Source organism: Pelorhabdus sp. sgz311002 (assembly GCF_056134285.1).
The window spans coordinates 115,344-173,014 of the sequence record NZ_JBWBCL010000003.1; the positions used below are offsets into that span (position 1 = coordinate 115,344).

Genomic DNA, 57,671 nt, shown 5'->3' on the forward strand with positions numbered 1-57,671 from the left:
TCTTCATTTCCTCCTAAAACAAAATAAAAGCCCTCGTCCAACTAAGGACGAGAGCTTGTTCTCGCGGTACCACCTTGCTTATTCGCTATAGCAGCGAATCACTCATCAGGATGCGGGCCATAAGCCGATATCCCCCTTCCTAGGTAACGGAGAAGGTTGCCGTCGCCGCCTACAGCCTCTACAGGTTTCAGCACGAAACTCTAAGGGGAACTTCAATACAACAACCGGACCGGGTTCTCATCTTTCCCGGCTCTCTGTAGCCAAGCGGTTATATCTACTTTTCCTTATCATCGTTTTTGAAGCGTTATGATTTGATCCTTACTATAGCACATTACAAGGTTACACGCAAGCTCTTTGTCTTAGTTTTATTTTAATTTTCCCAGAAAATTTTCTAATAACTTTTTCCCCTGCGGCGTGAGCACTGATTCAGGGTGAAACTGCAAACCTTCTACATCCCACTCCTTATGCTTCAATCCCATAATTAACCCATCAGCCTCTGCCGTAATTTCAAGACAATCAGGTAAATTTTCTTTATCAACAATCAAGGAATGATAGCGCCCAGCGATAAACCCCGGTTCCATTCCAGCATAAATTCCCGTACCATTATGACTCACTTGTGAAGTCTTGCCATGAATCGGCAGCGGTGCTCGCACTACCTTCGCCCCAAAAACCTGACCAATGGCCTGATGGCCTAAACAAATACCGAGAACAGGCTTTTTACCAGCAAAATAACGGATCGCTTCTACACTAATTCCCGCATCCTCCGGTCTGCCAGGACCAGGAGAAATAATAACAGCCTCATAATCTTTTTGGCTAAGTTCGTCTAGAGTTGCCGCATCATTGCGGACGACCTCTACATTGGCGCCTAGTTCGGCAATATACTGATAGACATTGTAAGTAAAAGAATCGTAATTATCAATGAGTAGAATCATACGTCATTCCCCCATGACCTGAAAAAGTATTTTTCCCTTAGCGAGCACTTCCTGATATTCCGTTTCCGGTACAGAGTCGGCTACAATGCCAGCACCGGTCCGAATCGCCACAGCGTCGCCGTCAATAAATAGAGTCCGAATGGCAATACATGTATTCATATTGCCGCGATAATCAATATAACCAACAGCACCACCATAAAAACCTCGTACGTTTTGTTCCAGCTCAGCAATAATCTCCATAGCACGCACCTTCGGCGCTCCACTTAAAGTTCCAGCGGGAAAACAAGCGGCAAGTACATCTAGCGCTGTAAGTCCCTCTTTTATCGTACCGGACACGTGAGAAACCATATGCATAACATGCGAGAAATGTTCAACTGTCATAAGCTGATCGACTTTGACTGTGCCAGGAATACTGACGCGACCAATATCGTTGCGGCCTAAATCGACGAGCATGGCATGCTCAGCGACTTCCTTTGCGTCACAGGCCATTTCGTCAGCTAACCGCTGATTTTCTGCTTCGTCTTTTTGGCGCGGCCGCGTACCAGCAATCGGACAAGTATAAACCTTCTTATTTTCTACTTTGACTAGCATTTCCGGCGAGGCTCCGACTATTTTTTCCTGACCAAAATTAATATAAAAGAGATAAGGTGACGGATTCAGCCGCCGCAAACTGCGGTATATGGCAAAAGGCGGCTGATTCAATTTACGGCAAAAGGGCTGTGATAAGACGACTTGAAAGATATCGCCTGCTTTGATATATTCTTTCGCTTTTTCAACAAGGTCCATATAGATTTTGCCGTAATCATCATTCGCTACCGCTGGCTGCTGCCCAACGATGTTTTGAAATTCCGCCTCGCTTTCCGATTCAACCAATTTCGTATTTTGCTGCAGCTTCGCTTTAACTGCTTCAAGCTCGGTGCAAGCTTTCTGATAAACGATCGCAGAATCTTCGCCTGGCTTGATTGTTGCTAAGTAGACAAGGCGAGCCACGTGCGTTAAATGATCCATGACAACGAGAATTCGACAAAATAACAACTGAGAAAGAATCTGATTATCATCAACTTCAAGTCCGCGTACGCGTTCAAAGGTAGCTACTGATTCATAAGCAAAATAGCCTACAGCTCCCCCCATAAAGGGCGGCAGTCCGGGAAGTGATGGGACCTTGAAGTTATTTAAGTAGGATTGTAAAACCTCTTTCGGCGTGCCTGGTAGAATATATTCTTTCGGGCAAGGATCGTTCTCGACAACGTTTGTCTTTGTTTTATAGCAGGTAAAAGTTGCAAAAGGTTCCGCGCCAATAAAGGAATAGCGGCCAAAAGTCTTTCCTGTCTCTACGCTTTCTAAGATAAACCCGGCTTGATCGCCTACTAGCTTATAATAAAAAGAAATGGGCGTATCAAGATCGGCCGCCAGTTCCGTATACACAGGAATCAGCGTAAACTCCTGCGCTAGCTGGCTAAATTCATTTTCTCCCGGATAAATGTTCACAGTCTAGCACCTGCCTTCATCAAGAGCTTGTCGCACTGAAGCCACAAATGCAGCAGCAGCGTCAACCCCCTCTTGGGCTAAAAGTTTTACTACAGCACTGCCGACAATTACAGCATCAGCATGTTGTGCCGCCGCCACAGCGGCCTCAGGACTGCCAATTCCAAAGCCGATAGCAAGCGGCAGCTTCGTCTGGCTGCGTACTGATTGAATCACCTTACCAATGGCGCTATAGTCTGTTTGGCGAACGCCAGTCACACCAGTTGTAGCAATACAATAAATGAATCCTGAGGCTTGACGGCATAGACCGGGCAGTCGAGCGGCGTCTGTCGTAGGCGCTACAAAAGAAATAAGATCCATCCCGGCACTCTGACAAGGCCCTTGCAAAAGCGCCGCTTCTTCCGCTGGCACGTCAGGCGCTATAAGACCATCAATACCGGCAGCAGCGAAATCCTGCACAAATTTTTCTACCCCTCGATTTAAAATAGTATTCACGTAAGTCATAACCGCCAAAGGAACATCAGATTGCTGCCGAATTCGCTTGGCTAAATCTAGTGCATTTGCGGTAGTAGCGCCTTTCGCCAGCGCTTCGGTAGCCGCTTTTTGAATCACTGGCCCATCCGCCATAGGGTCGGAAAAAGGAAGCCCCAACTCTATCACATCGGCGCCAGCTGCCGCCATAGCTAAGACAGCTTCATAGGTAATTTCATAATCGGGATAGCCGCTATTGACATAAATAACAAGTCCTTTACGGCCCTGTTCTTTTAGTGCAGAAAAACGCTTCTCTATTCGTGACATGGTAATACCCCCTTCAATAAGCCAGCTACATGTTGAACATCTTTATCGCCCCGCCCGGAAAGGCACAGGACTACGGATTCATCGCTGTTTGTCTGTGGCATGAGTTCTTCTAAATAAGCCAATGCATGCGAGCTTTCCAAGGCCGGAATAATTCCTTCTAATTTGGCAATTCGCTGAAATGCTGCCAATGCGGCTTCATCTGTCACGGCGCGATAAGAGGCAATGTTACTATCGCGAAAAAAGGAGTGTTCCGGTCCGACGCCAGGATAATCAAGTCCAGCTGAAACCGAATAGGCCGGTATCACTTGGCCGTCTTCATCTTGCAGCAAATAACTGTAAGCACCATGAAGGACGCCGGGACGCCCCTGGGTCAAGGAAGCGGCATGTTCGCCTGTATGCAAGCCTTTGCCAGCAGCTTCCACGCCAATTTTGATAACTGCTTTATCCTGATGATAAGGATAGAACAGCCCCATAGCATTACTGCCGCCGCCGACGCAAGCTACCAAATATTTCAGCGGCGCCTTCAGCTTCTCTTGTTCTGCTTTCACTTCCTCGCCAATGGCTGATTGAAAATCTCTCACAATCATCGGATATGGATGGGGCCCTACAACCGAGCCAATAATATAGTGCGTATCCTCTACATTGGTAACCCAGTAGCGAATGGCTTCACTGGTAGCGTCTTTCAGCGTACCACTGCCGCTTGTCACCGCTTCAACACGACTGCCTAGAAGACGCATACGAAACACATTTAATGCCTGCCGCTCCATATCTTCAGCTCCCATAAACACAACACATTCCATCCCAAAGAGAGCCGCAACAGTTGCACAAGCTACGCCGTGTTGACCAGCGCCAGTTTCAGCAACAATTCGTTTCTTACCCATTCTTCTCGCTAAGAGAGCTTGCCCGATGGCATTATTAATTTTATGAGCGCCTGTATGCAAAAGATCTTCGCGCTTTAAGTAAATATGAGCCCGGCCATAATGCTTAGTTAGTTTTTCAGCGTAATAAAGGCGTGTGGGCCTACCAGCATACTCATCTAAGTAAAAAGCCAGTTCGGCCTGAAACTCAGGTTCTTCTTTCAGCGTTTCATATTTTTTTTCTAACTCGATTAAAGCTGGCATTACTGTTTCCGGTACAAACCGTCCGCCAAAGCGTCCAAAGCGTCCCTGTTTATTTGGCATTTTTCTTCCTCCTAGTATCCATTCAGTTCGAGTTCAAACTCCAACTGAAAAAGGTTTATTTTAATAAAGCGAACTGCCGCGTCTGCTCAGCAATAGATTCTGCCGTAACAAGTCCTTCGCCAACCAGAATCCCCTTGACGCCAGCGTGCTGTAATAACAAAGCATCTTCTCTGCTCCCTACGCCGCTCTCGCTAATCACAATGCGACCTTCCCGACAATGGGGCAGAAGTTTTACTGATGTTTCAATCGTTGTTTCAAAGGTCTTTAAATTACGGTTATTAAGACCAACAAGCTGAACCGGCAGAACATTGATCCGTTCTAACTCTTCTCGGCTATGGACTTCCACTAATGCATCCATGGCTAGTTCCTTAGCAATTGCGAGAAAATTTTGCAGTTCCTTATCTGTCAGGATCGCCGCAATGAGCAAAACGCAGTCAGCGCCGTGCGCTCTAGCTTCATAAATTTGGTAGGCGTCAATAATAAATTCTTTGCGTAAAATTGGTAGTGAACTCACCTGTTTCACTGCAACAAGATCAGAAAGCTTACCAAGAAAATGTTGGTCAGTATGAACTGACAAAGCACAGGCGCCATTTGTTTCATAGATTTTTGCTAACTCTGGCACCGAATAATCCTTACACAACCTTCCTTTCGCCGGCGAAGCCAGCTTACATTCGGCAATAAGCGCCCAAGGCGTCTTTACCAGAGCTTTAGCAAAAGCATGGTCACCTGTTGTAAGGACTTTTTGATAATTTTCTATAGGCATTTTAACTTTCGTCTGTTCAACCTCTTGCCGCTTTAAGGCAACAATCTTATTTAGCATAAATTCTTTCCACCTTTCTGACGGCTGTAATAAAACGGTGAATTTTACTAATATCCTTACTGCCATCTGTCTCTACACCGCCTGATACATCCACTCCATCAGGCCGAAAATTTGCAATTGCCTTACCCACATTCTGTTCGTTAAGACCGCCTGCCACAAGCACGGGAACCGAAGCGGTTTGTCTAAGTGAATAATGACTATTCCAATCAAAGACCTCACCAGTTCCACCGCGCTCTCCTGCCTTCGCCGTATCAAACAGCAGATAATCAGCGTTTTGCGGCAAAGACGCTTTCTCCTGAGCCCCAACTGCCATGACTCGAATCACAGGCACAGAAACTTGGCGGCAATATTCTTCCGGTTCGTCACCATGGAGCTGGACGAAATCTAAAGAACAAGAGCGAATGGCTGCGTCTACTACGTTAAGAGGCGCATTCACAAAAACGCCGACTTTCTTCACCGTGTGAAGCTCTTGACTAATCAAAGCTGCCTGTTCTAACGAAACCTGACGACGGCTCTTAGCAAAAACAAACCCAATCCAGTCGGCGCCATAGGCTTCCGCCGCCTTAGCAGCTTCGCTTGTTTGAATGCCGCAAATCTTAATAATCATTGCCCAACCGCCCTTGCCGCCGCTTTCGCGCTCCGGCTAAAAGCGGCTAATTCCTCGAGCTTGGTGAAAGCGGCGCCGCTATCAATGCTGTAAGCCGCCAAGACCAAGCCTTCTTTAACTGTTTCAGCCTTGCCAGCTACGACAAAGCCAGCGGCACTATTTAAGAGAACGATATCTCGGTGAGGTCCTGCTTCGCCTTGTAAAACGCGTCGTACAATCTGGGCATTGTCTTTCGCAGTGCCGCCTTTATAACTTTCAAGACCTTGACCATAAAAACCGTACTCCTCGGGATGCAATGTGTAGGAGATAACTTGCCCTGCCTTCACTTCAGCAATACAGGTAGGAGCCGACGTCGATATTTCATCCATACCATCAAAACTATGCACAACCATAGCCTGCTTCGTCCCTAAATCTAGCAGAGCTTGCGCCACTTTCTCTGTCAGTTTTTTATCGTAAACACCAATCATTTGACGCTCTACTTTAGCTGGATTCGTTAAGGGTCCGAGCAAATTGAAAACCGTTCGAAAACCGAGCTCTCGCCGGGGACCAGCCGCATATTTCATTGCTTTATGAAAAACGGGAGCATAAAGGAACCCAATCTGGAGCGAATGAATCGCTTCTTCGGTCCGCTTTGGCGCCATATCTACAGCAATGCCTAATTCCGTAAGCACATCTGCGCTGCCGCAGGAGCTCGAAATACCGCGATTGCCATGCTTTGCAACAGGTACGCCGCCGCCAGCTAGCACAAAAGCCGCGGTTGTAGAAACATTAAAAGTGCCTGTGCCGTCACCGCCAGTACCGCAGGTATCAATCATATCCGGTAAGGTACATTGAATCCCTTCAGCCTGTCGACGCATCCCGGCGGCAAATCCAGCTATTTCTTCACTTGTCTCTTCTTTTAGCCGCAGCGCTGTTAAAAATGCGCCAATTTGAGCCTCAGTGGCCTGTCCTGACATAATCACAGTCATGGCTTCATCAGCCTCTGCTTTTGATAAGTTCCGTCCAGAAACAACTTGCAGTAAGAATTTTTTTAGCATTGCTATCCTCTCCTTTTCCCAAATAAAAAAACCACTTCACCCGCTAAAGGGGCGAAATGGTTCGCTGTACCACCCTAATTCAGAAAACCTGCGAAGGTTTTCCCTCTTTCGAGTACGGGATTCCTCGTCCGATACTCTAGCCTGATAACGGCGGCATCCGTCTCTGCCTACTTGCCTAAAACGTTCGGAGAGCACTCACAGGTCCATTCAATATGCTCGTAAGGTTGGTCATCACACCTCCGGTCTCCCGGTCACCAACTCGCTGCGCTTTCGTTTACATATTTACTCGTCCTGATCACAGTTTTTCTGCTTTTTAAATATAAAAAAACCACTTCACCCGCTAAAGGGGCGAAATGGTTCGCTGTACCACCCTAATTTAGAAAGCCTGAAAAAGCTTTCCCTCTTTTCAAGTACGGGATTCCTCGTCCGATACTCTAGCCTGATAACGGCGGCGTCCGTCTCTGCCTACTTGCCTAAAACGTTCGGAGAGCACTCACAGGTCCATTCAGTATGCTCGTAAGGTTGGTCATCGCACCTCCGGTCTCCCGGTCACCAACTCGCTGCACTTTTGTTTACATACTTACTCGTCCTGATCACAGTTTTGCGTTGTTTTGTAATTGTGTTTAGTTTAACGTGATATCATTTGTTTGTCAACACTTTTATTTTTATTTATTTTTATTCAATTTTGCGCATTAAAATACACGAATTGTAATTGGGGACCGTACTAGGACGGTTCAAGAAAATAATCGGGCTAGGAAAAAAGCAGCACTAGCAGCAGCACCGCCGATTAAAGTCGTCTGCAGCGCGCTACGCCACGGCTGTTCCCCAATAAAATAACCTTTGCCATAACCGAATAAAAAGAGTGCAGCTAAAGTAACGAATACAGAAAACCCTAACGCATGAGAAGTACCGTCTACCAACATATAGGGCAAAAGCGGCACAATCCCGCCGGCTGCATAAGCACCGGCAATCGTTACAGCGCTATAGAAAGCGCGCTTGCGATCCGGCTCTTCCAGACCCAGCTCAAATTTCATCATAAAATCAACCATCGCTTGCGGATCTCGTTTTAAAGCGGCTACAACGCTGGCACATTCAGCCGGAGCTATGCCGTAAGAAGCGAAAATATCAATAATTTCTTGCTCCTCATCAGCCAAGCGATATTTCGTTTCCATTTCTTCGCGCAATCGTTCTTTTTCATAGTGCTCCGCCTCGCTACGTGCTGCTAAGAAACCGCCAAGCCCCATAGATATAGCACCTGCGGCAATTTCAGCAAGACCAGCCGTTACCACGATTCCATTAGAATCAATAGCGCCTGATAAACCAGCTGCCAAGGCAAAGGGAACAGTCAAGCCGTCAGACATGCCAATTACAATATCTCGAATCGTATCGGAAGCCGTAAAATGATGTTCTTTATGGGCATCCATCGATAGCTCTCCTCTCTATATGAAAAGACCGCGCTAAAATCAGCGCGGTCCTTCCTATCATAAAATTCCGATTTCCTCATCCGTCAAATAGCAAGCCGGATCGGACTCCCAGAAGTCCCCAGTCACAGCTTCAGCTCTCGCCCGAAAATTTCCGTTACACACAGAAAGCCACTTACACTGACCGCAACGTCCTTTCAAAAGTGGTTTTCGATCTTTCAGCCCCGCTAAAATTGGTTGCGATACATCGGTCCAAATATCGCCAAAAGCACGGTCACGCACGTTGCCAAAAGTGTGATTTTGCGTAAACTGATCCGAATGAACATTGCCTAGGGGATCGACATTGGCAAAAGCGATCCCGGAGCGATTGCCACCGTTTCGCTGCATAAGTTCCCATACTTTTGCCGCTCTTACCGGATCACTGTTTTGGAGTTTTAAGTATAAATATACAATGTCAGCGTGATTGTCCACTGTGAGAATTTCGCAGCGGTCTCCCAATTCTATCGTTTTCGCCATGATCAAATCCATAGCTGCACGCGCTTCTTCTTTCGTAATATCGTGCTGCATCATACTGGAGCCTCGCCCCGAATAGACTAAATGATAGAAACAAACACGAGGAATCTGCTCCGTTTCAATGAGTTTAAAAATATTTTCTAGGTCCTGGTAATTATAGCGATTAATTGTAAATCGTAACCCTACTTTTTGACCAGCAGTCATACAGTGGCGAATTCCAGTCAGTGCTGCTGTAAAAGCGCCGTCTTTGCCGCGAAAACTATCATTAGCCTCGCCTAAACCATCAAGGCTAATTCCCACATAGCCTACGCCAAGGCTTTTGATTTTTTGCGCCATAGCAGCGTCAATCAATGTTCCATTCGTTGAGAAGGTGACTCGAATATTATGACTTGTCGCCCGTTCTACTAAAGTAAAGACATCAGGACGAATGAGAGGCTCGCCACCTGATAATAACAGTACAGGAACCTTAAAAGCCGCACAGTCATCGATAAATTTTAAGGCCTCAGCCGTACTCAGTTCCCCTTCATACTGTTTTGCCGCTGAATCGGAATAACAGTGACGACATTTCAAATTGCAGGTACGAGTAATATTCCAGGCAATTACTGGCCCCATGCCAGCAGCTGCACCATGACGCTGGCCATGAGAGCTTTTGGCATAACGCAGAGTATCGCCGTAATTTTGCGTATCACAGAGTAAAGTACTAACACCGATCATCGTCTCACTTCTTTCCTTAATTTAATTGTGTTCATTTGGTGAAACTATTTTTAATCCCTACCATATCTGTGATCATTATACCAGATCATTACCTAATAATAAATATTGTTAGCGTTTCTTTTTCGGAACAGCCGTTAAGATAATCTGATTGTCCTTCACTGCCGTCTGGAGCTTAAAGTCTACAACGCCTTGTTTGTAAAGCGTTACTTTCAATTCTAATAAAGCTTTTCCCACTGATTCTTTAAATTCGTCCGTAAAAAAACTTTGCCAGCCTTTATCTTCCACTTTAGCGGTTTTCTTTGCAACCGTTGTTTCCTGGCGTCCGTCGAGCATATTTTCAAAAGTTGATTCTTCTTGCCAATTGGCAAACATTTCTTTATCGCTACGATTCTTTATAATTTTAGCCATATTAATCGCCCGCTTTCCTTCTAGTTACCTGTAATTGTAGCGATTTGCCGCCATAAAGTCAATGAAAGCAGCGAGTTCAGTAGTTATACTGTATTTTGTATACACTAATCTTTGTACATTGTACAAGGATGCAGTATATTTACTTTAGCCGCCTTGTATTCCCTTAAAAACTATGGTAATGTTACAGTTAGCTTTAAAACTATTCTTATTTTATGAAAAATACTGTTTACTTTACAATTGCGCTCATCTTAGCGACAACTGCTAACAGGGAAATTTTTTTGGGGGGAATTTTCATGAAAAAAATTAAAACCGTACTTGTTGCCAATCGCGGTGAAATTGCCATCCGTGTTTTCCGCGCCTGCAATGAATTGGGCATTCGAACTGTTGCCATTTACGCCAAAGAAGATATTTTATCGCTGCATCGTTATAAAGCCGATGAAGCTTATCAGGTAGGCGCCAATAAAAAACCAACAGAAGCCTATCTTGATTTAGAAGGCATTTTGAAAATTGCTAAAGAACATGGCGTTGACGCCATTCATCCCGGCTATGGCTTTTTATCTGAAAACAGTAACTTAGCCCGCCGTTGTAAAGAAGAAGGTTTTATTTTCATCGGACCGGAAGAAGAGCATCTTATTATGTTCGGCGATAAAATTAATGCCCGTAAACAGGCAATTGCCGCTGGTCTTCCCGTCATCCCTGGCAGCGACGGACCTGTAAGTAGTTTAGAAGAAGTAAAAGATTTTGCCGCAAAATACGGCTATCCTATTATTATTAAAGCCAATCTCGGCGGCGGCGGACGCGGTATGCGTCTTGTTCGTAGCGCTGCTTCCCTTGAAGAATCTTATAATCGCGCTAAATCAGAAGCGCTAACTTCGTTCGGCAGCGATGAAGTTTACGTAGAAAAACTGTTAGAAAAGCCAAAACATATTGAAGTACAAGTCCTTGGCGACCATGCCGGCAATCTTGTTCACCTCTTTGAACGAGACTGTTCCGTACAGCGCCGTCATCAAAAAGTCGTTGAAATTGCCCCTGCTTTATCTTTACCGAATGAACTCCGTCATGAAATTTGCAACGCGGCTGTCAAACTCATGAAAAATGTCGGCTACGTTAGTGCCGGTACCGTAGAATTTCTCGTAACACCCGACCATAAGTTTTACTTCATTGAAGTAAACCCTCGGGTTCAAGTAGAACATACTATTACCGAGCAAGTAACTGGCATTGACATTGTTCAATCCCAACTGCTTATTGCTGACGGTCATACACTCCATGATGAAATCACTGGCATTCCCCAGCAAGAAGAAATCCGCTGTCATGGCCATGCCATCCAGTGTCGTATTACAACCGAAGATCCTGCTAACAACTTTATGCCCGATACAGGAAAACTAACAGCATACCGCAGCGGCGGCGGTTTTGGCATTCGTCTCGATGCAGCTAATGCTTTTCAAGGCGCCGTCATTACCCCCTATTATGATTCCTTGCTTGTCAAATTATCCACTTGGGGTCTTACCCATCGTAGTGCAATTTCCAAAATGCTGCGCGGGCTTGGCGAATTTAGAATTCGCGGTATAAAAACAAATATCGCATTCTTATATAATGTAGTAAACCACGAAAAATTTCTTCATGGCACTTACGATACTTCTTTTATTGATACATCACCGGAACTTTTTGTCTTCCCTACGCCCCAGGATCGCGGCACTAAAATTTTGACTTACATCGGTGATATTACGGTAAATGGCTATCCTGGTATGGCCAATCGCGAAAAACCCGCTTTCTTAACGCCACGCTATCCATCCGTACAATACGAAAAAAATCTAAGCGGTACTAAACAAATTCTCGATAAAGAAGGTCCGGCGGGACTTAGCCGCTGGATCAAAGAACAGCCTCGCGTTCTGTTGACAGATACAACCATGCGTGACGGTCACCAATCGCTCTTAGCTACCCGTGTCCGCACCTATGATATGGCTAAAATCATGGAACCAACCTCACAGGTTATGCAAAACTTCTTTTCTCTCGAAATGTGGGGCGGCGCCACCTTTGATGTAGCGCTGCGCTTTTTAAAAGAAGATCCCTGGGAAAGACTTCAGTTGCTACGGCAAAAATGTCCTAACATTCTCTTCCAGATGCTGCTCAGAGCATCTAATGCGGTAGGTTACAAGAATTATCCTGATAATGTAGTACGGCGTTTCGTAAAAAAATCCGCCGATGCTGGTATGGATGTTTTCCGAATCTTTGACAGTCTCAACTGGCTCAAAGGAATGCAAGTAGCTATTGATGCCGTAGGTGAATCAGGTAAAGTGGCGGAAGCCGCCCTCTGCTACACTGGTGATATTCTTGATCCAGCACGTCCGAAATACAATCTTGAGTACTATGTGACCATGGCTAAGGAGCTGGAAAAGGCTGGCGCTCACATCTTAGGTATCAAAGATATGGCTGGCCTCTTAAAACCGGAAGCGGCCTACGTCCTTGTTTCCGCCCTAAAAGAAGCTGTCGATATTCCGATCCACTTACATACTCACGATACGAGCGGTAATGGTATTTATACGCTAGCACGCGCCATTGACGCTGGCGTTGATATTGTTGACACGTCACTTGCCGCCATGTCAGGCATGACTTCCCAGCCAAGCGCCAATAGCCTCTATTATGCGCTTTCCGGTCATAGTCGTCAGCCTGATGTCAATATTACCGGTCTCAATGACTTATCACACTATTGGGAAGATGTGCGGCACTATTATCGTAACTTTGAAGCTGCCATGAAGTTTCCTAATGCCGAAATTTACGAACACGAAATGCCTGGCGGCCAATACAGCAATCTTCGTCAGCAAGCTCAAGCTGTAGGCTTGGCCGAACGGTGGGAAGAAGTAAAAACCATGTACCGTCAGGTAAATCTAATGTTCGGTGATATCATTAAAGTAACACCTTCTTCCAAAGTGGTCGGCGACATGGCCCTGTATATGGTGCAAAATGAATTAACGGAAGACGATATTTATGAACAAGGTGAAAGCCTCGACTTCCCTGATTCTGTCGTTGAATTTTTTGAAGGTCAGATTGGTCAACCTTACCAAGGCTTCCCGAAAGAACTGCAGCGTATTATTCTCCGAGGCCGCAAACCTTTAACAGAACGCCCCGGCGAACTGCTTGAACCTGTTAATTTCGACAATTTGAAAGACATGCTTCACAATTCCTTGCATCGTCCCATTACTTGCGAAGATCTCATTTCTTATGCCTTATATCCCAAAGTATTCCTCGACTATCAGGAAGCTGTAAAAAAATATAGCGATATCTCTTTACTCAATACGCCAACCTTCTTCTACGGCATGACGCCACGCGAAGAAATCCGCGTTGAAATTGAGCAAGGTAAAACCCTAGTAATCCGGCTCTTGTCAATTGGAGCGCCGCGACCTGACGGAACACGCGCTGTCAATTTCGAACTCAATGGTTCCACACGTCAAGTTATTTTGCAAGACCGCAGTATTGTGGCCTCAGCTATTACCAACCGTAAAGCTGACCGCGACAATCCGAATCACATTGCCGCTACTATGTCCGGTTCTGTTGTCAAATCGCTTGTCGAAGTAGGAACGCGCGTCAAAAAAGATCAACCGATTATGGTTACAGAAGCTATGAAGATGGAAACGACGATTCAGGCTCCTTGTGATGGCTTTGTAAAAGAAATTGTTACAGGAAATGGCGCGTCTATCCAGACAGGCGACTTACTCATGATCCTCTCACCGAAACAAAAATAAATCAAATGAGAAATAGTCAAAATGTATTTCTTGACTATTTCTCGAAATACATTTATAATATAATTACCCACTATAGACAACGAAGAGTTTTCATTAGTCCCTTCTCAATAAGTGAGAAGCCCAATGAGTATTCTAAATTAATTATTTGGGTAATCGATTTGAGGAGGCTATTTAATATGGCTCAAGACAAAACTTTAACTTGCCGCGATTGCGGTGCTGATTTCGTTTTCACGGCTTCAGAACAAGATTTCTTTGCAGAAAAAGGATTTACGAACGAACCAGGCCGTTGCCCTAGCTGCCGTTCTGCACGTAAACAACAAAACCCTCGCAACAACAACAACTCACAGCGTCGTGAAATGCACCCTGCAACTTGCGCAGCTTGTGGTGTTGAAACACAAGTTCCTTTCAAACCAAGCAACGATCGTCCTGTTTTCTGTCGCGATTGCTTCAATCAAAACAGCAGACAGTACTAATTCAATAAAAAGCTCCCTGATTTTGTCTATGACAAGTCAGGGATTTTTTTATTGTAATTATTTATTAATTTTTTATAATATTGTCAACTCAAAAACAGTTCATAGCAACCAATAAACACGAGCAGTAAAGCTCCTAATACTCCGGCCTTGTCGCCAAGTCGCGTCGATGCAAAATGTTTTCCTAAAGCAACGCCACCTGTCATCATACATAGACTGAAGCAAAAAACAAGACCTGTCGTAAGTAACAACGGCATCGCCATCATACCAGCACCAATACCGCTGGAAATATTATTAAGCATTAAGGCCAAGCCGAGCAGCGTGGCCTCTTTTAAATTAATCGATTTAGAATGATCGATGTCAGCGCGAAAGGGTTCCTTTAAAAATAGTGATAGCCGAGAAAACCGAAACAAACCTGAACGGTTTTGACATCGATCCAGCCAGAAGACCCACCCCCCCGCTACAATCATCAGCACAGCGCCAATATATTTTGCCATAATCAGCGGCAGAGCTTGCGATATCAAACTGCCTAATGACATGGAAAGAAAAGTTCCTACACTAGTCAGACAGGCAATCAATAAATTGGACGGCCACAAAAGCTTCACTCCCCGAATTCCATAGGCGATTCCTACTCCTAAATTATCAAGATTTGATGAAATAGCCAGCAGCAAAGCCGAAAAACACTGCATTTTCTCTCCTCCTTCTTACTCTTAGGATAATCTATTAAAAAAGATCGCAGAGAGTGTTAAAATATTTTTCGTGGCTTTTATGGCGCGGGTCCTTTAATATAATAGTATACAGTAAGATAATCTTTGCCCTATAGGCAATTTATGTGTACAATACTAAGGGACGCTAGGACAAAAGGAGGATGGCCATGGCACAAGTAACGCTTCTGCGCGACGCTTTTTTCAGCCAAATTATCGGCACAACCATTTATGATGTAAACAAGAAACAGATAGGAAAAGTGCTTGATCTCGTAGTAAGTTGGAATGGGGCTGCCCCGATTGTCACGTGTGTAAAATTTACTAAGGGCTTACAAAAACATTTGGAAGTCTCTCAGATTGACAAATGGGATGACCAAGGATTTGTGTTAAACGTAACAGCCGAAGAAATGATTACCCGTCCAATTCTCGACCAAGAGATTTTCGTTGGCAAATGGCTCTTAGATAAGCAAATTATTGATTTAAGCGGCGCTAAACTTGTACGCGTCAACGATATTCAGCTGTCCTGGGTTCGTCATGACGATCACAAAGAATTTGTTCTTATTTCGATTGATATTGGCTTGCGCGGCTTATTCCGTCGCCTTGGCCTGGAATTTTTATTAAAAAATCGGCCAAATCATTTCGTAAGCTGGCAGCATATTACACCGCTTGAAAACAGATTGGCCAATTTGCATCTGCGTGAGTCCTTTGAAGAACTTGCTACGATTCATCCTGCCGATATTGCCGAAATTATTGAAGATCTGGATCATCATGAACAGCTTGATTTTGTCCGTAAATTAGGCAGTGAGCAGGCCGCCGATGTCCTCACTGAGGTCGATCTGGCTACGCAGGTAGACATTATCGAAAGCCTTGACGTCCACCGCGCTTCCGATATTCTAGAAGAAATGCCTGCTGATGAAGCAGCCGATATTTTAGGAGAACTTCCGGCAGAAAAATCCGATGAAATTTTAAAGCTTATGGAACCAGAAGATGCCGAAGATGTAAGGGATCTCATGGAATATCCAGATGAAGCGGCCGGTTCCTTGATGACCACAGAATTCCCTGCATTCTCGCCTGAACTAACAGCCTCAGAGGCAATTTGCCAACTGCGCGAAATCGGTCGCGAAGCAGAAACTATTACCTATCTCTATATGGTTGATAAGAGTCAGCATCTGCTTGGCGTCTTATCGCTAAGAGAATTAATCATCGCCGCCCCCAACGATAAATTAGGTGATGTCATGCACGTAAAGGTTCGTTCCGTAATGGATCTCGATAATCCACGCAAAGCCCTGGATATCGTAATGAAATACGGCGTTGTTTCCGTGCCTGTAATCAATAAAGAACAACAGCTTGTCGGCATCATTACCGTCGATGACCTCCTCTATACGTTTATTCCCGATCGCAGTAATTTGCGCACCTTTTCAAACTTTATGTTGGCCTCGCGCAAGGAGTGGATGAAATGAATTTGATAAAAAATAATAAAGTGTTTCGCAGCCTTTTTCTCTTCCTTGCCGTAGTCGGTCCAGGTATTATTACAGCCAATGTCGATAATGATGCTGGCGGTATTACGACTTATTCCGTAGCTGGCGCCGCTTTTGGCTATAAACTATTATGGATTTTCATCCCTATGACAATCGCTCTCGTTGTCGTTCAAGAAATGAGCGCGCGCATGGGAGCTGTAACCCGCAAAGGTCTCGCCGATTTAATCAGAGAAAACTACGGCGTAAAAATCACCTTGTTTGTCATGCTGGGACTGCTCCTAGCCGATCTTGGCAATACAGTCTCCGAATTTGCCGGTATCGCAGCAAGTACAGAAATTTTCGGTATTAGTAAATATATTGCAGTTCCGATTAGTGCCTTTCTCATTTGGTGGACAGTTGTTCGCGGCTCCTACAAAGTAGTAGAACGAATTTTCTTGGTAGCTTCGGCACTCTATTTGACTTATGTAGCTTCTGGGTTTATGGCCGGTCCTGACTGGGGTATCGTTGGTCACGAACTCATAACGCCGCATTTTGAATTTGAAAATGAATATTTAGCCATGATTATCGGCCTTATCGGCACAACCATTGCCCCTTGGATGCAATTCTACATTCAATCAGCTGTCGTAGAAAAAGGGATTACCGCTGAGGAATACCGCTACTCACGTCTTGATGTTATTGTGGGCTGCTTTATGACTGATTTTATCGCTTTGTTTATCGTCGTTGCCTGCGCCGCCACCATGTTTACGAATCATATTTCGATCGAAACAGCGCAAGACGCTGCCGTCGCCTTAGAACCATTAGCTGGAAAATGGGCCTCAGCCCTCTTCGCCTTCGGCCTCTTAAATGCTTCTATTTTTTCTGCTTCGATCTTACCCCTAGCCACAGCCTATTACATCTGCGAAGCCTTTGGCCTAGAGGCTGGGATCGATAAAAGTTGGAAAGAAGCACCTGTCTTTTACTGGCTTTATACTTTTCTTATTGTCATCGGCGCTGCGATCATTCTGCTACCTAACGCGCCGCTTATTCAAATCATGCTCTGGTCTCAGGTGATTAACGGCATGCTGCTACCCTTCGTCCTCTTTTTCATGCTTCGCTTAATTAATAACCGCGATCTCATGGGCGATCATGTAAATTCCCGCTGGTATAACGGCATTGCCTGGCTAACTACCGTCATTATGATTGGATTGACTTTAGCGCTTGTAACGACTTCCTTGTTCCCGGATTTACTCACTTAAGAAAAATTCGGCAGAAATGGAGTGGGAAAGATGCATCAATTTCAAGTAGTGTCACTCACTGAAATCGCACCTGAAGTACTTGCGTCATTTACTGATAACGGATTTATTTTCTGCCCGCAGCCAGAGCAGCTTGAAGCAAGACCGGATTTATTGCTACTACCGAAGTCACCAGAATGGACGAAAGAAACTACGGCGATCTCCCGCTTACAAGAACTGCTCCCCAAAGTCATTCTATTTATGGGTCACTGGCAGTGCCCTCCAGAGCTTCAGGCTTCGTACGATTTACACCATGTCATCTGTCCAGCCCTTACCGTAACGATTGCTACTACCTTAGAGGGAAGCTTTGCAGAACCTGACTGGGATGCTTATGGCCGCCTTGGCCCCTTAACCGAACAGGCCTGCCTTGATGCTCTAGCTCACAGCCTTTACACATTTCTATTAGAAGCTGTGATTTCAGAAACAGCCGAATGGTGCGGCCATATGTCTTCGGCCCTGCGACCTTGGTAAAAACAAAATAAAATTTCGCAAAAAAACTGGGCTGTTTTGCGCCCAGTTTTTTTATTTGATCTTGGGTATCTTGTTATTTGATCTTCTTAATGGAAAGATTAATACGATAATTCCCATAAGGTAGCAGCGAATCTAAAAGGCGATCTAGCTCTTCCGCCGATTGCGTCTCAACCCGTAGCATATAGCAACCTTCGCCACTAATGCGGCAGGCTTCGGTGACAAATTCCTGCTCTTGTAAAAAGCTTTGAAAGAGACCATGCTCCGTTGTTTTCATAAAGACAGTAATATAGGCTAAGAGCGATTTTCCTAAAAGTTTCTCGTCAAGTAAAATGGAATAGCCTTTAATCACTCCCAGTTTTTCCATTCTAGCAACACGGTTAGAAACGGCTTGGCCTGTAAGATGAACCAAGTCGCCAATATCACGATATTGCATCCGACTGTTTTCTTTTAATAAGTTTAGGATTTGCAAATCCGTATGATCAAGCATTTTGTATTGATTCCTTTCTTGTTGAAAGTAAAATGATCTATTTTATTGTGCGGCGCAACTTTGCTTATCGCTATAATTATAACAAAGATTTCTTCCAATAAAACAATTCCATTTTGATAAACAGAAAGGATGAGTGTCATGAACAGAGCCTTGCTCGTAATTGATGTACAAAATGAATATTTTACTGGAGCTCTGCCGATAAGTTATCCCGAAAACAGTTTTGATCAGATCCTAAAAGCAATTGATACAGCCAATGAAAAAAACATTCCTGTCATTTTAATTCGCCACGGATCTCCCCAAGCGGATGCCACGGCTTTTGTAAAAAACAGCTTCAATTGGGAAATTCACACAGCTGTTTTAGAGCGAAAATACATGCGGATTGTTGATAAAACTCTGCCTGGTAGTTTTACAGGCACCGATCTAGAAGCTTTTTTGCGCCAACAAAATATCGATACAGTTACCATCTCCGGCTATATGACGCAAATGTGTTGTGATACAACAGCCAGACAGGCATTACATCTTGGTTTCGCCGTAGAATTTCTCTCAGATGCAACAGGCACTTTGGCTATCAAAAATTCAGCGGGACAGGTTACGGCGGAAGAACTTCACAGGGCCATTCTCGTGACCCAGGCTATGCGATTTTCTCAAGTGCTTTCGACCCAAGAATGGAGCAATAAACTGCAATAATTCAACGCGACTTTATTCCTGACAACATAAACTAAATTCTCATAACCAAAAAGGTTGGCTTAAACTAGGAAGAAAAGACCTAGTTAGCCAACCTTTTTATTTGAATTCTTCTACTTATAAAGTTTCCACTTAAATTCTCAAAACGTTAACTGAGTTGGGTTTTCCCCATCAAATAGCGGTCACATTCGCGAGCAGCACTGCGACCCTCTTGAATGGCCCAAACCACAAGGCTCTGACCGCGCCGCATATCGCCAGCGGCAAAGACACCAGATACACTCGTAGCAAAGGAACCAAATTCCGCTTTTACTAGAGAGCGTTGATCCCGTTTGACTTTTAATTGTTCGAGCAGCCCCTGCTCTGGTCCGGTAAAGCCCATGGCAAGTAAGACAAGCTGAGCTGGCCAGATTTTTTCGGTGCCGGGAATCTCGCTAAAGCCAAACTGCCCTTGCTCATTTTTTCGCCATTCCACTTTCACGGTATGAACTTCCTTTACGCGCCCGGCTTTGTCGCCGACAAATTTCTTCGTTGTAACACAATAGTTACGAGGATCAGCGCCAAACCGTGCTGCCGCCTCTTCCTGACCATAATCAATTTTGTGAACGCGAGGAAATTGCGGCCAAGGATTTTCACTGCCGCGTGTTAATGGCAGCTGCGGCATAATTTCCAGCTGACTCACAGTCCGACAACCATGACGGACAACAGTTCCCACACAATCGGTACCGGTATCACCACCACCAATAACGAGTACATCAACTCCGGCAGCGCTTACATAAGAGCCGTCCTGTAACTTAGAGTCCAATAGACTTTTTGTATTTGCTTTTAAAAAATCAACAGCGAAATAAATTCCTGCTAAATTGCGACCGGGAACAGGAAGGTCACGCGGCACCGTAGAACCGCCGCAAAGAACGACAGCATCAAACTCTTTTAAGAGCTTTTCAGCCTCATAATCTTTGCCAACTTCGGTATTCGTAATAAACTGAATTCCTTCTTCCTCCAGCAAGGTAACACGCCGATTTACAACGTCCTTATCAAGCTTCATATTGGGAATTCCGTAAACGAGAAGACCGCCAGGCCGATCAGCCCGTTCAAATACCGTCACAAGATGACCTGCTTTATTAAGCTGAGCAGCACAGGCAAGACCGGCTGGACCAGAACCGACTACAGCGACTTTCTTACCAGTCCGACTTGTCGGCGGCTCGGGCACAAGCCACTGATTTTCAAAAGCTCGATCAATAATTTCTTTCTCAATATTACGAATCGTAACAGGCTTGGCCGCCAGCCCGGCCGTACAGGCTCCCTCACAGGGAGCGGGGCAGACTCGGCCAGTAAATTCAGGAAAATTATTAGTTTTTAAAAGACGACTTAAAGCTTCCTGCCATAGACCAGCGTAGACAAGATCATTCCATTCTGGCATAAGGTTATGAAGCGGACAACCGGAAACCATGCCGCCAATCATCATGCCTGTATGGCAAAAGGGTGTTCCGCACTCCATGCAGCGACTGGCCTGAACTTGCAGTTCCTCGCCTTGCATCGCCAGATGAAATTCCCGCCAATCGCGGATTCTTTCCTGCGGCTGTCGATCTGCCGGCAGACAAGCGCTATATTCCATAAAGCCTGTAGGCTTTCCCATCAAAGACACTCCCTTCATCAGATCGGCTTAGTTACCGCTGACCCTTGACTTATCTTGTATATTTTCTTCAAAAGCCCGCATAACCGCCGACTCTGGGGAAATACCCTTTTTGCGGAAACGGCGAATCCCCTCGAGAATCCGTTTATAGTCTTTCGGAATCACCCGGACAAAATAGCGCTGTGATTGATACCAGTTGGTCATAAGCCGTTTGGCCACTTCGCTATTCGTATAAGCAATATGATTTTCTAAAAGCTGTTTCACTAACAGTACTTCTTCATCATCATCGAGCCGCTCTAAGAGCACCATTTCTTGATTTACGGCAATAGAGAAGGTCCCTTCTGGATCATAGACGTAAGCGATTCCGCCCGACATGCCTGCGGCAAAGTTGCGTCCGGTTTTCCCTAAAATGACCACGCGACCACCTGTCATATACTCACAACCATGCTCGCCTACGCCTTCAACAACAGCATTCACGCCGCTATTTCTGACACAGAAACGTTCGCCCGCTACACCGCGAATATAGGCCTCACCCGAGGTAGCGCCATATAAAGCTACATTGCCAATAATAATATTCTGTTCTGCCGCAAACGAAGCATTCGCCGGCGGATAAACAATGATTTTCCCACCAGAAAGACCTTTGCCGACATGGTCATTGGAGTCGCCTTCTAGGGCGAGCGTCATGCCTTTGGGGGCAAAAGCGCCGAAGCTTTGGCCAGCTGAGCCAGTAAATTTCAAATAGATCGTGTCTTCCGGCAAGCCTTGTTCACCGTAACGCTGGGTAATAGCATTGCCTAGCAGCGTACCAACAACGCGATCAGTATTTTTGATCGGCAGACTAACTGCCACTTTCTCGCCTGTTTCAATCGCCGGATCACAGAGCTCCTTCAACAAACGAAGATCCATGGCTTTTTCCAAATTATGATCTTGGACTTTCGAACAATACAAAGTGGAGTTGCTCTCATTGGCTGGCTGATAAAAGAGCGGTGAAAGATCAACGGTTTTCGCCTTCCAATGGGCAATTGCTTGATTTTGTTCTAAAACTTCTGTATGCCCAATCATATCATTTATCGTTTTAAAACCGAGCTCTGCCATGATTTCTCTAAGCTGGCTGGCGATAAAGCGCATGAAGCTGACTACATACTCCGGCTTGCCCGTAAAATTCTGTCTCAGCTTAGGATTTTGCGTCGCTACTCCTACTGGGCAAGTATCAAGATTGCAAACCCGCATCATTACACAGCCCATAACCACCAGCGGCGCTGTGGCAAAACCAAATTCCTCGGCGCCCAAGAGAGCGGCAACAGCTACATCGCGACCAGTCATAAGCTTACCGTCTGTTTCCACGGTGATGCGATCACGCAGATTATTTAATAATAGCGTCTGGTGCGTCTCAGCAAGGCCGATTTCCCAAGGAAGGCCTGTATGGCGAATGCTAGTGCGCGGCGATGCACCCGTTCCGCCATCGTAGCCGCTGATTAGAACTACATCAGCCCGGGCTTTTGCCACACCGGCGGCAATCGTACCAACACCTGACTCTGCGACTAGCTTTACATTAATCCTTGCTTTCGGATTGGCATTTTTCAAATCATGAATGAGCTCTGCCAAATCTTCAATGGAATAAATATCATGATGCGGCGGCGGGGAAATTAGTCCAACGCCAGCCGTTGTGCCACGCACTTCCGCAATCCAGGGATAGACTTTCCGGCCAGGCAGCTGGCCACCTTCTCCCGGTTTTGCCCCCTGCGCCATTTTAATCTGAATCTCGTCAGCATGAGCTAGATAATGGCTTGTTACGCCAAAGCGACCGGAAGCGACTTGTTTAATCGCGCTGCAACGGCTATCGCCGTTCGCATCAGGCACAAACCGCGCTGATGATTCACCGCCTTCGCCCGTATTGCTCTTGCCGCCGATGCGATTCATGGCGATCGCCAGACATTCATGGGCTTCCTGACTTAAAGAGCCATAACTCATAGCGCCTGTTTTAAAGCGCTTACAAATACTTTCTACCGACTCTACTTCCGCTAAAGGAATTGCCTTTCTAACTTTTTTAAAGGCCATCATACCGCGCAGCGTAAGCCCTGCCGTATGTTCATCAATCTTAGCAGCATACTCCTTAAAGAGGTTGTAATCGTCTTTGCGGCAGGCTTGCTGCAACAGAGTAATTGTTTCCGGATTATACAAATGTTCTTCGCCATTCGAGCGCCACTGATAGTTCGAACCGCTGTCTAAGGTAACGTCACGGCCATTTTGTGTGGAAAAGGCCCGTTCATGACGTAAAGCCGCTTCTTGGGCAATTTCGTCTAGGCCAATACCGCCAAGCGAGCTTGGTGTATCTGTAAAGTATTCATCAATCACGGCCTGACTGATACCAATCGATTCAAAAATTTGTGCGCCGCGATAGCTGGCGATTGTGGATATGCCCATTTTCGATAAGACTTTAACAATCCCTTTCGTAATTCCTTTGCAATAATTATGCATCGCATCTTCTAAGGAAATACCGGAGAGGAAGTTACGGTTGATTAGATCTTCAATCGTATCAAAGGCAAGATAAGGATTCACACCACTGGCGCCATACCCCAGAAGCAGCGCAAAATGATGAACCTCCCGCGGTTCGCCTGTTTCTACGATCATACTGGCCTTTAGCCGTGTTTCCTGCCGTACCATATGATGCTGCAGTGTGGCTACGGCGAGTAACGCCGGAATAGGCGCATAATTTTCATCTACCATACGGTCAGAAAGAATGAGTAGATTTTTGCCTTCTTCAATATAATCATCAGAGAGGGAACATATTTTTTCTAAGGCCCGCTGTAAACCAGCGCCGCCTTCTTTCACCGGAAAAACCATGGGTATCGTAACGGTTTCAAAACCTGATTCTTTAATATAGCGAATTTTTCCGAGCTCCTGATTGGTTAGTATAGGAGTTTCCACACGAATCTGACGACAGCTTTCCGGCTGAGGATCAATCAGATTATGTTCTGGCCCAATCGCTGTGCCAGTAGCTGTAACTATCTCTTCGCGCAAACCGTCAATGGGCGGATTCGTCACTTGCGCAAAAAGTTGCTTAAAGTAGTTATATAAAAGCTGTGGCTTTTCTGATAAAACAGCCAAAGGCGTATCCGTTCCCATCGCGCCAATTGGATCAATACCGTCTTTAGCCAAAGGCCGAAATAATTTGCCTAACTCTTCAAAAGTATAGCCAAAAGCCTGCTGCAACACTAATGTCGGATAGTCAATCGTCGATTCCTGCGGCGCATCCGGTAAATTTTCCAGACTTAGCATATTTTCATCAAGCCACTGCTGATAGGGATGAGCATTCACAATGCGGTTTTTAATCTCTTCATCCGCAACGATCCGCCCTGCTTCAAGATCAACAAGCAGCATTTTCCCCGGACGCAGGCGTTCTTTTACAGCAATCTTCTCAGGTGCAATCTGTACAACGCCAACCTCAGAAGCTAAAACAATCATGTCATCTTTCGTAACATAATATCTAGCAGGCCGCAATCCGTTACGATCTAAAACCGCCCCAACCAGTTTGCCATCCGTAAAAGCCACGGCTGCCGGGCCATCCCACGGCTCCATCATACAGCCATGATATTCAAAAAAAGCTTTCTTCTCATCACTCATGCTCTCATGTTTCGCCCACGGCTCGGGAACCATCATCATCGCAGCGTGTGGCAGCGAACGGCCAGCCATTGTCAAGAATTCCAGACAGTTATCAAACATACCAGAGTCGCTGCCCGACTCATCAATCACTGGCAAAATTTTCTTCATATCATCGCCAAAGAGCGGCGATTTGCAGAGCGCCTGTCTGGCATGCATCCAGTTTAAATTGCCTCGCCGTGTATTAATCTCGCCGTTATGCATGATATAGCGATAAGGATGGGCGCGCTCCCAGCTAGGAAACGTATTCGTACTAAAGCGAGAATGAACCATGGCTACAGCTGTTTCTACCATCGGATGCTGCAAGTCAATAAAAAACTCATCAAGCTGTTTCGGCGTGACCATGCCTTTATAAACAATGGTTGCAGCTGACAGACTGGAGAAATAAAAATATTCAGCGCCGTCCAAAGTGCTGTGACGAATTTCATTTTCAGCGCGCTTACGAATAATATAGAGCTTTCTCTCAAAAGCTTTTTCGTCTTGTTTCATCGCTTCCAGCGTACGCAAATCTGGTGCAATAAAAACTTGGCGAATACTCGGTTGCACTAGACGGGCCGATTCGCCGATTACCGAAGAATCGCAGGGAACAGTGCGCCAGCCTAGCAGGATTTGTCCTTGGTCAGCAATAATCTGCTCCAGTTTTTCCTCGCAAATTTTTCTCGCATTCGCCTCAGGGGGCAAAAACAGCATCCCTACGCCATAAGAACCACTTGGCGGCAATTCAATATTTAAAAAGCTGCATTCATGCCGAAATAGTTTATGGGGAATCTGCAACAGTACGCCAGCACCATCCCCTGTATTCGTATCGGCTCCCTGCCCGCCGCGATGCTCCATATTACAAAGCACCGTCAATGCTTGATGCAAAATAGCATTTGATTTTTTTCCTTTTATATTTGCTACTACGCCAATCCCGCAAGCATCATGTTCATAGTCGGGATTATATAGCCCCTGTTTAGGTGGCAAGCCCTTCTTGTTCACATTCTTCAACCTGCCTTTCTTATCAATATAAAATAATCCTCCCCCAAAGGGCTTAGCCTTTGTCGGCAAAACAGATTTTCTCCGTTATTAAAGGATGTCTGTTTGCTTTATTTTAAAAGCTTCTTATATCATAGTGTAATATTGTAAACTTTTCAAGTATGTATATTGTATTTTTATAGCTAACATACAGAAAAAAACCGTTGATTTATCAATATTCTTGATAAATCAACGGTAAAATTCCGCTTAACCGGTCTCATATTTGAATAAAATTTAAATCCATTTATAAAATACATTTGTATTTATATATTGGATTAATCAATGGGGCCCGCCGAAACGAACCATTACGCAGTCAGTTACGACGGTAAGACCTAACTCCTCGGCAAGTTTTACAACCGAGGGAGCATCGGCTCCCGGCTGTAGCCAAACATTTTGAATGCCGAGTTTTGCACAATCGCGCACGACTTGCTCACCGACTCTAGCTGGCACAACAAAATCGACAGCTTCTGGTTTCACTGGCAATTCCTCCAGTGTTCCATAGCATTTATGCCCATACACTTCCGTTACGCCGGGATTCACCGGATATACAGTAAACCCCCGATCAATCATGAATTTAAAGATCTTATAACCAAATTTTGATTGATTATCCGTTGCACCAACTAGTGCCCAGGTTTTTACTTGCAGCATTTTTTCCGCTTGATCCATTTCCTTCAGCCTCCTTTTTTTACTTGCCTGATGATGTTGTTTCTTTTGGCTTACGACGGCTACGAGAATTCTTGCCGCCATGCTCTTTCTTTATCTTTTTATATTTTTCCGCACCTTTCGGCGCAAAGAATTGTTTGCCTTCACTCGCTGGTGTCGTTTTTACTTTGCCTATTTTTCTTTCTGCCGATTGCTTCGGCCGGCTTACTTTGACCTCGCCGCTCGCATCAATGACCGGCAGTTTTTTCCCAATGGCTTTTTCAATCATGGCGACATACTGTCGATCGCGCGCCGTCGCAAAAGTTACGGCCAGCCCCTTCTCACCAGCCCGGCCAGTTCGACCGATTCGATGAATATACGTATCGCTGTCATGAGGAATATCGTAGTTGTAGACATGAGTAACACCTTCTACATCGAGACCGCGAGCTGCTAAATCTGTAGCTACCAACACTTGAAATTTAGCGGCGCGGAACCGCTTCATAACTTGCTCTCGCTTATTTTGCGATAGGTCACCGTTTAGTTCCTCACATTCAATCCCTACTGACGCCAAATAAAGTGCCGCTTCTTGGGAACGCTGCTTGGTCAAACAAAAGACGATTGCCAGATAAGGACGGTGTTTTTGCAGCAACGAAGCAACCAGCGCACCTTTGTTATCGTTATTAACTAGCACAAGCTGCTGATCAATTTCCGGTAAAGTCACGGTCGGCGTAGCTACAACAATTGATAAGGGATCCTTTAAATATTGTTTAGCAAGCCCTCTGACAAGATCCGGCAAAGTAGCCGAAAAAAGCGAAGTCTGTTTTTTCTCAGATGTCTCGGCGAAAATCAGCTCTACTTCCTCCATAAAGCCCATGCTAAGCATCGTATCCGCCTCATCAAGTACGAGATAGCGAACACCGCGCAACTGTACTTGTTCCCGCCGCCAATGGTCTAAAATACGGCCTGGCGTTCCTACAAGAACCTGTGCCTTTGCAGCCAATTGATTTTTTTGCTTTTGCGTATCCACGCCGCCGTAAATGGACAAAACCTTGATGCCCCGGCTTTCAGCGATTTTTTGAGCTTCCCGGCTCACCTGCAGAGCCAACTCGCGCGTCGGCGCCAAAACAAGCGCCTGAGGGTGACCGAGACGAGGATTGACTTTCTGCAATAGCGGTAGCAAAAAGGCAAAGGTTTTTCCCGTACCAGTCTGAGCCTGCGCAATCACATCACGACCAGCCAATAGCGGTGGAATCGCTTGGCTTTGAATTTGGGTAGGCTCGGTCACTTTTTGACGTTCCAACGACACGAGTAAATCTTCTTCAATTCCTAATTGCTTAAACTTTTCCATGTTTTGCTCCTTTCTTGCCGTCTTTGGGGCGCCCTTGTTTCACTTTTTTCTCTGTAAGCTCAATTTGTAGTTTTTTAGCCGTCTCTTTTAGCTTTTCTGCTTCGCCTGGCGTAACTAGTGAAATAACAACGCCAACTCGTCCCTGCCTGCCTGTGCGTCCAGCCCGATGTAAATAGACGTGAGGCGTATCAGGAAAATCCAATTGAAATACATGACTGACGGCGGGAAAATCAAGGCCCCTTGCCGCTACATCAGAAGCAGCTAAAACTTTGAGTTTGCCCTTGCGGAAATCGGCCACCGCCTGCTTGCGCGCCACTTTATCCTTAGCGCCGTAAAGACCAGCAACAGCCACTTGATGGAACTGCAACTTTTCCGTAAATTCCTGTAATAACACCGGATTATCAGCAAATACCAATGCTTGCTGGAGCTGCTCTTCTTGCAGCAACCGCCGTAAAGCCGAAAATTTATCGCGCTGCGCTACAATCATATATTTATGAACAATCGACTGAGGCAGACTTGGTCTCTCTGTCGTCTGGACAATTTCAACTGCTTCTTTTAGCTGCTTCGCCGCCTCTAAACTCTTACCAGCAAAAGTGGCCGAGCAGAACACAACTTGACAATCCTTCAAGGCCGAACGAATAATTTTCTCGGTAGTATCTTGCTGCTCCTTACTCAACAGCCGATCCGCTTCGTCACAAACGATCATTCTGATATTTTGTCCTTGGATTTTTCGTGCTGCAATCAATTCTAGCAAACGGACGCTTGTCCCCACTAACAACTGCGGTTTTTCCTTAAGCTTTTCGATCTGCCGCGCCTTATTGCCACTACCAATTAATAAGGCAGTCTTTATGGCTAAACCGGATTTTTGTAACAGCTCAAGCGCCACCTGCTGGATCTGCGACGCTAACTCATAGGTCGGAGCTACAATCAAAGCCTGATCCTTTTGATCAGAACTCTCCAATCTTGCTAGAAGCGGCAGCAAATAAGCCAGCGTTTTCCCCGTTCCGGTCGGCGCCTGACCAATCGCATTGTTCCCTGCCAACAGTAGCGGAATTAATTTTTGCTGAATTTCCGTCGGTTCCGTAATTTCTTTCTCTGTTAAGGCTTCGACAAGCGAAGCCGGTAAATCCCATTCTGTAAAACGATTCATTGACACTCTCCTCTAAGCTTTCGCCAAAATGATTTGGCAAAAGGACTCTCTTCTATTTTACCCTAATCATGGCAGCTTGAACAGAATAGAATCAAAGCAGGATTTTTGTAATCCATCCAGAAACTATGGGAAATAAACGAATCTAAATTCTGTAATGAGGTGACCCCATGCAACAATTTTTTCTCATGTTGGAAAAAGGCGGAATCGTTATGATTCCCCTGCTTTTTTGTTCTGTTTTCTTGCTAGCCATTGTAATCGAACGCCTGTTTTTCTATCGCCAGGCCAAGACAGCTATGCCGAAGTTTACCGAAGTGCTCACTCCGCTCTTAGCGGCAGGTGATTGGCTAAGAGCGCAGGATACCTGTAAGGCTTTCCCGGGAGTTCCTTCGTTGGTAGCAGCCGCAGGACTTTCTTATCTTGCCGTTGGCGCTAAACCAGAAGGTCTTGAACATTCTTTAGAAAGTAGCGCGGCGCACTGGGCCGCTAAGTTGCGTAATCGTCTAAACTACCTAGATCTGATCGTTACCTTGTCGCCGCTCTTGGGGCTTCTCGGCACAGTAACAGGCATGATTAATACCTTCAGCGTCCTTACCATTCAAAGCGGCCAAACAGCGGCCATCAGCGGCGGCGTCGGCGAAGCGTTGATCGCCACAGCCACAGGTCTATGTATTGCGATTATCGCTTTGATTGCTCATAGTTTCTTTGCGCAGCAACTTGATCAATTGATTACTGATACTGAAGAAATTGCTTCGCTCATTGTGGGTGCTGCCAATAAGGGGAATCTCCATGAAACTGCGTAATTTACGAATTGAACGAAGCCCGCGCCTCATGATCATCCCCATGATTGATATTATTTTCTTTCTCTTAGTCTTCTTTATGATGAGTACCTTATACATGAATGAGCAAAGAATGATCCCGATTACGCTGCCAGCGGCAGCAACAGCGGCCAAGCAAATACCTGATCAGCCTGTCATCATCGTAATCGATGCCACTGGAAAAATCCATCTTAATAAACAAGAAATCGCTGAAAAAGCCTTGTCGGAAGCGGTTGGCCGTGAATTAATGCTGCATCCTGACGCCCCCTTTATTTTGCGAGCTGATCAAGCCGTAGAGTACGGCCGCGTTATCGCCCTGCTTGACGAACTCAAACAGATCGGCGTAAAAAAAGTGTCCTTTGCTACCGAGGCAAAAAAATGAAAAATTTCCTCCATTCTTTATCGCCCTGGCATAAGGCTCTATTCTTCTCGCTCATTTTTCACCTGATTCTCTTTTGCTTGTTTTTTTTACCTGATGATTCAGCGGAACAGGAACTACAAATTGTCGATACAACAAAACAGTCAGCCTTAGAAATGGATATCGCGCCACCAGACACCCCTGATGACGCTTCTGACTCACCATTAGAATCAGAAAAGCCCTTGCCAGAAGCGCCTAGCGCCCCACTGCCGCAGCCACCTCAAGAATCCGCTACCGTTGCGTTTGAAAAAACGCCGCCGAAGGCGCCAATTCGCGATCTCACGATTGAGCAACGGGTAATCACTCCTCCCCGTCTCAAGACAATTGTAAATCCCCGTTATCCCGAAAAAAAGCTTGCAGAACTGCCCGCCTTTAAAATGAAACTCATCATCATGATTTCTGAAACAGGTCAACCGACCTACGTAGCAATACAAACCTCATCAGGCATCAAAGAACTTGATGAAGCGGCTAAAGCCGCCATAAAACAGTGGCAATTCTATCCTGCCTATGATCGAACGAAAAATCGTCCTGTGCCGCATCCCTTTCTTTATGAGCTTACATATCCTCTAGACGACAAAGACTCGCCAGTAGAGCCATCTGATGCAACTGCAACTGCTCCAGCGTCCCCCGCTCCGGCCAAGCCATAAAAAGGGTTTTCCTCGTTTTGACCCGAATTACTAGAACTATAAAATCATTTTGATGGAGGTTTACTATGAAGTTACTGACTCAAACTATTTTATCGGTATTTCTCGCCTGCTTTGCCTTGCTGTCTATACCGACAACAACCTTTGCCGAAGCAGCGCCAACAGCCACGATGCGCATTGATGTAAAAGTTGACCAAGCTGATGTTTTTTGGAACACAACTTATTTAACAAAGGATAGTAGTGATTTTGGTAAAGCCGCCGCCGTAAACTTGACTTGGGGTATTGGCGATACGAAGCGCCAAGAACAGACCCAGCCGCTTATAGCTCCAGGAAAAGGAAAAGGCCGTGTGGAAATTACCACAGAAAAAGGCGCACTGATTAATTTTCAAGTAGTAGTTCTCGATGCCGATAAACAAAAACATGGAACATTAAGCTTTCAGGTCCGCAACAATGGTCAAACTGAATACATAACGATTGCACCGCCTGACTTCATCGAACCGAATCTGACTTTTGGCGCTCCGAGAGAATAATAATAAAACAGGCTGCTCGAAAATAGGATAAACCTATCTAGGGCAGCCTGTTTTTATTTTAAATAATTAGCCCGTTGCAAAATAGCCTGTAGTGCCTTGTCTAAAGCAAGAAAAGCTTTCGTATGGATTGGTTCATATACTTCTTCGGTATTTTTACGTTTTTGACGAATTACAAGGCGCATCCCTTCAGGTCGCTCTACTAATTGCGCCGTATCAAGAGTTTCTAAAGCAATCATGCGCAATATAAAATCATTTTGAGGAAAGGCAAAGAAAATCAAGTTTTGTTCTGATAAAGCTAAAATTCCTTGCTCACCACTACTATCCACAGCACCGGCAAAGTGAGAAATTTGCTCGCCAGCCCATAAAGCAGCAGGCGCTTTTTTTACCATAGCATGTTCTTTTTCACTTAAATAGGCAAGCGCCGCTTGGGGAAAATCGCTTTGCAAAGAAAAAGGACCAATAACTACAGCAGTTAAAGCCCCCACTTCACGACAGGCGTCAGCTACAGGTAATACATCTTCCAGTTTGTTTTTATACATCAGCACAGCTGGAGCCATATCAACAGCAAGACGTATAGCAAATCGGTCGCGTCGCAACAACAACTCTAATTTACGCAATAATTTCTCTTTATCGGGACAATATTTCAAAACAAGGGTACATTCATCAGCCACAGGTTGAACAGCAGCGGCAAGTTCAGCACGCTTAGAAGGTTCTTGGATGCTGCCCTTTGCTCTGGCAAGCATATCGGTCGTTACTGCAGGAGCTTCTGCCGCTTTAGCCGTCTTCTCTACAACTAGGGGAATCGCTACCGCTTTAACAACCTTTGCTGCAGCTACTGGAGCTTCTGCCGCTTTAGCTGTCTTCTCTGCAACTATGGGAGCCTCTACTACTTTATCAACCGACTCTACATTTGCGGAAGCCTCTACCACTTTAGCTGTCTTCGCCGAAATGGCTAAGGTATCTAGCACTTCAACTATATCAGTCGCAGGCGACGTTTGCATAACCGGGGCTTCCGCCTTATCGGCGACACCTGTATCTTCCTTTGTTCTTTTTCTTGTTTTGGGTACCTTTTCTTTTAGACGTTTTCCACAGTAGGGACAAAATCGACATGTTGCGGAAATATTGAGCGTTTCACCGCAAAAGGGACAAAAGTGAAACGTTTTTTGTTCCATTGAAGACAAAAATATCTCCCTCCTTCATAAGCCTCCACATCCAAGGTACATAATCCCGTTCTTGCCTAAAAATAAAAGCCATTTCTATATGGTTCGCTAAACACTAAAAAAAGGCCTGCTTTTCGCAGAGCCTTTTCATAGGATTTTCCTCGGACTTTCGTAGGATTTGACAAAAATTTTATTTTTCTTACAAAACCGCATAATCAACATCTTTTTTATTGGTAATAAACATATGACCAGGAGCATGCGTAATCATCAGATCTGGCTTGACTTTCATCCCTACTGCCTGCGGCGTGACACCACAAGCCCAAAATACAGGAACTTCACCTGGCCTGATAGGAACAGCATCGCCAAAATCAGGCTTGTTAATATCTTTAATACCAATGCTTTCAGGCGAACCAATGTGAAGCGGCGCGCCATGAACGGAAGGAAAACGAGAGGTCACTTGAACAGCTTTAACGACAAGTGATTCAGGAATTGGCCGCATCGACATAACTGTCGGACCAGAAAAAACGCCAGCTGGCGTACATTCCACATTGGTAATGTACATAGGTACATTGCAATTTTCTTCAATATGGCGTACAGGTACGCCAGCATCAAGCAGGGCGGATTCAAAAGAAAAACTGCAACCGATCAGAAAAGCCACAAGATCATCACGCCAATATTCTTTGAGGTCCAACGGCTCATCAACCAAAAGGCCTTTTTTATAGACCCGATACTTAGGAATATCGGTCATAATGTCACCATCAGGCGCTACCAAACGAGGAATCGAAGACCCCACTTCCGTCACGTCAAGAATTGGGCAGGGCTTGGGATTTCTCTGACAAAATAGTAAAAAGTCAAAAGCCAGCTCTTTCGGCAAAATCGCCAAATTAGCCTGATTATACCCCTTCGCCATTCCCGCAGTGGGAATGACTAGCTGATTTTTCCGAATCAGTGCTCTGACAGCTTGCGGACTCATTTGTGCATAATCTTCCATAATTATCAAGCTCCTTTAGCCTTATTCGCTCTTGCATACGTTGAGAAACTATTAATAACGCATCTGTGCCTGTGCTACAACTTCTTGCATCATCCGAACAATCGCATGATGAACATCTACATAGCAACCATCTACGCTCGGGGCAACCGATCCATAAATAGCATCATGCAAACCTACTGCGGCGCCTGCTTCAATGACGCGCTGTTCCTGTTCCGGTTGGCACAGTCCTTTTGGCGCGTCAGCCAATACAGAAAGCATATCGCAGATGGCATAGGCGCCCCAGTTAGAAATTGCTGCAGTAACTAAGAGACTCACTGGCGTAGCTGCCGCGATCCCGCCGCCGCAACCGCACTGGCACTGCGTGCCATAAGGGACATGCTGCTGTACAGCCGCCTTAATATTTCCCATACCGATCTCGTTCCCGCCATCACCAATCCCCATAGTAGGAATAGAGCGGTCATACGCTTGGGCAAATAAAAGATCAAGAAACGCCATGGTAGAGCCAGTATCAAAACCAATCATGTTATGACCCTTGCCTTGTTCATTCATCCCGCCACGTTCAATGGCAATACAAGCTGCCGGTTTGTAAGTATCCAAAAGTTCTGTTGCTTTTACTTTACCAGCTTCCTCCCCTAATGGGAAAGGCAAAACAGCTACAGTCATCAGTTTCTGTCGTTCTACAGAATGCACAAGTTGTTCTGGTGCAAGACAATGAAAGCCTGCCGCCTGAGCAACCTGCTTAACCTGCTCTACTGAACATTCGTCAACTAAAATAATTGGCAACCCATTTAAAACCGTACGAACAGCCTTGGCTAGAGCAACTGCGCCAGCAGGTCCATCAGATTCAGCAAATCCAGGAGCTGCCACAGGCTGATCAATAAATCCTGTCGCAATCATAACGAAATCCTTTGGTTTAACGTGCGTTTGTAAGAATTTAGCAGCTGCTAATGTCAAAGGTTCTCCAGCTTTTTCTCGCGCCGCTTCATACAGCTTGCCAATAATACCTCTGGCGCTAATATCCAGTGTCATCAGCCTATCTAGCGTATCTGCTGTTTTAATAATACCTTCTTCTTTCATGTGTCACCGCTCCCCCATCATTATCAATTGAGTATTTCGGCAAAACCGGATCTTACACCTAGCTGCGCCGATTAAAAAGACTTCCCCTGTACAAACAAAGGAAGTCATCATTGACTTTATACTTATTTATTTTACATTTTAACTATTAATTTACTACAAAAGTATAACATGTTCTAAAAAAATATACAAGAATTCCGTCAGCAAAGAATTTAAAAGGAAGGAGTAAACTCTCGTATCATAATCATAGACTCTTGATTGTCTAAAAAACCAACTTTCACAGTATCACCGGCCTGCAACAGCGGCAAGCGCGGGGAAATCTGAGCCGTACCAGCAAATACGCGCGGGTCGCCTTCTATCATAAAGTAGGTATAAGATTCGCCGCCTTTGACAACAGAGTTTACTCGCAATACTTTTCCATTTAGCCAAATATCGTGATTTTCACTACCAGGAATGAATTGATTCCCCTGGCTAGCGAGCATTTGGCGATAGTTTCTAAGCCCGGTTTCCACATCAGGTCCAACCCCGACAAGATTATAGTTTTCTACCGATACAAAAGAAACAGCCTTTAGTAGCCCTTCTTTATCTTTTAGCGAAGCAATATAAGTTGGTACGCCATAAATATTGTAGAGAATCGGATTGGCTGAGCGATACCCTTTTTCCTGTACCTGGCCCTCTGCCGACTTCTTGGCCCCTTCCTCCGTCGCGCCGGCAACTTTATACCATTTAGCTTCTTTCGTCCGCGAATTCACGAGAACAAAACCAACGGTGCTTTGATCCTTACCGGAAGAAGTGATGCCTGTATACCAATACACACTGCCGTCTTCGCCATAAATCAAATGTACTGTGTCACCAGCTGGCTTTAAGGTTCCCGCCTTCGTAAAGAGAGCATTCCAAAAGCCATTAATATACTCGCCCCAATCAGCAATCTGCTTATAGATTAAATTACCTGGCTGTACACGGTCAATCCATTGCGGCGCATTTTCTAAAGAATAACTAGAAATTTCACCGCTTTCGGCATCGACAACAGCCACCCCGACTGCGTCTGGACCGGAAAATCCGACTTTATTCTTATATAGCGTAACAACCCAGTATGGGTGATAATTATCATCGATTTCAAAAGAAAAGTCGGTCATTCCTACATTATAGAAACCATGAAAATAAAGATAACGCGGCAGATAATCCCACAAAAACCCCTGCGGTTGCACTTTAATATGAACCTCATCGCCATCAACATTTTGTATTAGACGCACATCTTGAGGGTTTGTCGCCGACACCAGAACATAGCCTTTACTGCCAAGTTGATGATTGCTCAACCACTGAAAAAAACCGCGATGTTCGAGCGGTGCGGCATAGTACAGCTTGTCTTGAATTTTTTGCAATACTAATTCGCCTAACTGTACTTCACTGCCTAAAGCAGGTACTTCGCCAATTTTCTTTTCCGCTAGTTTACGGGCCGACTCACTATCAACAATCCGAATCTGCGATAAAGCAATCGGCGCTACATCAGCCGTAAAGGAACTTTCTGTCACAGGTCCTAACAGATTGCGGTAAGCTTGATTAAACAGTAAGGGATTACTTGTAAGAAAGGGGAGAATAAATAGGTTGACTACACCGATCCCAATAAGAATTATGCCAGCTACAGCAAATCCTTTCATTTTTCCCAAAGCTAAAGGCTTCTTATAATAGGAAATATCAATCACTGGGCCTTCGCCATTTACGCGAAATCCCAGCAGACGCAAAAGAGCCAGCAACCAACGGTTCGCCTCCAGCAGTCGAGCCATATTTTTCAGTCCCCGCTGCAACGCATAAAAAAACAAGGCAACGCCCCAAATAATCGCTAACAGGGACCAGTCGATAAAACCGAAAGCAAATACTGGCAAATGAGAAAAAATATAAACTGCTGTAAATAAAACAACAAGAATTCCTACTCGCACAAAACGTCTCTCCTTATGCCTTCTATTTAAGAAAAGTGTAGCATAAAGATTTTCATAGCGCAATGAAAGGCATTCTGTGTCCATTACCGAAATTTTGCCAAATAATAATTTTAAAATCAATCAAAACGGAAAGAGGAAAAGCTCTTTAGATGTATAATTGTAATTAAAATATCTTTATGAAGGAGGCTAATATGGTTGTATTAGAAAAGATTGCGAAACTAATTACAAAACTTTTTCCACTCTGGGTCATCATTTTCTCTCTCTATGCTTTTTTCTCCCCTGATCCACTAAAGCCCCTAGCTCCTTACATTTCTTATCTGCTCGGTGTCATTATGCTTGGTATGGGACTTACAATGTCTATTGATGATTTCAAGCTCGTATTGACCCGCCCCAAAGACGTACTTTATGGCGTAGGTTTTCGTTATCTGATTATGCCTTTTGTTGGCTTTGCTGTCGGTAAACTGTTAGATCTACCGCCAGCCTTGGCTGCTGGTATTATTCTGGTTGGCTGCTGTCCAAGCGGCACTGCCTCTAACGTTATGACCTTTTTGGCTAAGGGAGATACGGCCCTTTCCGTTACGGTATCCAGCGTCAATACCATTCTTGCTCCTTTTTTGACTCCTTATATTTTTCTTATGCTAGCCGGAACTTTGATTCCCATTAAAGCGGAAGCTCTACTCCTTGATATTTTGAAAATTGTTCTTGTACCTGTAGCAATTGGCGTAGGACTTCGTATGGTGGCTTCCGCCTTTGTTGATAAGATTATGAAAATCGTCCCAGTTGTTTCTGTTGTTGTCATTATATTAGTCATTGCTATCGTCATCGCCTTAAACGCAACGAAGTTAGCCGCTGTAGCTGGTGTTGCTTTTTTAGCTGTAGCACTGCACAACGCTTTTGGCTTAGCCTTAGGATACGGCGCTTCCAAAACAGTTGGCCTTACTGAAAAAAAATCAAGAGCCATCACCTTTGAAATTGGCATGGAGAACTCAGGACTAGCTGTAGCCTTGGCCCTAGTTCATCTCGACCCGTCAGCAGCAATTCCCGGCGCGATTTTCAGCGTATGGCATAATCTTACCGGTTCCGCTTTGGCCGGTTTTTGGAGCAACCGTTCCGCTGATTAAACTTCATAAAAAAGGTAGGACGCCTCGCAAAGAGGCTCCTACCTTTTTTGTTACAAGCTAAACAGCATTTTAAGGAGTAATTCATATTTCGCACTTTGATAGATTTTGTTTATATCGACAAGATACCATTCGCCATTGATTTTTTCCAAACCAACTGGCTTTACTTTTACAGTAAAACTATCTTGTCCTTGCAATGTCGCAACAACAACGCAGTAGTTTCCCTGACTAGCCGCTTCTTTGACATGAATCAGCTTCTGCCCCTTAAGATCAGCAATGATTTCACTGCCATTTTCACCATCATTTGCTTTGGGCAAAAACTCAGGAGAAACATACTGGCTGGCATCAGCAAGATGATTTGCCTGAACCGCACTAAAAAAAGCCTTAACCGTATCTTCCGGCGCCAGTCCCGGCACCCGCGGCGTTAAAATCTGAGGTGTACAGCCTCCTAATAGTACAACAAGCAGCAACCCCACCAACCCTAAGTATACATTTTTACGCAATAGACATCATCCTTTCAGTAAGTTTATAATTATGTTAACTTACTAAGCCTATTATAAAGAAAAAATGAAAAACCGTCATAGGTAATTGCTGGTACAAAAAAACTTCCCACTTTTGTGATAAGGATCACATTCGAAGGGAAGTTTATATTTTACAATCATCTTAGATCAACATATGGGAGGAATTCACATGAACCAAGGTTTCTTTAAAAACATAGAAGCAAGTAAAATTAACACTTTTGCCGACTTAGTTGAATACCAAGCTGGCCGCGTTGTCAGTCTAACACTTGTCCAAAAAGAGTTTCTAACAATGACCCTTTTTGCTTTCTCACAGGGAGAAAGCATTAGCACGCATTCATCGCCAGGCGATGCTTTTGTCTATTTATTAGACGGAGAGGCCTCGATCACAATTGGCGACGTAACCCATCAAGTAAAAGCCGGTGAGTCTATTTTAATGCCAGCGAATACACCACACGGTCTGCAGGCTGACAAAAACTTTAAAATGCTGTTGCTCGTTCTCTTCGCTTAATTGGCAGCGCAAGGATCAGGTCCTTGCTGTACTTGATTTCGTCCTGATTTTTTCGCCAGATAGAGACCTTCGTCAGCCCGACGCAACACCTGGTCAAAATCCTTGTCATTAATATAAAAAAGTGTAAACCCAATACTAATTGTCACTTTGATGATTTGCCCATCAGGTAAATGAAAACAGTAGTCTTCCACAGCTTGGCGCATTCTTTCTGCTAGAGAGAGTGCGCCTTTATTATCTGTCTGCGGCAACAACACAGCAAATTCTTCCCCGCCAATACGACCGATTACATCTACCTCGCGCAGAATTTGGCTTAAACACTGCGCCAGCTCTTGCAAAACAATATCGCCGGATTGATGCCCATAGGTATCATTGATGCCTTTAAAATGGTCAATATCTAATACAAGCACTGCCAATTGTTCTTGATAGCGGCTCGCCTGCTGAAAAGCCCGTTCGGCAATTTCCAAAAAGTAACGACGATTATTTAATCCGGTCAAACCGTCACTTGTCGCTAAGCGCCGTAAGTCTTCTTCCAAACGCTTTCTTTCTGTTAAATCAATTTGCATGGTAAGTAAACAAGACTGTCCTAATACCGAAAGCGGTCTTGCGGCAATCATTACCCATCGTACCAGTTGTGTACGAAAAGTGCGAATTTGGGCTTCAAAGCCATCGACAGCCCCTTCCATCGTAAGGTTATGAAGCAGGCGTCGCCGCACCGAGCTGTCCAAAAAAAAGTCTAATGGATAGAGCTGTTCTAAATCGTCTTCCTGCAACTCGTAAAATTCCATAAAACATTTATTACCGTGCAAGATTTTCCCTGACTGACTAATAACAGCTACAGGAAATGGCGCAACTTCAAAGATACTACGAAAACTTGTTTCACTTTCTTTGAGGATCTGTTCATCCCGCTTCATTTTCGTTATATCGGTATAAGTGCGTAAAATAGCGCCACTGGCAAGCGGACGGTTTTCCACGTAAAGCCAACGCAGCTTAGCGAGCGAATCTTGCCAGCTGTATTCTATTTCGTATGACTTTTTCTTACTGATAGATAAAAGATTTTTCTGGAGCAATTCTTCCGGTTGGTTACTACGCCGACACCAGAGCGACAATAAATTCTCATATTCCTGTCCAATATAAACCTCTGACGCTTTAAAGCGTAGCATGCGAACGAATTGACGATTATATAGTAATACCTTGCGTTCACTATTTAACAACAATACGCCCTGGCTCATCGCGTCAAGCATTTGCTGCAGCAATTCCGGGCCAGCGACCGTTCCGCTAAGCTCTGCTAATAAAAGACGGAGCTCTTCTTCTTTTTGGATCATTGCTAAATCCATCCCCCAAAATTCAAATCTAAAGCATACCCGTCCGCCGCCATCGGACCGAATAAAAAACGACAGCTTTCCTGTATTATCCTTAATAATACAGGAAAGCTGTCTTGCTGCCTAGCATTAATTCCTTTGATCTTACTTTCTTTACACAATTTTTACCTGATAATGGGTCAACCACGTATAGACTTGTAAAAAATAAGCAAACAACTGCGCTTTTGTCATCAATTGACCAAACCAGGGAACGCCCGGACCTGTTTCATTTTGAGCAGCATAGGCAAAAAGTTTTTCACTATCAATCAATTGATGAAGCGGACAAAGCGGATCTTTTAATAGCGAAAGCAGTTGATTCTTAACGAGTTCGTAGTAGCCAGGATGATGTGTTTTGGGATAAGGACTCTTACGCCGCCAAAGTACATCATCAGGCAAAATCCCTTGCAAAGCCTGTCGCAGCAGTCCCTTCTCACGTTTTTGATGATATTTCATTTGCCAAGGAACATTCCAGACATACTCAACAATTCGATGATCACAGTAAGGAACCCGCACCTCTAACCCAAAGGCCATACTCATCCGATCTTTACGATCAAGCAGGGTAGGCATAAACCGCGTTAAGCTAAGATAGAAAATTTCCCGCATTCTAGCACCATAGCGTTCCTCGCCCGCCAAAGGGGAAACTTCAGCCAAAGCTTCTTCATAGCGATTCTGCACATATTTTTCCGGTTCTAAGTAGTCGCGAATCTCCGGTTTTAAAAAAGCAGCGCGATAGTCAAGATGATTCGCCCAAGGAAATGTAGCTGCTTCAATCATATCAGGCCGCTGAAACCAAGGATAACCCCCAAAAATTTCATCAGCGCACTCACCAGACAAAGCTACTGTGGCCCCTTTTCTAATTTCACGGCAAAACAAATACAGCGATGTATCAACATCAGCCATTCCCGGAAAATCCCGAGCTATTGTGGCAGGCCCCAACATACTCGCTAACTCTTCATTCGAAAGCAAAACCTTGTGGTGATCTGTCTGTACAAAGCGTTGCATTTTTTCTACCCAAGGAGCGTCGCTGTTAGGCTGAAAATCATTCGCGGTAAAAAACTGCTCGTTATCAATATAATCGACCGAATAGGTACCTAAAACTCGCTTTTCTTGACGATACTTTTCCGCAGCAATCGCAGTGAGCGCACTAGAATCAAGACCGCCTGATAAAAAAGCACAAACAGGAACATCCGCAACAAGCTGACGAATTACCGCATCGGTGACAAGTTCCCGTACTTTTACCGTCGTTTCGGCAAAAGTATCTTCATGTCTTGCCGAAATCAGTTGCCAGTAGGGATACACCTCTAACCCGTTTTGACTAAAGCGCCCGCAAAATCCTGGTTTCAACTCGCTAATGCCTTCATAAATACCTTGGCCTGGCGTTCTAGCAGGCCCCATAAGTAAAATTTCAGCAAGCCCCACTTTACCAACGCGCGGCGCAACGCCGGGATGCTGCAAAAGTGCTTTGACTTCTGAAGCAAAGAGCAGCCTCTTATCATTTAATGCATAAAAAAAAGGTTTTACGCCAATTCGATCACGAGCAATAAATAATTCCTGTGCTTGGTCATCCCAAATAGCAAAAGCAAAAATGCCGTTAAATTTTTCAAGACAGCCCTCCCGCCATTCTATGTAGGCATGGAGCAGCACTTCTGTATCACTGTGGCTCATAAAGCTATGGCCTTTCGCCTCAAGTTCACGTTTTATTTCCAGCGTATTATAGAGCTCACCATTATAAGTAATCGCATATTCCGCTTCGCCTCGTCGACAAATCATAGGTTGGGCGCCACCGACCAAATCAACGACGCTTAAGCGCCGATGCCCCAAAGCCGCATGACCTTTCACATAAAAACCTGCTGCATCAGGTCCCCGCACTGCCAAAGTATCCATCATCGCTAATAGCAGTCTTTCCTGCTCTGGAGCAGGTCTCTGCCAATCGACCCAACCGGTAATTCCGCACATTAAGCTCATCTCCTTTGCACGAACCGCCTTGTCGCGCCATCTTGCCTTGATAAAATAAACTATGCCATAAAAAAATGCTTTGCTACAAAAAGAGGCTGTTGCATAAACTTATTTGCAACAGCCTCTTGGTCTAATCAAACCAAAATCTTTTTATTTATTTTTTGGTGTAACAGTAAATTCAATCGTGGCAGCAGCATGCATAAAAATTGCGCTTTCGGCTGCAATGTCTTCGGCAATCAGGAGTTGACTCAGCTTGGTTTCTACCGTTTTCGTAATAAAGCGGCGGAGCGGCCGAGCGCCAAATTGAGCATCATAGCCATGATCCGCTAAATAGGCTGTCACAGAGTCATCCCATTTCAGCTCAAGCTGCCGTTGCTCTTGCAACCTCTCCTTGAGTTTTTCCAGCAATAGTCCAGCAATCTTACCAACTTCTGGTTTGGTCAATCCCTTAAACACAATCGTATCATCAATTCGGTTTAGAAATTCTGGTCGGAAATATTTTTGCAATAAAGCCGCAACGGCCTGTTTCGCCTCATCAAAATCCTTCGCCAAAATTTCAGACGATCCCAAGTTTGACGTCATAATAATAATCGTATTTTTAAAATCTACAGTACGCCCCTTACTGTCTGTCAAGCGTCCGTCATCCAAGATTTGTAGTAAAATATTAAAAACATCAAAATGAGCTTTCTCAATTTCATCAAGTAAAATAACACTGTAAGGCTTACGGCGTACTGCTTCCGTCAGTTGGCCGCCTTCTTCATAGCCGATATAGCCAGGAGGAGCCCCAATCAATCTAGCTACCGTATGTTTCTCCATGTATTCACTCATATCTAACCGGATTAAATTGCGCTCGTCATCGAAGAGGACTTCCGCCAAAGTCTTAGCAAGTTCTGTTTTCCCAACCCCGGTGGGCCCTAGAAAAATAAAGGATCCAATCGGTCTGCCTGGGTCTTTCAGTCCAGCTCTTGCTCTGATTACCGATTCTGCTACAGCTGTCACAGCTTCTTCCTGTCCAATGACCCGTTCATGCATAATATCAGCAAGATGCAGCAATTTTTGTCTGTCGCCTGTAAGCATGCGCTGTACGGGGATTCCCGTCCACCGACTCACTATTTTAGCAATATCGTCTTCGTCAACTTCTTCCTTTAAGAGGACCGACTGCGCCGCAGCACTGCGCAAAGCCTCTTCCTGCCTTACAAGATTCTTTTCCAACTCTGGCAGACGCCCATATTTTAGTTCGGCTAATTTATTTAAGTCATAGGCCCGTTCCGCCGCTTCCATCTCCGTGCGAACCTTATCAATTTCCGCCTTAATCGCACGCAATTTCACAATTCCGCTTTTTTCATTCTGCCACTGTTCTCTTAGGCTAGCTGATGCACTTTCTAGTTGTTGCAATTCTTTTTGAATCACTGCCAGTCGCTCTTTTGACGCAAGATCGGTCTCTTTTTTCAGTGCCTGCTCTTCAATCTGAAGTTGCAATGTTCGGCGTGATACTTCGTCAAGCTCCGCTGGCATAGAGTCAATTTCCGTCCGCAGCTTCGCTGCTGCTTCATCGACTAAATCAATAGCTTTATCCGGTAAAAAGCGATCGGAAATATATCTCTCAGCCATCATCGCAGCCGCTACTAGAGCAGCATCTTTAATTCTAACGCCATGATGCACTTCATAACGTTCTTTGAGACCGCGCAAAATAGATATCGTATCATCTACCGACGGCTCGGCAACAAGAACTGGCTGAAACCGTCGTTCAAAAGCAGCATCCTTTTCAATATGCTGTCTATATTCATTCAGCGTTGTCGCCCCAATACAATGCAATTCACCGCGAGCCAACATCGGCTTTAATAAATTTCCGGCGTCCATAGCGCCTTCCGCGGCGCCAGCGCCGATTAGCGTGTGCATCTCATCAATAAATAAAATAATCTGTCCCTCGGAATGAACAATTTCATTTAAAACTTTCTTCAATCGTTCCTCAAATTCACCGCGATACTTAGCGCCAGCAACAAGGGAACCTAAATCAAGCGAATAAAGGAGCTTGTCTTTCAAATTCTCCGGTACATCTCCGGCTACAATCCGTCTCGCTAGCCCTTCAACGATGGCGGTCTTCCCAACACCAGGCTCACCGATTAATACTGGATTATTCTTCATGCGACGCGACAGAATTTCCATAACGCGGCGAATTTCTTCATCACGACCAATCACAGGATCAATTTTGCCGTCTTTAGCTAGCTTCGTCAAATCCCGCCCATATTTTAATAGCAGTTTATATTCACCACTGCCTTCACCTTGTTCTTGTTGATAGCGATCAAGCTGCTGTTGTACGCGGCCATAGTCAAGTCCTAACGACCGACAAAGTGCAATGACTTCCTGCTCACCTTCTGTGAGTAACGCTAAAAACAAATGTGTCGGCGCTATCTGGTCTTCATGAAAGGATTGGGCCAGTTGCTGCGCCTTAGCGCTGACGCGAACCATGTCAGTCCCCAGCCGTAAAGCGCTTTCCGCCCCACGAACAGCGGGAATTTGTCCAACAAGACGTTCTGCGCCGCGAACAAGATCGCGCTTTTTAACGGCCAAACTTTTTAAAACATAATCTAGCCACTCCGGTTCTGCTTTTACCAAAGCTAACAGCAAATGCCTTGTCGTCACTTCCTGATGATGGGCTAATGCCGTAATTTGCTGCGTTTCCTGGATCAGAGCCAACCCTTCATCCGTATAATTTTCCTGTGCCATTTCAATCACCTCATCAATAGTTTTCTCCAAAATAAAAAAACTTGCTGCAGGCTACACAGCAAGTTCCTAGTTAAAATTAAATTGCTGCTTTTAACAGCCTGATCAAATTACCGTAAAGACTTTTGTTAAGCGGGTCAATTCAAATAATTCTTTGACGATTCCCTGTAGATCTTTAATTACTACGCCGCCGCCATTTTGCAGAGCCCGTTTTTGAATTGCTACTAACACACCCAATCCAGAGCTGTCAATATAATCAACTTGAGCCATATTAATTACAAAATCTTTATGGCCTTTTTCAATGTAATCTATGAGATTCTGTCTAAGTGTCGCGGCTTCCTCTACATAAATTTTTCCAGACAAACTCACTTGGACTTCATTATTTACTACAGTTACATTTTGTACCATCTTTACTCCTCCTTTAATTCTCAGAACGGCTTTTCTCATCACAACTTAGCACTTCGATCGCTACAACAGTTGCATCATCAGTCCGTTCCTCTGAGTAAGCCAGGTTTTGCAGTCGGGCCATCACATCAGCAAAAGTCGCTTCTTGCGATAAATCGTCCTGCCACAAATCGTAAATCCCATCGGTAAAAAAGTAATATTGTTCGCCTGCCTGAATCTTTTGCTGCTCTTCCTCAAAAACCGTATCTTCTAAGAGACCTAAGAAAGCGCCGGAAACGCGGTGCATTTTAGCAGCTTTTCCTGGTTGCTTCATGAGAAAATAATGAATACCACAAGAAACATAGGTCAGTTTTTGCGCTTTAAAATCAAATTCAAAAATAATAGCTGCAGCAAAAGTATCCTCCGCAAGGTAAGGGGTAATTGCCTGGTTTAACCAAGCCATCTTACTGGCAAGCGAGCCTTTTCTTTCTCTAGTCTGCTCAAACAAAACGCGAATTGCCATCGTTTGCAGCGCCGTCGCTAAACCGTGGCCCATTACATCAAGCACACAGCCATTCAACGTATCATCTATCGGATCATAAGAATAGCCAAAAAAATCACCACTTACATGATTTAACGGCGCATAAATCATATCCATGCTGACGCGATGATTTTGAATCGGAACGGGTAGACTTTCTCTTTGTATTCGACTCGCCAACAAAAAATCCTTTTTTAAAGACTCTTCTGATCGTTTGCGTTCGGTAATATCCTTAAAATTTTTAATCGTACCAGCAAGCTCGCCTGTTGCATCAAAAAAAGGAGTTGTCGAAACAATAAAAGATCGCCATTGTCCATCGCGCCGCTGAATATCGACATCTCTTTCGCTATGATAGGAGCCATCAGCCATTGGCAAAGGTCTATAGGAATCCATCCAGCAAAAAGCGTTGTTAAAAACTTCATAGTCTTTTTTGCCAACGGACTCTTCCCTGGTAATTTGAAAATATTCCATAAAAGCATTATTAATCCGCAAAATCGTAGCATCCGAGGAAACTACGCACATAGCGTCAGCTGCTGAATTGAAAATCCGTTCCAACTCTTCGTGAGCAAGATATAATTCCTCTTGCTGCCGTTTCTGTGTCGTAACATCTTCCTTCACCGCCAAATAATGGGTAACTGTGCCAGAAGAATTGCGAATAGGTACAATGAGCGCATATTCCCAATAAAAGCTGCCATCTTTGCGCTTATTCTGAAATTCACCGCGCCATTCCTTTTCAGACAACAACGTGTTCCAAAGTTCCTGATAGAAATCTGCTGGCTGTTCCCCCGACTTTAAGATACGAGGGTTTTTGCCGTAAACCTCCGCAAAAGTGTAGCCAGTAATTTGCGTAAAGCGCGGATTGACATATTCAATATTTCCCTCTCTATCAGTAATAACAACAGTAACCGGGCTCTGTTCCACGGCCCGAGTCAATTGAAGAATTTTCTCACGTTGCAAATACTGCTTTGTCACATCGCGAAAAGTAACTATGGACAGCATCTTTTCTTCATATAAAGCTTGGGCAACAGAAAGCTCCATCCAAAAAATCTTTCCCGGTTGATCAGCGTCTACAGGCACAACATTTCCTGACTTGAGTTCATAAGGAAAAACTTGTCCTACTTGTAAGGCTGACGAAAAATTCAACCTTTTTTTAGCCGCTTTATTGATAAAAAAGACTTTCTGTTCTGAATCGACTACAAGCATCGGGTCAGAATGGAATCGGATAAATTGCCTGAGACTCGTGTCTTTAGACATAATTTGCTCGCTTTCCTTGCATTAATTTAATCTAGTAAATTTCGTCATTTTTCCAGCTAAGTCCTGCTGCTTATAAAAGCTTTTTCTTTTTTCATAAACAAAAGAGGAATATCTGCCACCAGAGCGAAATGTACAACTTTACACTGTTTTTTATTTCAACACATCGAATTGTTTGGTTAAGGAGGATTACTTATGTTAAGTGATGAAGTGAAAGTTGGTCCGACGAGAGCTGCGCACCGCTCACTCTTTTATGCTATGGGATATACCGATGATGATCTTAAAAAACCATTAATTGGTGTTGTAAACGCCAAAAATGAGATTATCCCAGGGCATATGCACCTTGATACAATTACGGAGGCTGTAAAATATGGTATTTTAGCGGCTGGCGGTACACCAGTAGAGTTTCCGGCGATCGGAATCTGCGATGGGATTGCCATGGGCCATGAAGGAATGAAATTTCCTTTAGCCTCGCGGGAACTTGTAGCAGACAGCATTGAAGCGATGGCAATCGGCCATAAATTTGACGGTCTAGTACTGATCCCCAACTGCGATAAAATTGTTCCTGGCATGCTTATGGCTGCAGCCCGCATCAACATTCCAGCCATTGTCGTCAGTGGCGGCCCCATGCTGCCTGGTCGCTATGAAGGCCGCGATATTAGTGTCAGCACGGTCTTTGAAGCAGCAGGTAAATTTGCCTCTGGCCAAATCGACAAGGAAGAATTACAAAATATTGAGAAAGCCGCTTGTCCTGGCTGTGGCTCCTGCGCCGGTCTCTTTACGGCAAACACCATGAACTGTTTAACAGAAGTTCTCGGCATGGGTCTTCCCGGCAATGGCACTATTCCCGCCGCTTATTTTGGCGCCCGCCGCGCTTTAGCCAAACAAGCGGGGCATATCATTCTTGATTTAGTAAAAGAACAGGTGCTGCCGCGACAAATCCTCACTAAAGAAGCCTTTGAAAATGCGATTGCTGTCGATATGGGTATTGGCGGCTCTTCTAACACGGTGTTACATTTAACCGCGATTGCCCATGAAGCAGGTTTAACGCTCCCCTTAGAATTGTTTGATGAAATCAGCGCCAAAACACCTTATATTACAAAATTAAGTCCTAGCGGCGCCCATCATATGGTCGACTTGAATGAAGCTGGTGGAATAAACGCTGTCCTTGGTGAACTTGCCAAAGCAGATGTCATTCACCAAGACTGTCAGACTGTCGCTGGCACCATTGGCGACCGTATTGCCCAAAGTGCTATTATCAGACCTGATGTCATCCACTCCATCGAAGCTCCCTACCGTAAGCGCGGCGGGATTGCTATTTTACAAGGCAATTTAGCACCAGACGGCGCTGTCGTAAAAGAAAGCGCCGTAAAAGAGTCTATGCTGGTATTTACTGGTACAGCCAAAGTATATGATTCAGAAGAAGCCGCGATTGAAGCGATTATGGGCGGAAAAGTTACCGATGGTAATGTTGTCGTAATTCGCTACGAAGGTCCTAAAGGCGGCCCTGGTATGCGGGAGATGCTAAATCCAACAGCAGTGATTACCGGTATGGGCTTAAACGTAGCCCTGCTCACTGATGGGCGCTTCAGCGGTGCGACCCAAGGCGCTTGCATTGGTCATATCTCGCCAGAAGCCATGGAGGGAGGCCCAATCGCACTAATTCAAGAAGGCGATACGATTCATATTGATATCCCCAATCGTCAACTGGATCTTAAAATTGCTCCAGAGGAACTGGAAAAACGCCGCGCTGACTGGAAAAAACCTGAACCGAAAGTAAAAACAGGCTATCTAAGCCGCTATGCTCGCCTAGTAACCTCTGCGAACACGGGCGCCGTTTTAAAATAAGTTCACAAAAAACAAATGAGAAAAGGCCCTCAACTGCCGCAGGATTCGTTACGGCAAACGAGGGCCTTTTCTCATTCATGCTTTACAAAACGTCGTACTAAGCGCCGTAAGCCATTCATGCCTTCCTGCGCATAAGTATCGTAAAACAACAGAGTTGTCACTTGTGAAAAAATATAGTTTCTTAATTGATAAAAAGGCCTACCTTTTAGATCACTGTCGCTGAAACGATATTCCTGCACTGCTAGTCTTTCTAACAGCGGACTGCTCCACTGGCTGGCTGGTAAACTAACCACCCAATTATGATCTCCCAAATGAGTCATGCAGTTTTCTAGCCGTCTGGGCCGATTCAGAATTCGTCCGCTCGGCTCAAGATATTTTTCTTTTACAGGATCTTTACCAGCAAGAATCGCTGCTGCCCGCAGCCAACCGACAATAAGCGCCTCCGCTTCCTTTGCCGCCAAGTGATTATGGGCGCAAGCCTGCGCAATAATCACTTCCGGCGGAAAATTGCGCGTCATCGTTTCTGCTAGACCAAAGACATGATGACTGCCTGTAAAAGCTAGTGTAGCCTGAGGAAAAATCCGTCCATTCTCCAGCCATTGCAATACCCAAGGCTTTTGGCAATCATGGGCGATCTGCGCCGCAATCAAAATATCTTGATTCGTCGATACAGCATAACTCTCTTCATAAATAGCCGAAAGAGCCAAAGCCGAGCGTAAATTGACTGACGTATGAACAGCCAATCCGCCAGGATAGGCATGATGGCGAAAGTAACCGCTGCCGGGTGCGCTGTAAAAAGGCTGAGGTGCAACTCGATAATCCTTTGCTGGCGGAAACAACGGCAGATTTTTCCCTGTTCCGCTGGAATTTTTGTCATAGAGTCCCGCCGAAACTAGACGATCCGTAATTTTTGCTTGTTCAACAGTTCGACTCAACTTTACCATAAAAGTTGGCGCAGGATTTTCCAAAAGCTGCAAAGTCTGTTTTTTAAGAGCGGTATCGGCAATGGATTCAGCCTGGCTCATTAAATACTTCATATGACAGGCGACGAAAGGCGAAGCGGCAGCCATTTCCTGCGAGGTCATTGCAATAACTTCGCTCAAAGTTTTCAAAGGTATATGATGTAGATCATCTTCTTCACTCATGTTCACAGGTATCTCTCCTTACCACTTCGATCCATACAGCTTTAACTATTAATATAATACAAAAACGGCTGATATACTCTTTATTTCGCCTTAACCCAGGCAAAGTTCCTGCGTTCTGTCAAAAAGGTAGTGACAATTTTTCAAGCCGCCCCGAACATAGTAGATTGTTTTATACCCCTGCGATAACAAAAACTTAGCTGCCTGCAAACTACGACCGCCGCTTTGGCACAAAATATAAACAATTTTATCGACAGGAATTTCCTGCATCCGTTCAGCCAGTTCAGCCAGCGGCAAAGAAATTGTTCCCTTTATATGAAAAGAATCATACTCTTCTCTAGTACGGACATCAATGACAAGAATCTGCTTGCCTGCTAAGGCGATACCGAGCTGCAAAGTCGAAACTGAATGTATTGCTGTCAAACGAATAGGGCCTGGCAAATTCTTCAGTCTTCGCTGCTTTATCACCAGCTTCTTCCTCCTAAAAAAATCCTGCTTTATCCTATTCAAGGCAGTAAATCGAATGTGCCGGAAAAGATGGCGGCAGGCGTTACTGTACACCTGCCGCTATCTTATACTTATTAAGTTTTCGTAATAATCCGCACAGCTCGGTCATAAAAAACATAATCCCAAGCCCACTTAAAGAAAACAAAAACGCGATTTCGAAAGCCCATCAGCGCCATAATATGAACAAAAAGCCACAAAAACCAAGCAAAGAAGCCTGATGTTTTAAAGTTGCCAATTTTGACCACAGCGGCATTGCGACCAATCGTAGCCATAGTACCAGGATCTTTATAACGAAAAGTTACCAGTTCTCGGTCTGCCAACAAATTTTTAATATTTGCCGCCACAACAACGCCTTGCTGAATGGCCACAGTGGCAATTGTCGGCAAAGGTGCGCCATCTTGAATAAACGCAGCCGCATCACCAATCACAAAAGCTTCTTCATGGCCTGGTATCTGTAGTTTTTCATTAACTACAGCCCGCTTTTGCGCCCCTTGCTCAATCGTTAGTTGATCAAGCAGAGCTGCGGATCGAATGCCTGCCGCCCAAATCAAGGTTCTGCTAGGAATCACTTCGCCGCCTTTTAACAGAATCTTATCGCCTTCTACATCAATGACCTGTGCCGCAAAACGAACATCTACTTTTTTATCCCAAAGTATTTTTGCTGTTACCTCGCTTAAATCCGCAGGCATACCTGGCAGTAAATGGTCTACTGCTTGAATCAGCATAATGCGGACCTCTTTGAAGTTAACATTGGTGTATTCTTTCACAAGTACATGATGTACCAACTCTGATAAAGCGCCAGCGCATTCCACGCCAGTAGGACCGCCGCCAACAATCGCAAAGGTGAGCATGGCCCGCCGTTTTTCCAAATCCTGTTCATGTTCAGCCAGTTCAAACATTGACAAGATGTGGTTACGAATTTCAATCGCTTCATTGACTGTTTTTAAACCGAATGATTTCTCGGCCACGTTCTTCATGCCAAAATGATTGGTCTCGCCGCCGACCGCAAGAATCAAATAATCATAGGAAAAATCACGAGAATCGGTCTTTACCACTTTATGATCCCAGTCAATCCCCTGCACTTCAGCCATGCAGAAAATCAAATTCTTTTGTCCCCGTAAAATAGCCCTTACAGGCTTTGCCACATCGTCAGGAGCCAAACCAGCTGTAGCTACTTGATATAATAGAGGCTGAAACAAATGGTAGTTATGACGATCAATCAAAGTAACATCTACTGGCGCATCCGCCAAAGACTGCGCTGCTTTAATCCCGCCGAAACCTGCACCGATAATGACCACATGGGGCCGCTTATTTTGTGAAGGATTATTCATAGTATCACCTTCAATTCATACTAATTTACTAGGAATACTTCCACATGTAACTGACACTTTCCTGCTATTCCCTTCTCTTAGCAAAAAATAATTCTATGATTCGACAAATTATTTGAAAATAATAATAATAGCTAAAAAACTGTCTTTAGCCGCATAAGAATCTTTTATCGATTCCTGCCGCCAAAGACAGTTTCCTGTTTTAATGTATAGATTATGGTTCAATAAAGCCGCTGTTTAAAAAGCAGGAACTACTGCGCCTTTATATTTTTCTTCAATAAACTTCTTAACTTCCTCAGAGTTTAGGACTTTTGATAATTTTTGAATTTCCGGACGGTTTTCATCGCCTTTACGTACTGCTAAGATATTGGCATAAGGCGAATCTTTCGACTCAATAAATAAGGCATCTTTCGTCGGTACCAGTTTTGCTTCCAAAGCATAATTTGTCGTAATCACCGCAGCCCCCAGATCATCAAGGGAACGAGGCAACTGAGGAGCTTCCAATTCGCGGAATTTCAAATTTTTCGGATTGTCTTTAATATCAGCAACGGTTGCCTTAATCCCAACGCCCTCTTTTAAAGTAATCAATCCAGCTTTTTCTAGTAAAGCCAGCGCCCGGCCGCCATTGGTAGGATCATTGGGAATACCTATTTGCGCTCCATTTTGGAGTTCACTAAGATTCTTGATCTTTTTGGAGTAAACGCCCATTGGTTCAATATGAACTGCCACCGTATAGCCCAATTTCAAATTATGTTCCGCACTGAACTTTTCTAAATAAGGAATATGTTGGAAGAAATTAGCATCTAATTCTTTATCAGCAAGAGCCATATTCGGCTGTACATAATCGCTGAATTCAACAACCTGCAAATCAATGCCTTCTTTGGCTAAGGTCGGTTTAATAGCATTCAGAATTTCGGCATGAGGTACGGCTGTCGCCCCTACTTTTAATACTGTTTTACCTGAATTTGATGCTTGTTTTTGTGAATCGCCGCCACCGCAGCCCCCTAGCAAAAAGGCAGTTAGGACTAACGCAATAGCAGCCAAAGAAAATTTTTTCATTTTATGAACCCTCTTTCGTAATTGATTTATAAAACGCCCCATCTTTGTTCAAACTTCACTACAACTCCATTACGAATCACGATCGTAATTTCATGATCCTGCTCGTTACCGAGACTCTCCTGTCTTGCCTGTTCTATTCTTTTTCCTTCACAAGCGCCGGCTTTCACCTCACTCATGGTCCTCACCCTTTCTAATGTTCATTCACAGCAACCTTGTAGCGACTCTTACGAGGGGAAAACGAAAAACCCCTTTCCGAGGAAAGGGGTTTCATATATATCCCGCATTTCCTCTCATCTTTCAAGACAAATACGTCTTGCTGGATTTAGCACCACCGCATTGCTGCAGGTTGCCGGGCGTCATAGGGCCAGTCCCTCGACCACTCTCGATAAGAGTCATAGTTTTTATGAATTTGTTGTTAAGATCATATCACTCTGATAAAAATCTGTCAACAGCTTTCTACTGGAATTTTCTATAATACGTAAAATAACAGACAACAACTTTCATTCCAAAAACTACAATTTGGCCAGTTCTGCCGCCACTAGCTCGCCCATTTTGCTTGTAGATACCTTAGTTAAGCCAATCTCATACAAATCACCGGTCCGATAGCCTTGGGCCAAAACATTGTCAACAGCCTGTTCAATCAAAGTTGCAGCGTTCTCTTCTTTCAGTGAATAACGCAAAAGCATGGCCGCTGCCAAAATAGTGCCAAGGGGATTCGCCAGATCTTGTCCGGCAATATCAGGCGCCGAACCATGGATCGGTTCATAGAGACCAGGGCCTTCACCAAGACTAGCCGAAGGTAGCATACCAATCGAACCAGTTAAAACAGCCGCCTCATCGCTTAAAATATCGCCAAAAAGATTACTTGTTACAATGACGTCAAACTGCTTAGGATTTAAAATAAGCTGCATGGCGCAATTATCAACATAAAGATGCTTAATCTCTAGCTCAGACTCCTTGGCGGCAATGCGATCCATGGTACGACGCCACAGGCGCGACGTAGCGAGTACATTGGCTTTATCAACAGAAGTAATCCTGCGATTACGAAGTTTTGCCGCCGCTACAGCTACAGCAGCAATCCGTTCGATTTCAGCCACAGTATACTCTTCTTTATCATAAGCAGAAGTCAAGCCTGCCGCTTCGTTTCCTTCCTGACGTTCGCCAAAATAAATACCGCCGTTTAATTCTCGGACAATCATAATATCAACGCCATCAACAAGTTCCGTCTTTAAGGGAGACCGCTCCATTAAGGCCTTTGACACCCTGATCGGACGCAGATTGGCAAAAAGCTTTAATTCTTGGCGCAATCCAAGAATCGCCTTTTCCGCCCTTAGTGTAGGCGCTACCTGATCCCATTTAGGACCGCCTACCGCACCAAGCAAAATGGCGTCCGCTTTCCGGCAGGCTTCTATCGTTGCCGTAGGTAAAGGAATCCCCGCAGCGTCCAAGGCAGCACCGCCAGCCAGCGCCGCAGTAAAAGTAACATTCTTGTGGCATTTTCCCAAAGCTTGCGCTAAAATCGGCTCTGCCGCCGCTACAATTTCCGGACCGATTCCATCGCCGCCAATTACCGTAATTTGATAGCTCACAGTCAGTTCCCGCCTTTCACATATTCAATCAGGCCGCCAGCGGCAGTAATTTTTTGAATAAATGCGGGCAGAGGCTGCACTTGATACGTATCACCAGAAGTTATATTTTTAATAATTCCTGCCGTCACATCCACTTCCAGCGTATCACCTGCGTTAATTTTATGAACGTCACTGCCGATTTCCAGAACAGGCAGGCCGATATTAATGGCATTTCGAAAAAAAATTCGGGCAAAACTTTCCGCAATGACACAGGGAACGCCGCTGCCTTTAATCGCAATGGGTGCATGCTCACGGGACGAGCCACAGCCAAAATTACGGCTTGCTACAATAATATCACCTGCTTTTACTTCCTGGGCAAAGGTTGAATCAATATCTTCCATGCAATGCTTCGCCAGTTCTGCTGGATCAAACGTATTGAGATATCTTGCCGGAATAATTACGTCTGTATCTACATTATCGCCATAACGCCAAACTTTTCCTGTAAACATTATTGTACCTCCTCTGGTGCCGCAATTTTCCCCAGTATCGCACTGGCTGCAGCCACAGCAGGCCCAGCCAAATACACTTCACTATCAATATGACCCATACGGCCTTTAAAATTGCGGTTCGTTGTGGAAACAGCCTTTTCGCCTTTAGCCAAAATCCCCATATAGCCACCGAGACAAGGTCCACAAGTTGGCGTGCTTACAACAGCGCCAGCATTGATAAAGGTTTCTACATAGCCTTTTTTTACGGCTTCCATGTAAACCGCTTGACTGCCAGGAATAATAATAGCTCTGACTTTAGGATGAACATTTTTCCCCGCCATAATTTCCGCCGCAATAGCCAGATCTTCTATCCGTCCGTTCGTACAGGAACCAATAACTACTTGATCAATCTCAATCTGGCCCACTTCCGAAACTTTTTTCACATTTTCCGGCAAATGAGGCAATGCTACAACCGGCGTTAAATCAGACAAATGAATTGTTATTTTTCGCTCATAAACAGCGTCAGTATCAGCCGTAACCGCTTCCCATACGCGATTTGTCCGCCCGGTTAAATAGCTCTTAGTCACTTCATCGACCGGAAAAATTCCATTTTTACCACCTGCTTCAATCGCCATATTCGCAATGGTAAAACGGTCAGCCATAGACAATGATGCTAGCCCTGAACCGGTAAATTCCAATGATTGATAGCGGGCCCCTTCAACACCAATCATTCCAATCAAGGTCAGGATCACGTCTTTCCCGCTTACGTTTCTGGGTAAAGCGCCAGTAAGTTCGACCTGAATCGAAGCAGGAACTTTAAACCAGGTCTGGCCTGTGGCCATGCTAGCTCCCATATCCGTCGAGCCAACGCCTGTCGCGAAAGCGCCAACCGCACCATAGGTACAAGTATGGGAATCGGCGCCGATAATCACTTCACCAGGCAAGGTAAGGCCAGCTTCTGGCAGTAAAACATGTTCAATGCCCATACGGCCCACCTCGAAGAAGTGCGTAATTTCGTGTTCTCTAGCAAATTCGCGAACGCGACGCACCATTTCAGCCGATTTAATATCTTTATTCGGCACAAAATGATCAGGAACTAAGACAATTTTATCTTTATCAAACACGCTCTTACCGATTTTTTCAAATTCATCCATCGCTGGCGGCGCCGTAATATCATTGCCTAAGACAAGATCTACTTTACACTCAATCAATTCACCAGGGCGAACAAACTCTTTGTCCGCATGTTTTGCCAAAATCTTCTCTGTCATTGTCATGGGTTGCATTTACATTCCTCCTACCGCTTCTACTGCCTGATGTTGTCCGCAAGCAGAGCAAAGTTTATTCACAGCCTGTAAATAGGCCTTAGCACTAGCCTCGATGACATCGGTACTTAAGCCGCGACCACTAAAACTTCGACCGTCTCGCTCCACTCGTACTGTTGCCTCGCCTAAGGCGTCCTCGCCAGAAGTAACGGCCTTCAACTGGTAATCTTTTAATACAATCGCTTCGCCAATCCCAGCAGCAATCGCATTAAAAAGGGCATCAATCGGTCCGGTTCCCGAACAAGCTTGTTCAATCATTGTATTTTCTGACTCTAGCCGAACCGTAGCTGTAGCCATCGCCTGACTGCCGCTAATCACCTGATGCGACAATAAGCGGTACGTCTCTTTTACTTCCAAAACTTTTTCCGTAAGTAACGCTTCAATATCTTTATCAAAAATTGTTTTTTTACGATCGGCTAAATCTTTAAATTTCACAAACAGTTCATCAAGCCTATCATCCTCAAGCTGGTAGCCCATTTCTTGCAGGCGCGAGACAAAAGCATGACGGCCGCTATGCTTACCGAGAACGAGTGCATTACGACTAATTCCCACCGTTTCCGGCGACATAATTTCATAGGTAAGAGCATTATTTAAAACACCATGTTGGTGAATCCCCGATTCATGAGCAAAGGCGTTATCGCCGACAATCGCTTTATTAGGCTGTACAGCTACACCACTTAGATTCGCCACAAGACGCGAAGTCCGGTAAATCTGTTTCGTATCAGCCTTAGCAGACGCCCCAAAATAATCTTTACGAGTTGCTAGGGCCATTAAGATTTCTTCTAAAGCAGCATTGCCAGCCCTTTCTCCCAAGCCATTTACAGCCGTTTCCACCTGCGTCGCCCCTGCGCCGACTGCCGCTAGCGAATTCGCGACTGCCATACCTAAGTCATTATGACAATGCACACTAATCCTGACCTGATCAATCCCCACGACATTCTGCTGTAAATGCCGGATTAAAGCGGCAAATTCATTGGGCGCCATATAGCCCACCGTATCAGGTACATTAATAACGGTAGCTCCAGCGGCAATAACCGCGCTATAGACTTTGCTCAAATAATCCCAATTGCTACGCGACGCATCTTCCGCCGAAAACTCAATATCCTTGACGAGTGTCCGAGCAAACTTTACGGCTTCCACTGCTTGCTGCAAAGCCTGCTCATGGCTCATTTTTAGTTTATATTCCAAATGAATATCACTTGTCGCTAAAAAAGTATGAATAACCGGATAATCGGCTGCTTTCAAAGCCTGATACGCTGCTTCGATATCCTTTTTATGGGCTCTTGCTAAAGCCGCAATCGCTGGTCCCTTAATTGTTTTGGCAATTTGTTCTACACCAGCAAAATCGCCTGGCGAGACAACAGGAAAACCGGCTTCGATGATGTCTACATTCAGCTTGGCTAGTGCCTTGGCAATTTCCAGTTTGTCATCAGCGCCAAGCGATACGCCTGGAGTCTGTTCGCCATCGCGGAGGGTCGTATCAAAAATATAAATGCGTTTTTCTCTCATGCCGCTCTCCCCATCTACTATATTTTTTTCTGGCAAAGTAAAAATGAAAGCACAAAAAGCCCCTATCCGACTTATCAGTCGAATAGGGGCGTGATCCGCGGTACCACCCTATGTTTCACTTTTATCTCTGCTTCACAGAAATAGGTCTCGATTAACGCTCGAAATCGCCTAGCTCCTAACCATTCATCAAATGGCTCAGAGTAAGAGCTCCCAGGTGAGATGAGTTTAATCGACTCTACCGGTTCGCACCTACCACCGACTCTCTGCATTCGCCTGACTAAACTTGTATGTCCTGTTCATTGCTTTTT

Annotated in this window: 50 protein-coding genes, 1 riboswitch and 3 other annotated features (1 of these 54 only partly in view); of the genes, 13 read left to right on the forward strand and 37 right to left on the reverse strand. The window is 44.9% G+C overall.

Annotation, left to right across the window (positions count from 1 at the left end):
• From pheA to AC0NJP_RS06425, 11 genes are all read right to left on the reverse strand, one after another.
• Window position 1, reverse strand: partial view of a prephenate dehydratase gene (pheA, locus tag AC0NJP_RS06375; protein ID WP_474037691.1) — a 1-nt sliver only. It extends 845 nt beyond the left edge of the window; just 1 of its 846 coding nucleotides falls inside the window; its start codon straddles the left edge of the window (only 1 of its three bases is visible, at window position 1); the stop codon falls past the left edge of the window.
• Between the two features lie 39 nt (window positions 2–40).
• Window positions 41–300: a binding site (T-box leader), on the reverse strand.
• Between the two features lie 65 nt (window positions 301–365).
• Complete coding sequence (locus AC0NJP_RS06380) at window positions 366–932, reverse strand: anthranilate synthase component II (protein WP_474037690.1); 567 nt, start codon at window positions 930–932, stop codon at window positions 366–368.
• A gap of 3 nt (window positions 933–935) precedes the next feature.
• Window positions 936–2,420 (reverse strand): anthranilate synthase component I family protein, encoded by a 1,485-nt coding sequence (locus tag AC0NJP_RS06385; protein WP_474037689.1) that lies wholly within the window; start codon window positions 2,418–2,420, stop codon window positions 936–938.
• A gap of 3 nt (window positions 2,421–2,423) precedes the next feature.
• Complete coding sequence (gene trpA, locus AC0NJP_RS06390; protein ID WP_474699210.1) at window positions 2,424–3,215, reverse strand: tryptophan synthase subunit alpha; 792 nt, start codon at window positions 3,213–3,215, stop codon at window positions 2,424–2,426.
• Window positions 3,203–4,396 carry a tryptophan synthase subunit beta gene (gene trpB, locus AC0NJP_RS06395; RefSeq protein ID WP_474037687.1) on the reverse strand — a complete coding sequence of 398 codons (1,194 nt, stop codon included), beginning with the start codon at window positions 4,394–4,396 and terminating at the stop codon, window positions 3,203–3,205. Before trpB ends, trpA begins: the two co-directional genes overlap by 13 nt.
• A 55-nt stretch (window positions 4,397–4,451) precedes the next feature.
• Entirely contained in the window at window positions 4,452–5,216 is a 765-nt protein-coding gene (gene trpC / locus AC0NJP_RS06400; RefSeq protein ID WP_474037686.1) for an indole-3-glycerol phosphate synthase TrpC, read from the reverse strand.
• The gene (locus tag AC0NJP_RS06405; protein WP_474037685.1) at window positions 5,206–5,823 is read right to left on the reverse strand and encodes a phosphoribosylanthranilate isomerase; all 618 of its coding nucleotides are present in this window, start codon (window positions 5,821–5,823) and stop codon (window positions 5,206–5,208) included. Before AC0NJP_RS06405 ends, trpC begins: the two co-directional genes overlap by 11 nt.
• Complete coding sequence (trpD, locus tag AC0NJP_RS06410) at window positions 5,820–6,860, reverse strand: anthranilate phosphoribosyltransferase (protein WP_474037684.1); 1,041 nt, start codon at window positions 6,858–6,860, stop codon at window positions 5,820–5,822. The genes AC0NJP_RS06405 and trpD overlap by 4 nt, the downstream gene beginning before the upstream one ends.
• A gap of 44 nt (window positions 6,861–6,904) precedes the next feature.
• Window positions 6,905–7,168, reverse strand: a binding site (T-box leader).
• Window positions 7,169–7,201: 33 nt separating this feature from the next.
• Window positions 7,202–7,466 (reverse strand) — a binding site (T-box leader).
• 128 nt (window positions 7,467–7,594) lie between these two features.
• Window positions 7,595–8,284, reverse strand: a complete 690-nt coding sequence (locus AC0NJP_RS06415; RefSeq protein WP_474037683.1) for a VIT1/CCC1 transporter family protein — start codon at window positions 8,282–8,284, stop codon at window positions 7,595–7,597.
• Window positions 8,285–8,341: 57 nt separating this feature from the next.
• Window positions 8,342–9,508, reverse strand: a complete 1,167-nt coding sequence (gene nirJ1 / locus AC0NJP_RS06420) for a putative heme d1 biosynthesis radical SAM protein NirJ1 (RefSeq protein WP_474037682.1) — start codon at window positions 9,506–9,508, stop codon at window positions 8,342–8,344.
• Between the two features lie 108 nt (window positions 9,509–9,616).
• The gene (locus AC0NJP_RS06425; protein ID WP_474699211.1) at window positions 9,617–9,916 is read right to left on the reverse strand and encodes a hypothetical protein; all 300 of its coding nucleotides are present in this window, start codon (window positions 9,914–9,916) and stop codon (window positions 9,617–9,619) included.
• A gap of 293 nt (window positions 9,917–10,209) precedes the next feature.
• Between AC0NJP_RS06425 and pyc the strand changes: the two genes are divergently transcribed.
• Window positions 10,210–13,656, forward strand: coding sequence for a pyruvate carboxylase (pyc, locus tag AC0NJP_RS06430; RefSeq protein WP_474037680.1), 3,447 nt, complete (start codon window positions 10,210–10,212; stop codon window positions 13,654–13,656).
• Window positions 13,657–13,832: 176 nt separating this feature from the next.
• On the forward strand, window positions 13,833–14,129 hold the full coding sequence (locus tag AC0NJP_RS06435; protein ID WP_474037679.1) for a zinc-ribbon domain containing protein: 297 nt from the start codon (window positions 13,833–13,835) through the stop codon (window positions 14,127–14,129).
• A gap of 83 nt (window positions 14,130–14,212) precedes the next feature.
• Here AC0NJP_RS06435 and AC0NJP_RS06440 read toward each other — a convergent pair whose 3' ends face one another.
• Window positions 14,213–14,815, reverse strand: coding sequence for a manganese efflux pump (locus AC0NJP_RS06440; protein WP_474699212.1), 603 nt, complete (start codon window positions 14,813–14,815; stop codon window positions 14,213–14,215).
• A 185-nt stretch (window positions 14,816–15,000) separates the two neighbouring features.
• Here AC0NJP_RS06440 and AC0NJP_RS06445 point away from each other — a divergent pair, with 185 nt between their 5' ends.
• The 3 genes from AC0NJP_RS06445 to AC0NJP_RS06455 are packed head-to-tail and all read left to right on the forward strand — an operon-like array spanning window position 15,001 to window position 18,050.
• The gene (locus AC0NJP_RS06445; RefSeq protein ID WP_474037662.1) at window positions 15,001–16,290 is read left to right on the forward strand and encodes a magnesium transporter; all 1,290 of its coding nucleotides are present in this window, start codon (window positions 15,001–15,003) and stop codon (window positions 16,288–16,290) included.
• The gene (locus tag AC0NJP_RS06450; RefSeq protein WP_474699213.1) at window positions 16,287–17,543 is read left to right on the forward strand and encodes an NRAMP family divalent metal transporter; all 1,257 of its coding nucleotides are present in this window, start codon (window positions 16,287–16,289) and stop codon (window positions 17,541–17,543) included. Before AC0NJP_RS06445 ends, AC0NJP_RS06450 begins: the two co-directional genes overlap by 4 nt.
• A 30-nt stretch (window positions 17,544–17,573) precedes the next feature.
• Window positions 17,574–18,050 (forward strand): hypothetical protein, encoded by a 477-nt coding sequence (locus tag AC0NJP_RS06455; RefSeq protein ID WP_474699214.1) that lies wholly within the window; start codon window positions 17,574–17,576, stop codon window positions 18,048–18,050.
• A 73-nt stretch (window positions 18,051–18,123) separates the two neighbouring features.
• On the opposite strand, the gene AC0NJP_RS06460 is transcribed toward AC0NJP_RS06455, so the two are convergent.
• Complete coding sequence (locus AC0NJP_RS06460; protein WP_474699215.1) at window positions 18,124–18,537, reverse strand: Lrp/AsnC family transcriptional regulator; 414 nt, start codon at window positions 18,535–18,537, stop codon at window positions 18,124–18,126.
• A gap of 138 nt (window positions 18,538–18,675) precedes the next feature.
• Between AC0NJP_RS06460 and AC0NJP_RS06465 the strand changes: the two genes are divergently transcribed.
• On the forward strand, window positions 18,676–19,224 hold the full coding sequence (locus tag AC0NJP_RS06465; protein ID WP_474699216.1) for a cysteine hydrolase family protein: 549 nt from the start codon (window positions 18,676–18,678) through the stop codon (window positions 19,222–19,224).
• A gap of 145 nt (window positions 19,225–19,369) precedes the next feature.
• Here AC0NJP_RS06465 and AC0NJP_RS06470 read toward each other — a convergent pair whose 3' ends face one another.
• The 5 genes from AC0NJP_RS06470 to AC0NJP_RS06490 form a co-directional block, all read right to left on the reverse strand.
• Window positions 19,370–20,854, reverse strand: coding sequence for a glutamate synthase subunit beta (locus tag AC0NJP_RS06470; protein WP_474699217.1), 1,485 nt, complete (start codon window positions 20,852–20,854; stop codon window positions 19,370–19,372).
• Window positions 20,855–20,881: 27 nt separating this feature from the next.
• A complete protein-coding gene (gene gltB, locus AC0NJP_RS06475) occupies window positions 20,882–25,489 on the reverse strand; it encodes a glutamate synthase large subunit (RefSeq protein ID WP_474699218.1) in 4,608 nt (1,535 codons plus the stop codon).
• Window positions 25,490–25,804: 315 nt separating this feature from the next.
• A complete protein-coding gene (locus tag AC0NJP_RS06480) occupies window positions 25,805–26,191 on the reverse strand; it encodes a CoA-binding protein (RefSeq protein WP_474699219.1) in 387 nt (128 codons plus the stop codon).
• A gap of 19 nt (window positions 26,192–26,210) precedes the next feature.
• Complete coding sequence (locus AC0NJP_RS06485) at window positions 26,211–27,515, reverse strand: DEAD/DEAH box helicase (protein WP_474699220.1); 1,305 nt, start codon at window positions 27,513–27,515, stop codon at window positions 26,211–26,213.
• Entirely contained in the window at window positions 27,502–28,665 is a 1,164-nt protein-coding gene (locus AC0NJP_RS06490) for a DEAD/DEAH box helicase (RefSeq protein WP_474699221.1), read from the reverse strand. The genes AC0NJP_RS06485 and AC0NJP_RS06490 overlap by 14 nt, the downstream gene beginning before the upstream one ends.
• Window positions 28,666–28,832: 167 nt before the next feature.
• On the opposite strand from AC0NJP_RS06490, the gene AC0NJP_RS06495 reads away from it, so the two are divergent.
• From AC0NJP_RS06495 to AC0NJP_RS06510, 4 genes are all read left to right on the forward strand, one after another.
• Window positions 28,833–29,465, forward strand: a complete 633-nt coding sequence (locus AC0NJP_RS06495) for a MotA/TolQ/ExbB proton channel family protein (RefSeq protein ID WP_474699222.1) — start codon at window positions 28,833–28,835, stop codon at window positions 29,463–29,465.
• Window positions 29,452–29,862 (forward strand): ExbD/TolR family protein, encoded by a 411-nt coding sequence (locus tag AC0NJP_RS06500; protein WP_474699223.1) that lies wholly within the window; start codon window positions 29,452–29,454, stop codon window positions 29,860–29,862. Before AC0NJP_RS06495 ends, AC0NJP_RS06500 begins: the two co-directional genes overlap by 14 nt.
• Window positions 29,859–30,545 carry an energy transducer TonB gene (locus AC0NJP_RS06505; RefSeq protein WP_474699224.1) on the forward strand — a complete coding sequence of 229 codons (687 nt, stop codon included), beginning with the start codon at window positions 29,859–29,861 and terminating at the stop codon, window positions 30,543–30,545. The genes AC0NJP_RS06500 and AC0NJP_RS06505 overlap by 4 nt, the downstream gene beginning before the upstream one ends.
• A gap of 65 nt (window positions 30,546–30,610) precedes the next feature.
• Window positions 30,611–31,072, forward strand: coding sequence for a hypothetical protein (locus AC0NJP_RS06510; RefSeq protein WP_474699225.1), 462 nt, complete (start codon window positions 30,611–30,613; stop codon window positions 31,070–31,072).
• 53 nt (window positions 31,073–31,125) lie between these two features.
• Here the strand turns inward: AC0NJP_RS06510 and AC0NJP_RS06515 are convergent, their stop codons facing one another.
• The 4 genes from AC0NJP_RS06515 to AC0NJP_RS06530 all read right to left on the reverse strand — a co-directional run bounded on the left by AC0NJP_RS06515 (window position 31,126) and on the right by AC0NJP_RS06530 (window position 36,234).
• A complete protein-coding gene (locus tag AC0NJP_RS06515) occupies window positions 31,126–32,253 on the reverse strand; it encodes a zinc ribbon domain-containing protein (protein WP_474699226.1) in 1,128 nt (375 codons plus the stop codon).
• A 178-nt stretch (window positions 32,254–32,431) separates the two neighbouring features.
• Complete coding sequence (locus AC0NJP_RS06520) at window positions 32,432–33,223, reverse strand: putative hydro-lyase (protein WP_474699227.1); 792 nt, start codon at window positions 33,221–33,223, stop codon at window positions 32,432–32,434.
• Window positions 33,224–33,274: 51 nt separating this feature from the next.
• Window positions 33,275–34,300, reverse strand: a complete 1,026-nt coding sequence (locus AC0NJP_RS06525) for a glutamate cyclase domain-containing protein (RefSeq protein WP_474037636.1) — start codon at window positions 34,298–34,300, stop codon at window positions 33,275–33,277.
• A 209-nt stretch (window positions 34,301–34,509) separates the two neighbouring features.
• A complete protein-coding gene (locus AC0NJP_RS06530) occupies window positions 34,510–36,234 on the reverse strand; it encodes a hypothetical protein (protein WP_474699228.1) in 1,725 nt (574 codons plus the stop codon).
• 191 nt (window positions 36,235–36,425) lie between these two features.
• On the opposite strand from AC0NJP_RS06530, the gene AC0NJP_RS06535 reads away from it, so the two are divergent.
• Entirely contained in the window at window positions 36,426–37,355 is a 930-nt protein-coding gene (locus AC0NJP_RS06535; RefSeq protein ID WP_474699229.1) for a bile acid:sodium symporter family protein, read from the forward strand.
• Window positions 37,356–37,405: 50 nt separating this feature from the next.
• Here the strand turns inward: AC0NJP_RS06535 and AC0NJP_RS06540 are convergent, their stop codons facing one another.
• Complete coding sequence (locus AC0NJP_RS06540) at window positions 37,406–37,855, reverse strand: nuclear transport factor 2 family protein (RefSeq protein WP_474699230.1); 450 nt, start codon at window positions 37,853–37,855, stop codon at window positions 37,406–37,408.
• A gap of 187 nt (window positions 37,856–38,042) precedes the next feature.
• On the opposite strand from AC0NJP_RS06540, the gene AC0NJP_RS06545 reads away from it, so the two are divergent.
• A complete protein-coding gene (locus AC0NJP_RS06545; RefSeq protein ID WP_474037632.1) occupies window positions 38,043–38,381 on the forward strand; it encodes a cupin domain-containing protein in 339 nt (112 codons plus the stop codon).
• On the opposite strand, the gene AC0NJP_RS06550 is transcribed toward AC0NJP_RS06545, so the two are convergent.
• The 5 genes from AC0NJP_RS06550 to AC0NJP_RS06570 all read right to left on the reverse strand — a co-directional run bounded on the left by AC0NJP_RS06550 (window position 38,378) and on the right by AC0NJP_RS06570 (window position 46,595).
• The gene (locus AC0NJP_RS06550; protein ID WP_474699231.1) at window positions 38,378–39,703 is read right to left on the reverse strand and encodes a sensor domain-containing diguanylate cyclase; all 1,326 of its coding nucleotides are present in this window, start codon (window positions 39,701–39,703) and stop codon (window positions 38,378–38,380) included. The genes AC0NJP_RS06545 and AC0NJP_RS06550 overlap by 4 nt on opposite strands.
• A gap of 150 nt (window positions 39,704–39,853) precedes the next feature.
• On the reverse strand, window positions 39,854–41,695 hold the full coding sequence (gene asnB / locus AC0NJP_RS06555) for an asparagine synthase (glutamine-hydrolyzing) (protein WP_474699232.1): 1,842 nt from the start codon (window positions 41,693–41,695) through the stop codon (window positions 39,854–39,856).
• Window positions 41,696–41,845: 150 nt separating this feature from the next.
• Window positions 41,846–44,422, reverse strand: a complete 2,577-nt coding sequence (gene clpB, locus AC0NJP_RS06560; RefSeq protein WP_474699233.1) for an ATP-dependent chaperone ClpB — start codon at window positions 44,420–44,422, stop codon at window positions 41,846–41,848.
• A gap of 102 nt (window positions 44,423–44,524) precedes the next feature.
• Window positions 44,525–44,827 carry an STAS domain-containing protein gene (locus tag AC0NJP_RS06565; RefSeq protein WP_474037628.1) on the reverse strand — a complete coding sequence of 101 codons (303 nt, stop codon included), beginning with the start codon at window positions 44,825–44,827 and terminating at the stop codon, window positions 44,525–44,527.
• 13 nt (window positions 44,828–44,840) lie between these two features.
• A complete protein-coding gene (locus AC0NJP_RS06570) occupies window positions 44,841–46,595 on the reverse strand; it encodes a SpoIIE family protein phosphatase (protein ID WP_474699234.1) in 1,755 nt (584 codons plus the stop codon).
• A gap of 192 nt (window positions 46,596–46,787) precedes the next feature.
• Between AC0NJP_RS06570 and ilvD the strand changes: the two genes are divergently transcribed.
• The gene (gene ilvD / locus AC0NJP_RS06575) at window positions 46,788–48,440 is read left to right on the forward strand and encodes a dihydroxy-acid dehydratase (protein ID WP_474699235.1); all 1,653 of its coding nucleotides are present in this window, start codon (window positions 46,788–46,790) and stop codon (window positions 48,438–48,440) included.
• Between the two features lie 71 nt (window positions 48,441–48,511).
• On the opposite strand, the gene AC0NJP_RS06580 is transcribed toward ilvD, so the two are convergent.
• The 9 genes from AC0NJP_RS06580 to AC0NJP_RS06620 form a co-directional block, all read right to left on the reverse strand.
• Window positions 48,512–49,591, reverse strand: a complete 1,080-nt coding sequence (locus tag AC0NJP_RS06580) for a TAT (twin-arginine translocation) pathway signal sequence (protein ID WP_474699236.1) — start codon at window positions 49,589–49,591, stop codon at window positions 48,512–48,514.
• Between the two features lie 84 nt (window positions 49,592–49,675).
• On the reverse strand, window positions 49,676–50,050 hold the full coding sequence (locus AC0NJP_RS06585) for a rhodanese-like domain-containing protein (protein WP_474699237.1): 375 nt from the start codon (window positions 50,048–50,050) through the stop codon (window positions 49,676–49,678).
• Between the two features lie 113 nt (window positions 50,051–50,163).
• The gene (locus AC0NJP_RS06590) at window positions 50,164–51,420 is read right to left on the reverse strand and encodes an NAD(P)/FAD-dependent oxidoreductase (protein WP_474699238.1); all 1,257 of its coding nucleotides are present in this window, start codon (window positions 51,418–51,420) and stop codon (window positions 50,164–50,166) included.
• A 234-nt stretch (window positions 51,421–51,654) separates the two neighbouring features.
• Complete coding sequence (locus AC0NJP_RS06595; protein ID WP_474699239.1) at window positions 51,655–52,476, reverse strand: MetQ/NlpA family ABC transporter substrate-binding protein; 822 nt, start codon at window positions 52,474–52,476, stop codon at window positions 51,655–51,657.
• A 26-nt stretch (window positions 52,477–52,502) separates the two neighbouring features.
• The gene (locus tag AC0NJP_RS06600; RefSeq protein WP_474699240.1) at window positions 52,503–52,652 is read right to left on the reverse strand and encodes a hypothetical protein; all 150 of its coding nucleotides are present in this window, start codon (window positions 52,650–52,652) and stop codon (window positions 52,503–52,505) included.
• Between the two features lie 111 nt (window positions 52,653–52,763).
• Window positions 52,764–52,868: riboswitch (SAM riboswitch) on the reverse strand.
• A gap of 120 nt (window positions 52,869–52,988) precedes the next feature.
• Window positions 52,989–54,065 carry a 3-isopropylmalate dehydrogenase gene (gene leuB, locus AC0NJP_RS06605; protein WP_474699241.1) on the reverse strand — a complete coding sequence of 359 codons (1,077 nt, stop codon included), beginning with the start codon at window positions 54,063–54,065 and terminating at the stop codon, window positions 52,989–52,991.
• Window positions 54,066–54,067: 2 nt separating this feature from the next.
• Window positions 54,068–54,553 (reverse strand): 3-isopropylmalate dehydratase small subunit, encoded by a 486-nt coding sequence (leuD, locus tag AC0NJP_RS06610; RefSeq protein ID WP_474699242.1) that lies wholly within the window; start codon window positions 54,551–54,553, stop codon window positions 54,068–54,070.
• A complete protein-coding gene (gene leuC, locus AC0NJP_RS06615; RefSeq protein ID WP_474037613.1) occupies window positions 54,553–55,815 on the reverse strand; it encodes a 3-isopropylmalate dehydratase large subunit in 1,263 nt (420 codons plus the stop codon). Before leuC ends, leuD begins: the two co-directional genes overlap by 1 nt.
• A complete protein-coding gene (locus AC0NJP_RS06620) occupies window positions 55,816–57,363 on the reverse strand; it encodes a 2-isopropylmalate synthase (RefSeq protein ID WP_474699243.1) in 1,548 nt (515 codons plus the stop codon).
• Window positions 57,364–57,671: the final 308 nt, after the last annotated feature.

Excerpts from the sequence above, each read along its gene's own strand:
- trpA (WP_474699210.1), bottom strand. The coding sequence starts at position 3,215 with ATGTCACGAATAGAGAAGCGTTTTTCTGCACTAAAAGAACAGGGCCGT.
- AC0NJP_RS06405 (WP_474037685.1), bottom strand. The coding sequence starts at position 5,823 with ATGATTATTAAGATTTGCGGCATTCAAACAAGCGAAGCTGCTAAGGCG.
- AC0NJP_RS06570 (WP_474699234.1), bottom strand. The coding sequence starts at position 46,595 with ATGTCTAAAGACACGAGTCTCAGGCAATTTATCCGATTCCATTCTGAC.
- AC0NJP_RS06520 (WP_474699227.1), bottom strand. The coding sequence starts at position 33,223 with ATGGAAGATTATGCACAAATGAGTCCGCAAGCTGTCAGAGCACTGATT.
- AC0NJP_RS06525 (WP_474037636.1), bottom strand. The coding sequence starts at position 34,300 with ATGAAAGAAGAAGGTATTATTAAAACAGCAGATACGCTAGATAGGCTG.
- AC0NJP_RS06445 (WP_474037662.1), top strand. The coding sequence starts at position 15,001 with ATGGCACAAGTAACGCTTCTGCGCGACGCTTTTTTCAGCCAAATTATC.
- AC0NJP_RS06435 (WP_474037679.1), top strand. The coding sequence starts at position 13,833 with ATGGCTCAAGACAAAACTTTAACTTGCCGCGATTGCGGTGCTGATTTC.
- AC0NJP_RS06380 (WP_474037690.1), bottom strand. The coding sequence starts at position 932 with ATGATTCTACTCATTGATAATTACGATTCTTTTACTTACAATGTCTAT.
- AC0NJP_RS06595 (WP_474699239.1), bottom strand. The coding sequence starts at position 52,476 with ATGAAAAAATTTTCTTTGGCTGCTATTGCGTTAGTCCTAACTGCCTTT.
- asnB (WP_474699232.1), bottom strand. The coding sequence starts at position 41,695 with ATGTGCGGAATTACCGGTTGGGTCGATTGGCAGAGACCTGCTCCAGAG.
- AC0NJP_RS06440 (WP_474699212.1), bottom strand. The coding sequence starts at position 14,815 with ATGCAGTGTTTTTCGGCTTTGCTGCTGGCTATTTCATCAAATCTTGAT.
- AC0NJP_RS06495 (WP_474699222.1), top strand. The coding sequence starts at position 28,833 with ATGCAACAATTTTTTCTCATGTTGGAAAAAGGCGGAATCGTTATGATT.
- trpC (WP_474037686.1), bottom strand. The coding sequence starts at position 5,216 with ATGCTAAATAAGATTGTTGCCTTAAAGCGGCAAGAGGTTGAACAGACG.
- trpB (WP_474037687.1), bottom strand. The coding sequence starts at position 4,396 with ATGCCAAATAAACAGGGACGCTTTGGACGCTTTGGCGGACGGTTTGTA.
- trpD (WP_474037684.1), bottom strand. The coding sequence starts at position 6,860 with ATGCTAAAAAAATTCTTACTGCAAGTTGTTTCTGGACGGAACTTATCA.
- AC0NJP_RS06590 (WP_474699238.1), bottom strand. The coding sequence starts at position 51,420 with ATGAATAATCCTTCACAAAATAAGCGGCCCCATGTGGTCATTATCGGT.
- AC0NJP_RS06545 (WP_474037632.1), top strand. The coding sequence starts at position 38,043 with ATGAACCAAGGTTTCTTTAAAAACATAGAAGCAAGTAAAATTAACACT.
- AC0NJP_RS06415 (WP_474037683.1), bottom strand. The coding sequence starts at position 8,284 with ATGGATGCCCATAAAGAACATCATTTTACGGCTTCCGATACGATTCGA.
- AC0NJP_RS06460 (WP_474699215.1), bottom strand. The coding sequence starts at position 18,537 with ATGCTTGATCATACGGATTTGCAAATCCTAAACTTATTAAAAGAAAAC.
- AC0NJP_RS06465 (WP_474699216.1), top strand. The coding sequence starts at position 18,676 with ATGAACAGAGCCTTGCTCGTAATTGATGTACAAAATGAATATTTTACT.
- nirJ1 (WP_474037682.1), bottom strand. The coding sequence starts at position 9,508 with ATGATCGGTGTTAGTACTTTACTCTGTGATACGCAAAATTACGGCGAT.
- AC0NJP_RS06490 (WP_474699221.1), bottom strand. The coding sequence starts at position 28,665 with ATGAATCGTTTTACAGAATGGGATTTACCGGCTTCGCTTGTCGAAGCC.
- AC0NJP_RS06470 (WP_474699217.1), bottom strand. The coding sequence starts at position 20,854 with ATGGGAAAGCCTACAGGCTTTATGGAATATAGCGCTTGTCTGCCGGCA.
- leuC (WP_474037613.1), bottom strand. The coding sequence starts at position 55,815 with ATGCAACCCATGACAATGACAGAGAAGATTTTGGCAAAACATGCGGAC.
- AC0NJP_RS06600 (WP_474699240.1), bottom strand. The coding sequence starts at position 52,652 with ATGAGTGAGGTGAAAGCCGGCGCTTGTGAAGGAAAAAGAATAGAACAG.
- AC0NJP_RS06500 (WP_474699223.1), top strand. The coding sequence starts at position 29,452 with ATGAAACTGCGTAATTTACGAATTGAACGAAGCCCGCGCCTCATGATC.
- AC0NJP_RS06565 (WP_474037628.1), bottom strand. The coding sequence starts at position 44,827 with ATGGTACAAAATGTAACTGTAGTAAATAATGAAGTCCAAGTGAGTTTG.
- AC0NJP_RS06485 (WP_474699220.1), bottom strand. The coding sequence starts at position 27,515 with ATGGAAAAGTTTAAGCAATTAGGAATTGAAGAAGATTTACTCGTGTCG.
- AC0NJP_RS06620 (WP_474699243.1), bottom strand. The coding sequence starts at position 57,363 with ATGAGAGAAAAACGCATTTATATTTTTGATACGACCCTCCGCGATGGC.
- ilvD (WP_474699235.1), top strand. The coding sequence starts at position 46,788 with ATGTTAAGTGATGAAGTGAAAGTTGGTCCGACGAGAGCTGCGCACCGC.
- AC0NJP_RS06550 (WP_474699231.1), bottom strand. The coding sequence starts at position 39,703 with ATGATCCAAAAAGAAGAAGAGCTCCGTCTTTTATTAGCAGAGCTTAGC.
- clpB (WP_474699233.1), bottom strand. The coding sequence starts at position 44,422 with ATGGCACAGGAAAATTATACGGATGAAGGGTTGGCTCTGATCCAGGAA.
- AC0NJP_RS06510 (WP_474699225.1), top strand. The coding sequence starts at position 30,611 with ATGAAGTTACTGACTCAAACTATTTTATCGGTATTTCTCGCCTGCTTT.
- AC0NJP_RS06505 (WP_474699224.1), top strand. The coding sequence starts at position 29,859 with ATGAAAAATTTCCTCCATTCTTTATCGCCCTGGCATAAGGCTCTATTC.
- AC0NJP_RS06455 (WP_474699214.1), top strand. The coding sequence starts at position 17,574 with ATGCATCAATTTCAAGTAGTGTCACTCACTGAAATCGCACCTGAAGTA.
- leuD (WP_474699242.1), bottom strand. The coding sequence starts at position 54,553 with ATGTTTACAGGAAAAGTTTGGCGTTATGGCGATAATGTAGATACAGAC.
- pyc (WP_474037680.1), top strand. The coding sequence starts at position 10,210 with ATGAAAAAAATTAAAACCGTACTTGTTGCCAATCGCGGTGAAATTGCC.
- AC0NJP_RS06425 (WP_474699211.1), bottom strand. The coding sequence starts at position 9,916 with ATGGCTAAAATTATAAAGAATCGTAGCGATAAAGAAATGTTTGCCAAT.
- AC0NJP_RS06480 (WP_474699219.1), bottom strand. The coding sequence starts at position 26,191 with ATGGATCAAGCGGAAAAAATGCTGCAAGTAAAAACCTGGGCACTAGTT.
- AC0NJP_RS06535 (WP_474699229.1), top strand. The coding sequence starts at position 36,426 with ATGGTTGTATTAGAAAAGATTGCGAAACTAATTACAAAACTTTTTCCA.
- AC0NJP_RS06450 (WP_474699213.1), top strand. The coding sequence starts at position 16,287 with ATGAATTTGATAAAAAATAATAAAGTGTTTCGCAGCCTTTTTCTCTTC.